Source organism: Rhizobium sp. S152 (assembly GCF_030380735.1).
Classification (GTDB): Bacteria; Pseudomonadota; Alphaproteobacteria; order Rhizobiales; family Rhizobiaceae; genus Rhizobium.
Genome location: NZ_JAUDRZ010000004.1, coordinates 284411 through 340025, shown reverse-complemented (window position 1 = coordinate 340025; position 55615 = coordinate 284411). Strand labels below are relative to the sequence as shown.

General features: G+C 62.2%; 58 protein-coding genes (1 of these 58 only partly in view). 29 read left to right on the top strand and 29 right to left on the bottom strand.

Annotation, left to right across the window (positions count from 1 at the left end; all coding sequences use genetic code 11):
- Positions 1-34: 34 nt before the first annotated feature.
- The 3 genes from QTL95_RS08345 (at position 35) to QTL95_RS08335 (ending at position 3528) form a co-directional block, all read left to right on the top strand.
- Entirely contained in the window at positions 35-1237 is a 1203-nt protein-coding gene (locus QTL95_RS08345; protein ID WP_289719510.1) for a phosphoglycerate kinase, read from the top strand.
- Between the two features lie 333 nt (positions 1238-1570).
- A complete protein-coding gene (locus QTL95_RS08340) occupies positions 1571-2467 on the top strand; it encodes a fructose bisphosphate aldolase (RefSeq protein ID WP_289719509.1) in 897 nt (298 codons plus the stop codon).
- A gap of 143 nt (positions 2468-2610) precedes the next feature.
- Entirely contained in the window at positions 2611-3528 is a 918-nt protein-coding gene (locus QTL95_RS08335; RefSeq protein WP_289719508.1) for a PhzF family phenazine biosynthesis protein, read from the top strand.
- Positions 3529-3537: 9 nt separating this feature from the next.
- Here QTL95_RS08335 and QTL95_RS08330 read toward each other — a convergent pair whose 3' ends face one another.
- Positions 3538-5265 (bottom strand): peptidoglycan D,D-transpeptidase FtsI family protein, encoded by a 1728-nt coding sequence (locus tag QTL95_RS08330; RefSeq protein WP_442981269.1) that lies wholly within the window; start codon positions 5263-5265, stop codon positions 3538-3540.
- 257 nt (positions 5266-5522) lie between these two features.
- On the opposite strand from QTL95_RS08330, the gene QTL95_RS08325 reads away from it, so the two are divergent.
- Positions 5523-5885: an energy transducer TonB family protein gene (locus tag QTL95_RS08325; RefSeq protein WP_289719506.1), complete on the top strand. Its 363-nt coding sequence runs from the start codon at positions 5523-5525 to the stop codon at positions 5883-5885.
- A 34-nt stretch (positions 5886-5919) separates the two neighbouring features.
- Here the strand turns inward: QTL95_RS08325 and QTL95_RS08320 are convergent, their stop codons facing one another.
- Positions 5920-6084: a hypothetical protein gene (locus QTL95_RS08320; protein WP_197069541.1), complete on the bottom strand. Its 165-nt coding sequence runs from the start codon at positions 6082-6084 to the stop codon at positions 5920-5922.
- 174 nt (positions 6085-6258) lie between these two features.
- On the opposite strand from QTL95_RS08320, the gene QTL95_RS08315 reads away from it, so the two are divergent.
- The 3 genes from QTL95_RS08315 (at position 6259) to rcdA (ending at position 8644) form a co-directional block, all read left to right on the top strand.
- On the top strand, positions 6259-7518 hold the full coding sequence (locus QTL95_RS08315) for an MFS transporter (RefSeq protein WP_289719505.1): 1260 nt from the start codon (positions 6259-6261) through the stop codon (positions 7516-7518).
- A 41-nt stretch (positions 7519-7559) separates the two neighbouring features.
- Positions 7560-7751 (top strand): DUF1192 domain-containing protein, encoded by a 192-nt coding sequence (locus QTL95_RS08310; protein ID WP_289719504.1) that lies wholly within the window; start codon positions 7560-7562, stop codon positions 7749-7751.
- Positions 7752-8128: 377 nt separating this feature from the next.
- On the top strand, positions 8129-8644 hold the full coding sequence (rcdA, locus tag QTL95_RS08305; RefSeq protein ID WP_289719503.1) for a protease adaptor protein RcdA: 516 nt from the start codon (positions 8129-8131) through the stop codon (positions 8642-8644).
- Between the two features lie 165 nt (positions 8645-8809).
- Here the strand turns inward: rcdA and rpmE are convergent, their stop codons facing one another.
- On the bottom strand, positions 8810-9031 hold the full coding sequence (gene rpmE, locus QTL95_RS08300) for a 50S ribosomal protein L31 (protein ID WP_037182697.1): 222 nt from the start codon (positions 9029-9031) through the stop codon (positions 8810-8812).
- Between the two features lie 192 nt (positions 9032-9223).
- On the opposite strand from rpmE, the gene QTL95_RS08295 reads away from it, so the two are divergent.
- The 3 genes from QTL95_RS08295 (at position 9224) to QTL95_RS08285 (ending at position 11925) form a co-directional block, all read left to right on the top strand.
- Positions 9224-11026, top strand: coding sequence for an ABC transporter transmembrane domain-containing protein (locus QTL95_RS08295; protein ID WP_289719502.1), 1803 nt, complete (start codon positions 9224-9226; stop codon positions 11024-11026).
- A gap of 139 nt (positions 11027-11165) precedes the next feature.
- Positions 11166-11609, top strand: a complete 444-nt coding sequence (locus tag QTL95_RS08290) for a hypothetical protein (protein ID WP_289719501.1) — start codon at positions 11166-11168, stop codon at positions 11607-11609.
- A gap of 127 nt (positions 11610-11736) precedes the next feature.
- Positions 11737-11925 (top strand): YegP family protein, encoded by a 189-nt coding sequence (locus QTL95_RS08285; RefSeq protein WP_289719500.1) that lies wholly within the window; start codon positions 11737-11739, stop codon positions 11923-11925.
- 87 nt (positions 11926-12012) lie between these two features.
- On the opposite strand, the gene QTL95_RS08280 is transcribed toward QTL95_RS08285, so the two are convergent.
- The 13 genes from QTL95_RS08280 to QTL95_RS08220 form a co-directional block, all read right to left on the bottom strand.
- Entirely contained in the window at positions 12013-13044 is a 1032-nt protein-coding gene (locus tag QTL95_RS08280) for a peptidoglycan -binding protein (protein WP_289719499.1), read from the bottom strand.
- A 3-nt stretch (positions 13045-13047) separates the two neighbouring features.
- On the bottom strand, positions 13048-14145 hold the full coding sequence (locus QTL95_RS08275) for a flagellar motor protein MotA (RefSeq protein WP_289719498.1): 1098 nt from the start codon (positions 14143-14145) through the stop codon (positions 13048-13050).
- 101 nt (positions 14146-14246) lie between these two features.
- Entirely contained in the window at positions 14247-15047 is an 801-nt protein-coding gene (locus tag QTL95_RS08270; protein ID WP_289719497.1) for an inositol monophosphatase family protein, read from the bottom strand.
- 184 nt (positions 15048-15231) lie between these two features.
- Complete coding sequence (locus tag QTL95_RS08265; protein WP_289719496.1) at positions 15232-16326, bottom strand: protein-glutamate methylesterase/protein-glutamine glutaminase; 1095 nt, start codon at positions 16324-16326, stop codon at positions 15232-15234.
- 11 nt (positions 16327-16337) lie between these two features.
- Entirely contained in the window at positions 16338-17192 is an 855-nt protein-coding gene (locus QTL95_RS08260) for a CheR family methyltransferase (protein WP_289719495.1), read from the bottom strand.
- Between the two features lie 27 nt (positions 17193-17219).
- Positions 17220-17696, bottom strand: a complete 477-nt coding sequence (locus QTL95_RS08255) for a chemotaxis protein CheW (RefSeq protein WP_037182721.1) — start codon at positions 17694-17696, stop codon at positions 17220-17222.
- Between the two features lies 1 nt (position 17697).
- Positions 17698-19512 (bottom strand): methyl-accepting chemotaxis protein, encoded by a 1815-nt coding sequence (locus QTL95_RS08250; RefSeq protein ID WP_289719494.1) that lies wholly within the window; start codon positions 19510-19512, stop codon positions 17698-17700.
- 212 nt (positions 19513-19724) lie between these two features.
- On the bottom strand, positions 19725-21635 hold the full coding sequence (locus tag QTL95_RS08245) for a methyl-accepting chemotaxis protein (RefSeq protein ID WP_289719493.1): 1911 nt from the start codon (positions 21633-21635) through the stop codon (positions 19725-19727).
- Positions 21636-21839: 204 nt separating this feature from the next.
- Positions 21840-23528, bottom strand: coding sequence for a methyl-accepting chemotaxis protein (locus tag QTL95_RS08240; RefSeq protein ID WP_289719492.1), 1689 nt, complete (start codon positions 23526-23528; stop codon positions 21840-21842).
- Between the two features lie 31 nt (positions 23529-23559).
- Positions 23560-24063: a chemotaxis protein CheW gene (locus QTL95_RS08235; RefSeq protein ID WP_037182731.1), complete on the bottom strand. Its 504-nt coding sequence runs from the start codon at positions 24061-24063 to the stop codon at positions 23560-23562.
- Complete coding sequence (locus tag QTL95_RS08230) at positions 24060-26108, bottom strand: chemotaxis protein CheA (protein ID WP_289719491.1); 2049 nt, start codon at positions 26106-26108, stop codon at positions 24060-24062. Before QTL95_RS08230 ends, QTL95_RS08235 begins: the two co-directional genes overlap by 4 nt.
- On the bottom strand, positions 26105-26473 hold the full coding sequence (locus QTL95_RS08225; RefSeq protein ID WP_037182736.1) for a response regulator: 369 nt from the start codon (positions 26471-26473) through the stop codon (positions 26105-26107). The genes QTL95_RS08230 and QTL95_RS08225 overlap by 4 nt, the downstream gene beginning before the upstream one ends.
- Positions 26470-26799, bottom strand: coding sequence for an STAS domain-containing protein (locus tag QTL95_RS08220; RefSeq protein WP_289719490.1), 330 nt, complete (start codon positions 26797-26799; stop codon positions 26470-26472). Before QTL95_RS08220 ends, QTL95_RS08225 begins: the two co-directional genes overlap by 4 nt.
- A 343-nt stretch (positions 26800-27142) precedes the next feature.
- Between QTL95_RS08220 and QTL95_RS08215 the strand changes: the two genes are divergently transcribed.
- A complete protein-coding gene (locus QTL95_RS08215; protein ID WP_289719489.1) occupies positions 27143-28882 on the top strand; it encodes a chemotaxis protein in 1740 nt (579 codons plus the stop codon).
- 3 nt (positions 28883-28885) lie between these two features.
- Here the strand turns inward: QTL95_RS08215 and QTL95_RS08210 are convergent, their stop codons facing one another.
- Both QTL95_RS08210 and QTL95_RS08205 read right to left on the bottom strand, forming a co-directional pair.
- Positions 28886-29968, bottom strand: coding sequence for a tetratricopeptide repeat protein (locus QTL95_RS08210; RefSeq protein WP_289719488.1), 1083 nt, complete (start codon positions 29966-29968; stop codon positions 28886-28888).
- Between the two features lie 10 nt (positions 29969-29978).
- On the bottom strand, positions 29979-30632 hold the full coding sequence (locus QTL95_RS08205; protein ID WP_289719487.1) for a thiamine phosphate synthase: 654 nt from the start codon (positions 30630-30632) through the stop codon (positions 29979-29981).
- A 107-nt stretch (positions 30633-30739) separates the two neighbouring features.
- Here QTL95_RS08205 and QTL95_RS08200 point away from each other — a divergent pair, with 107 nt between their 5' ends.
- The gene (locus QTL95_RS08200) at positions 30740-31504 is read left to right on the top strand and encodes a sulfite exporter TauE/SafE family protein (RefSeq protein ID WP_289719486.1); all 765 of its coding nucleotides are present in this window, start codon (positions 30740-30742) and stop codon (positions 31502-31504) included.
- A 68-nt stretch (positions 31505-31572) separates the two neighbouring features.
- Positions 31573-31833: an ArsR/SmtB family transcription factor gene (locus tag QTL95_RS08195; protein WP_289719485.1), complete on the top strand. Its 261-nt coding sequence runs from the start codon at positions 31573-31575 to the stop codon at positions 31831-31833.
- 146 nt (positions 31834-31979) lie between these two features.
- On the opposite strand, the gene QTL95_RS08190 is transcribed toward QTL95_RS08195, so the two are convergent.
- Positions 31980-32153 (bottom strand): YdcH family protein, encoded by a 174-nt coding sequence (locus QTL95_RS08190; protein ID WP_037182747.1) that lies wholly within the window; start codon positions 32151-32153, stop codon positions 31980-31982.
- A gap of 229 nt (positions 32154-32382) precedes the next feature.
- Here QTL95_RS08190 and QTL95_RS08185 point away from each other — a divergent pair, with 229 nt between their 5' ends.
- The 7 genes from QTL95_RS08185 to ggt all read left to right on the top strand — a co-directional run bounded on the left by QTL95_RS08185 (position 32383) and on the right by ggt (position 38160).
- Entirely contained in the window at positions 32383-32586 is a 204-nt protein-coding gene (locus QTL95_RS08185; RefSeq protein ID WP_037182749.1) for a YdcH family protein, read from the top strand.
- Between the two features lie 17 nt (positions 32587-32603).
- Positions 32604-33098, top strand: a complete 495-nt coding sequence (gene purE / locus QTL95_RS08180) for a 5-(carboxyamino)imidazole ribonucleotide mutase (protein WP_289719592.1) — start codon at positions 32604-32606, stop codon at positions 33096-33098.
- Positions 33095-34171, top strand: a complete 1077-nt coding sequence (locus QTL95_RS08175) for a 5-(carboxyamino)imidazole ribonucleotide synthase (protein ID WP_289719484.1) — start codon at positions 33095-33097, stop codon at positions 34169-34171. Before purE ends, QTL95_RS08175 begins: the two co-directional genes overlap by 4 nt.
- A gap of 159 nt (positions 34172-34330) precedes the next feature.
- Positions 34331-34456 carry a type B 50S ribosomal protein L36 gene (gene ykgO, locus QTL95_RS08170; RefSeq protein ID WP_003566454.1) on the top strand — a complete coding sequence of 42 codons (126 nt, stop codon included), beginning with the start codon at positions 34331-34333 and terminating at the stop codon, positions 34454-34456.
- Between the two features lie 107 nt (positions 34457-34563).
- On the top strand, positions 34564-35178 hold the full coding sequence (locus tag QTL95_RS08165) for a hypothetical protein (RefSeq protein ID WP_289719483.1): 615 nt from the start codon (positions 34564-34566) through the stop codon (positions 35176-35178).
- Positions 35179-35259: 81 nt separating this feature from the next.
- Positions 35260-36342 carry an alpha/beta fold hydrolase gene (locus QTL95_RS08160; protein WP_289719482.1) on the top strand — a complete coding sequence of 361 codons (1083 nt, stop codon included), beginning with the start codon at positions 35260-35262 and terminating at the stop codon, positions 36340-36342.
- 72 nt (positions 36343-36414) lie between these two features.
- Complete coding sequence (gene ggt, locus QTL95_RS08155) at positions 36415-38160, top strand: gamma-glutamyltransferase (protein ID WP_289719481.1); 1746 nt, start codon at positions 36415-36417, stop codon at positions 38158-38160.
- A 17-nt stretch (positions 38161-38177) separates the two neighbouring features.
- Here the strand turns inward: ggt and QTL95_RS08150 are convergent, their stop codons facing one another.
- Positions 38178-38885: a hypothetical protein gene (locus tag QTL95_RS08150; protein ID WP_289719480.1), complete on the bottom strand. Its 708-nt coding sequence runs from the start codon at positions 38883-38885 to the stop codon at positions 38178-38180.
- Positions 38882-39016, bottom strand: a complete 135-nt coding sequence (locus QTL95_RS08145) for a hypothetical protein (protein ID WP_289719479.1) — start codon at positions 39014-39016, stop codon at positions 38882-38884. Before QTL95_RS08145 ends, QTL95_RS08150 begins: the two co-directional genes overlap by 4 nt.
- Before the next feature lie 28 nt (positions 39017-39044).
- On the opposite strand from QTL95_RS08145, the gene QTL95_RS08140 reads away from it, so the two are divergent.
- Positions 39045-40124 carry a helix-turn-helix domain-containing protein gene (locus tag QTL95_RS08140; RefSeq protein WP_289719478.1) on the top strand — a complete coding sequence of 360 codons (1080 nt, stop codon included), beginning with the start codon at positions 39045-39047 and terminating at the stop codon, positions 40122-40124.
- 71 nt (positions 40125-40195) lie between these two features.
- The gene (locus QTL95_RS08135; RefSeq protein WP_289719477.1) at positions 40196-41167 is read left to right on the top strand and encodes a threonine ammonia-lyase; all 972 of its coding nucleotides are present in this window, start codon (positions 40196-40198) and stop codon (positions 41165-41167) included.
- A gap of 328 nt (positions 41168-41495) precedes the next feature.
- Here the strand turns inward: QTL95_RS08135 and QTL95_RS08130 are convergent, their stop codons facing one another.
- Together QTL95_RS08130 and QTL95_RS08125 are read right to left on the bottom strand one after the other, a co-directional pair.
- Positions 41496-42314, bottom strand: coding sequence for a phytanoyl-CoA dioxygenase (locus QTL95_RS08130; protein ID WP_289719476.1), 819 nt, complete (start codon positions 42312-42314; stop codon positions 41496-41498).
- Between the two features lie 230 nt (positions 42315-42544).
- Positions 42545-43474 (bottom strand): LysR substrate-binding domain-containing protein, encoded by a 930-nt coding sequence (locus QTL95_RS08125; RefSeq protein ID WP_289719475.1) that lies wholly within the window; start codon positions 43472-43474, stop codon positions 42545-42547.
- Positions 43475-43580: 106 nt separating this feature from the next.
- Between QTL95_RS08125 and QTL95_RS08120 the strand changes: the two genes are divergently transcribed.
- Positions 43581-44000, top strand: coding sequence for a tautomerase family protein (locus tag QTL95_RS08120; protein ID WP_289719474.1), 420 nt, complete (start codon positions 43581-43583; stop codon positions 43998-44000).
- Positions 43997-44545 (top strand): DUF4865 family protein, encoded by a 549-nt coding sequence (locus QTL95_RS08115; protein ID WP_289719473.1) that lies wholly within the window; start codon positions 43997-43999, stop codon positions 44543-44545. Before QTL95_RS08120 ends, QTL95_RS08115 begins: the two co-directional genes overlap by 4 nt.
- A gap of 85 nt (positions 44546-44630) precedes the next feature.
- Here QTL95_RS08115 and pyk read toward each other — a convergent pair whose 3' ends face one another.
- The 3 genes from pyk to QTL95_RS08100 form a co-directional block, all read right to left on the bottom strand.
- A complete protein-coding gene (gene pyk / locus QTL95_RS08110) occupies positions 44631-46070 on the bottom strand; it encodes a pyruvate kinase (protein WP_289719472.1) in 1440 nt (479 codons plus the stop codon).
- Entirely contained in the window at positions 46070-46555 is a 486-nt protein-coding gene (locus QTL95_RS08105) for a DUF1036 domain-containing protein (protein WP_289719471.1), read from the bottom strand. Before QTL95_RS08105 ends, pyk begins: the two co-directional genes overlap by 1 nt.
- A gap of 65 nt (positions 46556-46620) precedes the next feature.
- Positions 46621-46848: a hypothetical protein gene (locus tag QTL95_RS08100; protein ID WP_289719598.1), complete on the bottom strand. Its 228-nt coding sequence runs from the start codon at positions 46846-46848 to the stop codon at positions 46621-46623.
- On the opposite strand from QTL95_RS08100, the gene QTL95_RS08095 reads away from it, so the two are divergent.
- From QTL95_RS08095 to QTL95_RS08085, 3 genes are all read left to right on the top strand, one after another.
- Positions 46777-47565 carry an N-formylglutamate amidohydrolase gene (locus tag QTL95_RS08095; protein ID WP_289719470.1) on the top strand — a complete coding sequence of 263 codons (789 nt, stop codon included), beginning with the start codon at positions 46777-46779 and terminating at the stop codon, positions 47563-47565. The genes QTL95_RS08100 and QTL95_RS08095 overlap by 72 nt on opposite strands.
- 14 nt (positions 47566-47579) lie before the next feature.
- On the top strand, positions 47580-47885 hold the full coding sequence (locus QTL95_RS08090) for a DUF1244 domain-containing protein (RefSeq protein ID WP_289719469.1): 306 nt from the start codon (positions 47580-47582) through the stop codon (positions 47883-47885).
- Positions 47886-47974: 89 nt separating this feature from the next.
- Positions 47975-48238: a DUF2312 domain-containing protein gene (locus QTL95_RS08085; protein WP_018899724.1), complete on the top strand. Its 264-nt coding sequence runs from the start codon at positions 47975-47977 to the stop codon at positions 48236-48238.
- A 60-nt stretch (positions 48239-48298) separates the two neighbouring features.
- On the opposite strand, the gene QTL95_RS08080 is transcribed toward QTL95_RS08085, so the two are convergent.
- From QTL95_RS08080 to QTL95_RS08070, 3 genes are all read right to left on the bottom strand, one after another.
- Positions 48299-49405: an HPP family protein gene (locus QTL95_RS08080; RefSeq protein ID WP_289719468.1), complete on the bottom strand. Its 1107-nt coding sequence runs from the start codon at positions 49403-49405 to the stop codon at positions 48299-48301.
- A gap of 150 nt (positions 49406-49555) precedes the next feature.
- Positions 49556-51457 carry a DUF882 domain-containing protein gene (locus QTL95_RS08075; RefSeq protein ID WP_289719467.1) on the bottom strand — a complete coding sequence of 634 codons (1902 nt, stop codon included), beginning with the start codon at positions 51455-51457 and terminating at the stop codon, positions 49556-49558.
- A 180-nt stretch (positions 51458-51637) separates the two neighbouring features.
- Entirely contained in the window at positions 51638-53179 is a 1542-nt protein-coding gene (locus QTL95_RS08070; RefSeq protein ID WP_289719466.1) for a sigma-54-dependent transcriptional regulator, read from the bottom strand.
- 251 nt (positions 53180-53430) lie between these two features.
- Here QTL95_RS08070 and QTL95_RS08065 point away from each other — a divergent pair, with 251 nt between their 5' ends.
- Both QTL95_RS08065 and QTL95_RS08060 read left to right on the top strand, forming a co-directional pair.
- Positions 53431-55257: a M3 family oligoendopeptidase gene (locus QTL95_RS08065; protein WP_442981273.1), complete on the top strand. Its 1827-nt coding sequence runs from the start codon at positions 53431-53433 to the stop codon at positions 55255-55257.
- 67 nt (positions 55258-55324) lie between these two features.
- Positions 55325-55615, top strand: partial view of an aminodeoxychorismate synthase component I gene (locus QTL95_RS08060; protein WP_289719464.1) — the 5' portion only. The gene runs 882 nt beyond the window's last position; only the first 291 of its 1173 coding nucleotides appear in the window; the start codon lies at positions 55325-55327; the stop codon falls past the right edge of the window.

The window sequence follows — 55615 nt, the reverse complement described above, 5'->3', positions numbered from 1 at the left end:
CGCATCTTCTGGGCAATAACGAATGGACTTTCCCATGCCTTCCTTCAAGACCCTCAACGACCTCAACGACATTGCCGGAAAGCGTGTTCTCGTCCGCGTTGACCTCAACGTTCCGATGAAGGACGGCAAGGTCACCGACACGACCCGCATCGAGCGCGTCGCCCCGACGATCCTCGAATTGTCTGGCAAAGGTGCCAAGGTCATCCTGCTCGCTCATTTCGGCCGCCCCAAGGATGGCCCGTCGCCGGATCTGTCGCTGTCGCTGATCGCGCCTTCTGTCGAGAAAGTGCTGAACCACAAGGTACAGACCGCGACCGACGCGATTGGCGACGCCGCCGCAAGCGCGGTGGCCGCTCTCGGCAACGGCGACATACTGCTTCTCGAAAACACCCGCTTCCACAAGGGCGAAGAGAAGAACGACCCTGAATTCGTCAAGGCGCTAGCCGCCAACGGCGACATCTATGTCAACGACGCCTTCTCGGCCGCGCACCGCGCGCACGCCTCGACCGAAGGCTTGGCCCATCACCTCCCCGCCTATGCCGGCCGCACCATGCAGGCCGAGCTTGAAGCCCTCGAGCAGGGCCTCGGCAATCCTAGCCGTCCCGTGGTCGCGATCGTCGGCGGCGCCAAGGTTTCGACCAAGATCGACCTCCTGATGAACCTCGTGAAGAAGGTTGACGCACTGGTCATCGGCGGCGGCATGGCAAACACCTTCATCGCCGCCCGCGGGACCAATGTCGGCAAGTCGCTGTGCGAGCACGACCTCGCCGACACCGCCCGCCAGATCATGATCGAAGCCGCCACCGCGGGCTGCGCCATCATCCTGCCGGAAGACGGCGTCGTCGCCCGCGAGTTCAAGGCCGGTGCCCCCAACGAAACCGTCGCCATCGACGCCATTCCCGAAGATGCCATGGTTCTCGACGTCGGCGCCAAGTCGATCGCTGCGATCAACGCCTGGATCGAGCGCGCCAACACGCTGGTCTGGAACGGTCCTCTCGGTGCGTTCGAGATCGAGCCCTTCGACAAGGCGACGGTCGCTGTCGCGAAATACGCCGCCGAGCGCACCAAGGCCGGCAAGCTGACCTCGGTCGCCGGTGGCGGCGACACGGTGTCCGCTCTCAATCATGCTGGCGTTGCCGAGGACTTCTCCTACGTCTCGACGGCAGGCGGCGCCTTCCTCGAGTGGATGGAGGGCAAGGTTCTCCCGGGCGTTGAGGTTCTCAACAAGGCCAAGTAGCGCGCACGCCGATTCGGCAGTTTTTACAGTGAGATAGACCGCGGCGCGCAAGCGTCGCGGTCTTTTGCGTTTCTGCCGAGCAAATGCCCAAACATTCAAACGATTTAAAAGAATTCAAACGTTTTAAGGCTTTTAGCGAACATTTTCGCACCCATAAACTTCTGCTATCGGCGACCTAGATTTGTCATTTGGCAGGTTTTTCTCGTGCGAGCCCGACGCGAGCGAACATCTTGCTGCACGTCGATCCCTTGGTTGATCGATTGCGCTTTGCCGATCGGTTTTGAAATAGAATAATCCGCGCGCAATGCGCCAGTTTGAGGGAAGGAATGAAGTATGGTCGACGCGAAGATGTTGAACAAGATCAGCTCGGCGCCGGGATTCATTGCAGCGCTGGATCAGAGCGGTGGTTCGACACCTGGAGCGTTGCGTCTCTACGGCATTGCTGACACCGATTACCAGGGTGACGAGGAGATGTTCCGTATGATGCACGCCATGCGTGTCCGCATCATGAGCGCCCCCGCCTTCACCGGCGAAAAGATCATCGCCGCCATCCTGTTCGAGCGGACCATGGACGGCGAGGTCGACGGCCAGGCGGTTCCCTCCTATCTCTGGGAGAAGCGCGGCGTCGTGCCGCTTCTAAAAGTCGACAAGGGCCTGGCTGCCGAAGAAAACGGTGTCCAGATGATGAAGCCGATGCCCGATCTCGACGCTCTCCTGGCGCGCGGCCGCGACAAGGGAATGTTCGGCACCAAGATGCGCTCGGTGATCGCGAACGCCGACAAGGCGGGCATTGCAGCCGTCGTAAAGCAGCAGTTCGAGGTGGCGCGCCAGATCATCGGCAACGGCCTCGTTCCGATCGTCGAGCCTGAAGTTTCGATCAAAAGCCCGACAAAGGCAGAGGCGGAGACCATTCTTCGCGACGAGATCGCAAAGCAGCTCGACCTGCTTCCGGCGAGCGAAAAGGTGCTGCTCAAACTGACGATCCCGACGGTCCCCGATTTCTACGCGCCGCTGATCGCCCACAAGTCTGTCGTGCGGGTCGTCGCCCTTTCCGGCGGCTACAGCCGTGTCGATGCCTGCGAGAAGCTCAGCCACAACCACGGCATGATCGCAAGCTTCTCGCGCGCGCTGACGGAAAACCTGCGGGTCACCATGAGCGACGCGGAGTTCGACGCCAGCCTGGCCGAAACGATCGACCAGATCTACGCCGCCAGCGTCAACAAGGCCTGATACGCCAGCAGCACTTTCACAAGCCGGCCGTCTAGAGCGGCCGGCTTTTTGTTGGCGGTTGATTGTCACGGCGACAAGATTGCCCTTCAGCCGCCTGAGGAAGATGGCTACTCATGTGCCTCCCTGCATTCCGGAGTGCCGCCATGCCCACCGTTTCCTTCACCACCGTCGATGTCTTCACCACCAACCGCTTCGAGGGCAACCCGCTTGCCGTCATGACGGATGCGCGAGGGCTGAGCGACGAGGACATGCAGAAGATCGCGGCCGAGTTCGGCTACTCCGAAGTCACCTTCGTGCTGCCGCCTGAAAATCCGGACAACACCGCCCGCGTGCGCATCTTCACGCCCACCATGGAAGTGCCCTTCGCCGGCCACCCCAATGTCGGCACCGCCTATGTGCTCGGCGCACGCGGCGAGGTTTTCGGCAGGCCAGTCGATGAGGTCATGCGCTTCGAGGAGAAAGCAGGTCTGGTCACGGTCGATCTCAGACGCGAGGGCGAACGTGTCGTTTCCGCCGCCATCCGCGCGCCGGGGCCGCTGGTGACAGGCCGCATCGTTTCCGAGGAAACCGTGGCCCGCTGCATCTCGATCGACGCTTCACAGGTCAGTGCCCGCGTTCATCGTCCGGTTCTTGCATCGGTCGGCCTGAGCTTCGTCGTTGCCGAGCTCACCGGCCTCGATGCGCTGGCCGCCGCCCGGCCGAATCTCGCCTGCTTCCAAGATGCCGCGGGCCCGACGCCGGAGGGGAACCACGACTTCTCGCTGTTCGTCTATGTCAGGACACCCGAGACGCCCTGGGCGATCCGTGCCCGCATGTTCGCGCCGCTCGACAACGTACCGGAGGACCCCGCCACCGGCAGCGCCTCGGCTGCCCTCGCCGCCTATCTCGTCTCCCTGGAGCCGGACGCGGACATGAGGGTGTCGCTGACTATCGAGCAAGGCGTCGAAATGGGCCGTCGAAGCATCATCGGCGTCGACGTCGTCAAGACGAACGGCGTCGTCACGGATGTAACGATCTGCGGCGCCTGCGTCGAGGTCATGCGCGGCGAGATCGCCTACTGAACCTGATTGTCAGTAGGCGACAAGCAGGTTGCTGCCGAAATCGGGCTGCACACCAAGCATCGGTGCGACGCGCGCCACGATATCATGCACCATGGGAGCGGCGTTGTTAGTGGCGAATGTCATGCCGTGATCGCCCTTTCGCGGCTCGTCGCAGAAGGAAAGCACCACGTATTTCGGATCCTGGATCGGGAACGCCGCCAGATAGGCGTTGAAACTCAGCACGTGCGAATACCGCCCGTTGATGACCTTGTTCGCAGTCCCCGTCTTGCCACCCACATGGAAACCCGGCACGTCGGCACTCTTGCCCGACCCCTCCTCGCCGTTGAGCTTGAAGAGCGCGCGGATCGTGTCGCTGGTGCTCGGCTTGACGACACGCTCGGCGACGGCACTCGCCTGCTCCGCCGTGCGCGGCAGGAAGGTCGGTTCGATCAGCTCGCCGCCATCGACCAGCGCGGCGCCTGCGACCGCGGTCTGCAACGGCGTCGTTGCCACACCATGGCCGAAGGAGACGGTGATCGAATTGATCTTCTTCCAGACCTTCGGCTGGCTCGGCGTCTTCACCTCCGGCAGCTCGGTCTCCATCCGGGTGAGAAGGCCGAAGCGCTTCAGATATTCCCGCTGCTTGTCCATGCCGATGATATCGATCATCCGGGCGGTGCCGATGTTGGAGGAATGGCGAAAGATTTCCGGCACGGTGAGCCACCGGCGCGGAACATAAGCGTCGTCATGAATCGTAAAGCCGCCGATGCGGATCGGCTTGGTCGCATCGAACGTATCCGTGAGCTTTACCAGACCGCTATCGAGTGCCATTGCCATCGAGAAGGTCTTGAAGGTCGACCCCATTTCGAAGGTGCCGCCTGACATGCGGTTCAGCCAGCCGTCGCTGCCCGTAGCGTGGGGGTCGTTGGGGTCGAAGTCCGGCGCCGAGGCCATGGCGAGAACCTCGCCGGTGTGGATGTCGAGGATAACGGCACCCGCCGCCTTGCTCTCGTAGCGCGTCAGCGCATCCACGACGACATCGTGAACGACGTTCTGCGCCCTGAGGTCGATGGAGAGTTTGACGGGCTCCAGCGTGTTGACGCCGGTGAGCCCCGCCGAGGCGAGGTCCGACAGCCCCTGCTGGTCCAGATACTTCTCCATGCCGGTCACGCCGTGATTGTCAATATCGACATATCCGAGCACATGCGCGGCCGTCGGTCCGCCCGGATAGAAGCGCTTTACCTCCGGCCTGAAACCGATCGCCGGAATCCCGAGCTTCAGTACCTCGCTCTGCTGCTTCGGGCTCAGCTGCCGCCGCAGCCAGGCAAAGTGCGATCGCTTGTTCGTCAGCTTCTGGTAAGTCGACCGACGGTCCAGATCGGGAAAGATCGACGCCAGTTTCTCCACGGCATCGTCGGCATCGACAACCTTGATCGGTTCGGCGAACATCGAAACCGTGCGGATATCGGTGGCGAGCAACTGGCCGTTTCGGTCGAGAATGTCTGGCCGCGAAGCAAGCATCGATGGGCCGGGGGGAATGGACGCGGTCTCGTCGCGCGCATGGATCCCGTAGTAGACGAGCTTTCCGCAAATGATGCAGTAACCGAGGACGAAAAGCGCCGCGAGGACGCCAAGACGCGAGCGGCGCTTCTGCGGCTTGCCCCGGGGCTTCTTCATAAGATTTCGGCGATGGGAACCGGGTCCATCAAGCTCGACCTGGCGGCCGCTTCGAGACGCGAGAAGATGTATGATGGACATGTAAGAGGTGCTTGCCAGACGATTGCGGAAACGGACACCGAAAGCCGTTAGTACGCTTACGGTAGCGCTCGGATGATTAACGGCGCGTTAAGACCAACCTCGGCTAGCGCCGCTGGAGAGGCCGCCGCAAACTATATCTCGACCCGCCAGCTGACAAAGACGTTTACTTTTGATTGCAATTGCCAAAGCGCGCTGAACGACGGACGCGCACCTTATTAGACAGAATTACAACTACTGCGAAACAAAGGCGTTTAAGGTTGAAGAAATTTGCCCCAGTACTCTTGGCGATTTTTGCCCTTGCGGGATGCAGCACAAACGAATCCGTGAATGTCCGCTTGCTTACAGATTCGAAAGGACGTCTGGTCGATGCCAAGCTGGTCGACCCTTCTCCGGATAAGCAATTTAATGAGCTTGCAGTGGAACTCGCAAAGAGATTTTTCCCCACGAAGGTCCCTGCACCGTTGCCCAACCACGTTTATAACCAACCCGTTGACGTCAGCTATCCCCTGGTGAGGAGAGCGGATCAGTCCAGCGACGCCATTGAAGAAGGCTTGAAGGACGTTAAGAAGAAGCCCGGTCTGCCAAGATATTACACCGCACCTCGTTCCGAATACAGGTGATCAAGACGGAGGCTGGCTCCGCCGCCCCCTACCTCTACACGAACAGATCCCGCCCGAGCAGCGCGACCGCCCAGATCGCGAAGGCGAACAACGCGATCTTCCAGAAATCGGCGCGCTTGCGCAACCCCGGCAGCCCCAGCGGTTTGATGACGTGAACGGCCATCGCCAGGATGAGCAGCAGCGCGATCAACTTGGTCATGTCTTTATTTTTCCATAGCTTCTCAATGTCACAGGACGGACATTATTTCGCGCAACGACTGCTCGTGAATAGGCCGTAAAGGCATTCGGGGGCACAATCAACAAGGGAAAGACTGGGCGGCGGCGCGCGCTGCCATATGTCTTCCCGTGTTCAATACGCAGAGTCTGGGAAAACATGAAACGTAATTTGCTTTCCGTTGCCGCACTGCTGTTCGGCACCCTATTCCTTTTCATGGGCAATGGCCTGCAAGGCATTCTTCTCCCCGTCCGTGGCAATCTCGAAGGCTACGCCACCACCACGCTCGGCCTGCTTGGCACCTCCTGGGCCGCCGGCTTCGTTATCGGCTGCCTTGTCGCGCCGAAGATGGTGAGCCGCGTCGGCCACGTCCGTGCCTTTTCCGGCTTCATCGCCATCATCGCCATTATCGCGCTGGTGAGCGGCATCGTCGTTCATCCCGTCTGGTGGGTCCTGCTGCGCGCCGTCACCGGCTTCTCGACCGCCGGCACCTCCATGATCATCGAGAGCTGGCTGAACGAGCGCGCCACCAATGAAAGCCGCGGCGCGATCTTCTCGCTCTATATCGCCATCACGCTCTTCGGCGTTGTCGCCGGACAGATGATGATCCCGCTCGAGGATGTGCGTACCCCCGTACTCTTCATGATCTGCGGCATTTTCTACTGCATCGCCATGCTGCCGACGACGCTCTCCACCGCCGCCTCTCCGCAGCCGCTGAAAGCCGTGAAGCTCGACCTGCCGGCGCTCTACCGCAATTCGCCGGTCTCCTGCCTCGGCATTCTCCTCGTCGGCATCGCCAACGGCGCCTACGGCACGCTCGGCGCCGTTTTCGGTGCCGGCTCCGGCCTGTCGGATACCTCGATCGCCATCATGATGAGCTCCACCATCTTTGCCGGCGCAATCATGCAGTTCCCCGCCGGCCGCCTCTCCGACCGCATCGACAGACGCTATGTGCTGGCGGCGATGTCGGCGGTGGCCGCATTCGCCGGCCTGCTGCTGGCCGTTTTGCACCCCTCCTCGCCGGTCTTCATCATCGGACTGGTCATTCTCTACGGCGCCGTCGCCAACACGCTCTATCCGATCGCCGTCGCCCACGCGAACGACTATGCATCGTCGGAGGATTTCGTGAAGGTCTCGGGCGGCCTGCTTCTGCTCTATGGCATCGGCACCATCATCGGCCCGACCATCGGCGGTCCTGTCATGTCCATGATCAACCCGCATGCTCTGTTCCTGGTCACGGCGATCGCGCATGTGCTGATCACCGCCTATGCCATCATCCGCAGCCGCAAGCGTGCGCCGATCCCCGCCGCCAGCCGCGACGCCTACACCACGATCCCGACCGCCACGTCGCAGACCCTTACCCCGGAAGGCATGTCGCTCGCCGACCGCGGGCCGAACAAGCCCGCCGAGGCGACCTGAGGCATCCGCGGATCGGACTGATCAGCGAAGGAGGATGACTTATGAGCTTTATGGATGACGACCGGCCGCTGAAAAAGCCCGCCCACGAGATCGGCATGGATCTCTCCGCGATATCGGTCGATGAGCTGAAAACACGCATCGACATGCTAAAGGCGGAGATCACGCGCATAGAGGCAGAGATCACCCGCAAGGCATCGGGAAGATCAGCTGCTGAGAACCTCTTCCGCTCTTAGCCCGTGCGCCCAAGCAACCGCCATTTAGTCTGCCCGGAGGTGTCAATCCGGGACAGAGTTAATCACGCATTAAGCTTTATAAGGTATTACTGTTCTCATCCAGATCTTCTCTGGATCTCAGACGATTTTCCATGCGGTGAATTGGTCTGATTTTTCTCCCTGTTTTACCTTGAGAGCCGCTTTTGCGGCTCTTCTTTTTTGCCTGCGCTGGGGACGAACTCCATGAAACTGTGGAAGTTAACCCTTTCTTAAGAAACGCCTTGCGCATTTGGGCTAGAGCTACCATCTTAACAGCATAAAAGGACGGTCCGCGAAACTTTACGCTGCGGCCGGCGTTACCTGATCATAAGTAGATGCGTGCAACAGGGACTATTTGAATGTCAGAGCTTGGATTGAACACGATCAGTTTTGCAGGTCGCGCTGCCGCATCGTCGCAGTTCAAGGCATTGTATTCGGAAGGCATGTCGCTGGTTGAAGAAACCGCCGCCTATCTCGATGGCAATGGCCGCGCCGCCTCCAAGGTCTTGCCGCGCATGGCATCGGTGCTCTATGCGGCGGAATCGATGCGCCTCACCACCCGCCTGATGCAAATGGCTTCCTGGCTTCTCCTGCAGCGCGCCGTCAACAACGGCGAAATGTCGCGTGATCAGGTCGTTGCCGAAAAGAACAAGGTTCGCCTCGACGGTTTCAACGTCGATCGTAACGCTCCGGGCTGGGGCGATCTGCCGGAATCTTTCCGCGAGCTGATCGAACGCTCGCTGCGTCTTCAGAACCGCGTCGCCTTGCTCGACCGCGAAATCTACCGCCCGAACGAGGCGCCGATCGTTCCCGACAACCAGAACAGCGTGCAGGCTCAGCTCAGCCTGCTGCAGACGGCCTTCGGCAACAACTGATAGACTTCCTTATTTTTTATGAAACCGGCTGCGTTCCCTGCGTGGCCGGTTTTTTTATTGGCCGGTCGAGTCGACAGGCCCGTCCCCCACTCCGGAGCCCCAACAACATGGCAACAAAAAACCCCGCCGAAGCGGGGTTCTTCAAACTGTGCCAGCTGGCAGCGATTAGAGGCCGAGGCCGCCGAAACGCTTGTTGAACTTGGAAACGCGGCCACCGCGGTCCATGAGCTGCTGGTTGCCGCCGGTCCATGCCGGATGCGACTTGGAATCGATTTCGAGGTTCATGACAGCGCCTTCGGAGCCCCAGGTCGAACGGGTCTCGTATTCGGTGCCATCGGTCATGACCACCTTGATGGTGTGGTAGTCGGGATGGATTTCAGCCTTCATAACAATCTTCCTGCCATGCAACGTCCAAATTGACGCGTCTTATTGCGACAAGAGGACCGATTGAATAAATGAAGCCGCAGACATTAAAGCTACGGCTTCCCATTAGGATGGGCTGCCTATACATGAAGGCCGGCAGGATAACAAGAGCCCTCGGTCGTGGATACGCGGCTTAGACGGGCGATCGGAGACGAATTGGCAGACACCGTGCAGACAGCAGAAAAGAAGTCGCGATCACTGAAGCCGCTTGGCAGACTGGCGCCCTATATGATGCGATATCGCGGTCTCGTCGCCGGCGCGCTGGTATCGCTGGCGCTCGCGGCCGTGACCTCGCTGGCGCTGCCGTTGGCGGTTCGTCGCATGATCGACCACGGCTTCACCCAGGCTGACGGCCATTTCATCAACAGCTATTTCCTGATGTTGATGGCGATGGCCATCGTGCTCGCGCTGGCAAGCGCGCTGCGCTACAACTTCGTCATCACGCTTGGCGAGCGCATCGTCTCCGACCTGCGCCGCGATGTCTTCGCCCATGTCACCCGGCTCTCCCCTTCCTTCTTCGACGTCAACCAGTCCGGTGAGATCGTCTCGCGGCTGACGGCCGATACCACGCAGATCAAGTCGGCGGTCGGCGCCACCGCTTCCGTGGCACTGCGCAACCTTATCCTCTGTATCGGCGCCATGGGCATGATGACCGTGACCTCGCCGAAGCTCTCCAGCCTCGTGCTCGGCGCCATCCCGCTCATCGTCTTCCCGCTCGTCGCCTTCGGTCGTTCGGTGCGCAAGCGCTCCCGCGCCGCCCAGGACACGCTGGCCGACGCCTCGGCCTTCGCCAACGAAACCATCGCCGCGACCAGAACAGTACAGGCCTTCGGTGGCGAGAATGCCGCCGCCGACCGCTATGGCGCCGCCGTTGAAACGGCATACGAAGCTGCTCGCTCCGCCATCCGCTCGCGCGCCCTCCTCACCGGCATTGCCATCACCCTGATCTTCGGCAGCGTCGTCGCCGTTCTCTGGGTCGGTGCCCACAACGTGCTTGAAGGCACCATGTCGCCGGGCACGCTCGGCCAGTTCCTTCTCTATTCCGTCATCGCCGCTGGTTCGCTGGGCGCGCTGTCGGAAGTCTGGGGCGAGCTTTCGCAGGCCGCAGGCGCCGCCGATCGTCTCACCGAACTCTTGGACGAAGTCTCGCCGATCGCAGCGCCGGCCAAGCCGGAAACGCTGCCGGCACCAGCTATCGGCCGGGTCGAGTTCTCCGATGTCCACTTCGCCTACCCCTCGCGGCCCGATACATCGGCGCTGCACGGCCTGAATCTCAGCGTAGCGCCGGGCGAAAAGGTCGCGATCGTCGGCTCGTCGGGCGCCGGCAAGAGCACCGTCTTCTCGTTGCTCTTGCGCTTCTACGACCCCCAGCAGGGCGCGGTGAAGATCGACGGTATCGACGCCCGCGCCGTCGATCCCGACGAACTTCGCAAACGCCTCGCCATCGTTCCGCAGGATGTCACGATCTTCGCCTCTTCGATCCACGAAAACATCGCCTTCGGCAATCCCGGAGCCAGCCGCGGCCAGGTGCGCGCTGCTGCAATCGCCGCGCAGGCCGATGAATTCATCGGCCGTCTCGACCAGGGTTACGACACCGAGGTCGGCGAACGCGGCGTCACACTCTCCGGCGGCCAGCGCCAGCGCATCGCGATTGCCCGCGCCATCCTCAAGAATGCGCCCGTGCTGCTGCTCGACGAGGCGACCTCGGCGCTGGATGCAGAAAGCGAGACGTTGGTGCAGAAGGCGCTGGACGGCCTGATGGACGGCCGCACCACGCTCGTCATCGCCCATCGCCTGGCGACCGTGCTGAAGGCCGACCGTATCCTCGTCATGGATGGCGGCCGCGTTGTCGAGGAAGGCACGCATCAGAGTCTCATCCGCCACGGCGGCATCTACGCCAAGCTGGCGCGGCTGCAGTTCGAGACCGGCGGCGAGGAATTCCTGCGCGCGATCAACTGATCCACGCTACACGCGACAAGCCCGTGGCCGCAATCCAGCGGTTGCAACAGCATGTATTTATGCGAGCATATTGACATGATGCACGCATAAATTACATTTGCGCCTGGAATTCACCTTGCACCTCTGAGGGGAGATTGCCGTGAGCTCGCTAGGCTTTGCCGAAATACTGGTCGCCGTTGTCGCCGCCGCGGTCTTGGTGTCGATGATGCTTTGCTATCGTTCGCTGCAGGAAGCGCGCGACTGGTCGCTGACCGACGCGCTCTCCGAGGATGTTACGCTGACCAGAACCGATCAGGCCGGAAATCCCGTCGATGCGCTAGGCGGCGCGTTGCCGGCGGGACAGCTGCCGCTCAACGTGACGGTGATGAAGGCAAGCTCCAGCCGCTTCATCGCCCTTGTCGGCACCGTCGCCATCCTCATGCTCTATGTCGGCTTCGGGCTTGCTTGCCTCTACCGCTTTGCCAGTGGCAACGACATCCCCGACATGACCAAGGGCGCCAATTTCTTCTATTCCGGCCTCGTATTGTTCGCACCGTATCTGATCAACAAGTTCTCCTCGGCCTTCTCGATCTTCAAGCCATGATACTGCCCGTCAGGCATCGCGCGCAGGCTTCAACCGAATGTGCGAATATCCTGATGGAATAGTTGCATTATTTGGTCTAGGCTGCGCCTGTAGATTGGGCAACATCCTGATTCCGGGAGAAAAATCGATGTATAAATTCGAAGTTTACAAGGACAAGGCTGGCGAGTTTCGTTTCCGTTTCAAGGCGTCCAACGGAGAGTCCATGTTTGTATCCGAAGGCTACAAAGCCAAGGCATCCGCAATGAGCGCAATCGAATCCATCAAGAAGAACACGCCCGGCGCCGACGTCGTGGATACTACCAAGGCTGACGCCTGACGCGACCCAGGCGGCGCCACGCGCGCCGCCTCTTCCCTGTGCCCTTGGTAACCGTCCTCCGCCGCGCCAAGCGCGGCAAACGGGCTTTTATTTCTCGGTAAGCTTGAGCTCGATACGGCGATTGGTCGCCCGCGCCTCAGGCGTATCGCCCGGCGCGATCGGCTGATATTCGCCGAATCCCGCAGCCGCCAGACGATCGGCGGGAACACCCTGGCTGATCAGGAACTTCACCACCGAAATCGCGCGCGCCGAGGAAAGCTGCCAGTTGTCGGCATAGCGGCCCGTGCCGGCGAGCGGCACGTTGTCGGTATGCCCGTCGACGCGAAGCACCCAATTGATTTCCGGTGGAATTTCCTTGGCGACGTCGAGAAGCGCGGAGGCGAGCTTGCCCATCTCCGCCTGCCCGTCGGGATTCAGATCCGCGCCGCCTGAAGGGAACAGCACTTCCGACTGGAAGACGAAGCGGTCGCCGACGATGCGGATATTTTCACGGTCGGAGAGAATTTCCCGCAAGCGGCCGAAGAAGTCCGAGCGGTAGCGGTTGAGCTCCTGCACACGCTGCGCCAGCGCCACGTTGAGGCGGCGGCCGAGATCGGCGATCTTCGTCTGGGACTGCTGATCCTTCTGCTCGGAAGCCTGCAGCGCCGTTTCGACGGCGGCGATCTGGTTGCGCAGAGCCGCGATCTGCTGGTTCAGCAGCTCCACCTGGCTCATCGCCCGGTCGCTCATCTGCTTCTGCTCGTCGAGCTCCTTGCTGAGCGTGCCGATCCGCTGCTGCGCGGCATCCTGTCCGCCGGCTCCGGCAGTCAATAGAGACTGCAGCCGCGAGCGGTCGGACTCGGCCGTGGCGAGCGATGCCTGCAGGTTGGCGATGTTGTCCTCGAGATCCTGCTTGTTGCCCTTCTCGAGCGCCAGCAGCTGCGTCAACTCGTTGATCTGCCCATTGAGGCGATTAAGCACCTCGTCGCGCCCGCTGATCTCCCGGTTCAGCACGAACTGGCCGACGACGAAGACCGTCAGCAGGAACATGATCGAGATCAAAAGCGTCGAGAGCGCATCGACGAAACCGGGCCAGTAGTCGACCGCGCGCTCGCGACGACGGTTGCGGGCAAGAGCCATGGCTTACTTGCCCTCGCTCTTCTCTGTCTGCGGCATGCGCCGCTCGGAGGTGGTGTGTTTTTCCTGCGCGCCGATGCGCTCGGCGAGACGATCGAGCGTGCGGCGCATCGCCTTCGTCTCGTCCTGCTGCGCCTCGATCCAGTCGCGCAGCATCTGCTGCTCGTTGCGCATGTTCTTTACCAGTCCCTGAATGCATTCGGCGAGGCTCGCCATCGCCGCCACCGAGCGCTGATTGCCGCCGCCGCCATCTTCGGATGCCTTGCGGATGTGGTCCGACAGAGCCCTGATCTCTTCCGACGAGATGCCGGCAGACGGATCGATCGCCGACGAAACCGTGTCGGAGCCGACATCGGTAACGGAGGACAGCCAGTTTTCCAGCTCCATGTAGAAGCGATTCTGCGCGCGTCCCGCCTGCAGGTCGAGGAAGCCGAGGATCAGCGAACCGGAGAGGCCGAGCAGCGAGGACGAGAACGCCTGGCCCATGCCTGACAGCGGCGTCGATAGCCCTTCCTTGAGCGCGCTCATCACATCAGCCGACGTGCCGGCCGAGCCCGCGTCCAGCGTCTGGATGACGGCGCTGATCGACCCGATCGTCCCGATCAGGCCCCAGAAGGTGCCGAGCAGACCGAGAAAGACCAGCAGGCCGACGAGATAACGGGAGACGTCGCGGGATTCATCCAGGCGGTTGGCGATCGAATCCAGGATCGAGCGGAACGCCACCGTCGAAAGCCCCACGGACGAGCTGCGGCTGCCGATCAGCGTGCGCATCGGCGCGAGCAGCTTCGGATTGCGGTTGACCTTGTCGGCGCTACCGGCGGCGCGGAAGGAATTGAACCAGCGAACCTCGGGACGCAACGCCAGCACCTGGCTGAACACCAGGATGATGCCGACGGCGAGAACGCCGAGGATCAGGCCGTTAAGGCCGGGATTGTGCATGAAGGCCGTTTGGGTCTGCCGGAAGAGAATGGCGGCAATGAACCCGACGATGACGAGGAAGAGCACCATCGTCCAAAGAAACGGCATTGGACTGGAGAGCTTGTAGCTGTAGTTGCCCGTGGTTTTTTCGGTCGAGCCGAACTCCGCCACATTCACATTTTCCATAGATTCCACAGCCTCCGGCTTCATTGGAGCCGAAGACTAGATCAACATTGTGCCGAATTGAAGTACGCCGAGCTAGAAAACCCTGCCTTTACAACAGCGATTTATCGGCTCGGAATCGGACGCTTGACGACCTCGATCAGCGCCTTCTGGATATACTCGTTGCCCGCGACGATCGAGCCGGTCTCCAGAACCGAGTTGCCGCCATCCATATCGACGGCATAGCCGCCCGCCTCGCGAACGAGGAGTATCCCGGCCGCGATATCCCAGGCATTCAGGCCGTTTTCCCAGAGGCCGTCGAAGCGGCCGGCGGCCACATAGGCGAGATCGAGAGCGGCGGAGCCCATGCGGCGGATGCCGGCGACTTCGCCCATCACGTGGCGAAGCTCGACGAGGAACTTGCCGTGGTTGCCGCGTCCGAGATGCGGCACGCCGCAGGCGATGACGGCATCCGACAGCACGCGGCGCGCGCCGACGCGCAGGCGACGATCGTTAAGGAAGGCGCCGCCGCCGCGCTCGGTGGTGAAGAGCTCGTCGGTCGCCGGGTTGAAGATGACGCCGGCGACGATTTCGTTGTTGCGCTCCAGCGCGATCGAAACGGCGAAGGCGGGAATGCCGTGCAGGAAGTTGGTCGTACCATCGAGCGGATCGACGATCCAGCGATGCGCGCCGTCGGTGCCCTTGATCTCTTCGCTCTCCTCGCCAAGGAAGCCATAGGTCGGCCGCGCCTTCAGCAGTTCCTCGCGAACGATCTTCTCGGCCTTGCGGTCGGCGCTCGAAACGAAGTCGCCCGGCCCCTTGACCGAAACCTGCAGGTTCTGCACTTCGCCGAAATCACGCCCCAGAGATTTGCCTGCCTTGAGGGCGGCCTGAACCATGACATTGAGAAGAGCTGAACGAGCCATGTTGGCGGTTTTCCTTGGGCTAATAGCTGAGCGCTGTCAGGGCGGGGATGGCCCCTGATCGCCGGGAGAGATAGCGCTTTAAAAGATTGGCGGCTTCAAGACCACAAAATCAGGGAAATTTCAAGAGCCGTCCCGATTCGCCCGACGATGGCGGCGACAAACGCCGCCATCTGCTCGATATCGCTCAGAACTTCTGCTGCGTGATCAGCACTTCCCGCGCGATCTGGTCGAGCGGCAGGATACGGTCCACCCCACCGCGCGCGATCGCTTCCTTGGGCATGCCGAAGACGACGGATGTCGCCTCGTCCTGTGCCACCGTATAGGCGCCCGCCTGGTGCATCTCGGCCATCCCGCGCGCGCCGTCGTCACCCATGCCGGTCATGATGATGCCCATGGCATTCGATCCCGCAGCCCGCGCCGCCGAGCGGAACAGCACATCCACCGAAGGCCGGTGGCGGGAGACGAGTGGCCCCGGCTTGACCGACACATGGTAGCGCGCGCCGCGCCGCTCGAGCAGCATGTGATGATCCCCGGGCGCGATCAGCACGTGGCCGCGCAGTACCGCATCGCCATCCACGGCCTCTTTGACCTCGACCTCGCAAAGGCTGTTCAGCCGCTTGGCGAAGGCCGCCGTGAACTTCTCGGGCATGTGCTGCACGATCACGATACCCGGTGCATTGGCCGGCAGAGCCTCAAGGAACTCCCGGAGCGCCTCGGTTCCACCAGTGGAAGCGCCGACGCAGACCACCATCTCAGTCGTCTTCGCCATGGCGCGCCCTGTCGGAGGCGGCAGCATTGCATCGGCCGTGAGCTTCGCGGCCGGGCCTTCCTTGCCGGGGCGAAGCGTACTGGCGGCGCGCCTGACATTGCCGAGCCGGGCATGCGAAGCGCTCTTCACCACCTCGCGAATACGGATCGCATCGTCGGCAAGACCGTCCGCCGCACCGATCTTCGATTTCAGGATCACATCCACCGCACCGGCTTCCAACGCCTGCAGCAGCGTTTCGGAACCTGCTTCCGTGAGCGAAGAACACATGACGACAGGGATCGGCCGCTGCGACATAAGCTTGCGCAGGAAGGTGATCCCGTCCATGCGCGGCATCTCGACGTCGAGCGTGATGACGTCGGGGATTTCTTCCTGGATCTTCTTCGCCGCCATGTAGGGATCGGTGGCGACACCCATGATCTCGATATCGGGATCCTCCTGCAGAACGCGCACAAGCGTCTGCCGCACGCTGGCGGAATCGTCGATGACGAGGACGCGGATCTTCTTACCCATGATGCCCCTGATTACGTACGCTGGAAAACCGTATTCGAGACCTGCTTCAGCGGCAGGTCGAAACCGGCGATCGATTCCGAATGGCCGATGAACATGTAGCCGCCCACCGCCAGGCAATCGCAGAGGCGCTTGAGCACCTTGCTCTGCGTCGGCTTGTCGAAATAGATCAGCACATTGCGGCAGAAGATCAGGTGCATGGCATCGCCCACGGGATACTTCTCGTCCATCAGGTTCATTCTGGCGAAGCCGACCTTGCTGCGCAGCGACGGCGCGATCCGCACTTCCCGGCGATCCGCCTGCTTGGCCGTCATCACGTATTTGCGCATCAGATCGCGCGGCACCGGATGAACCATGTCCTCGGCATAGACGCCGCGCCGCGCCGTCTGCAGCACGTCGGTGCTGAGATCTGTTGCAAGGATGCTGTAATCGATGCTGCCGTGGGCCTGCGCGAATTCCTCCAGCACCATCGCCATCGTATAGGGCTCGGCACCCGTCGAGCATGCCGAACTCCAGGTGCGGATCACCCGCATGCCCTTGGCCGCCAGCGCCGGCAGCGCCGTCTGCTGCATGTATTCGAAATGACGCGCCTCGCGGAAGAAGTCCGTCTTGTTCGTCGTCACCGCATCGATGAGATAGATCGTCTCCTGCTCCAGCCCGCCGTCGTTGAACAGGAAGTCGCAATAGTCGTCGAAGGTGGACATCCGCGTGGCGCGCAGCCGCCGGCGCAGCCTGCCTTCCAGCATCGTCAGCTTTGTCGGCGGCATCTTGATGCCGCTATAGTCGTAGATGAAGCGCGCGAGCTTGTCGAAATTGCGCGTGCTGATCCTGTCGCCCGCAAACTGGGCCTCGGAGACCGCCATGTTCATGCGTGAAAGCTCCCCTCTGTTTCGCTCTTAGGCGGCCGATTGCAGCGCCGAGGCATCCTCGCGCGACAGGAGCCGCGCGAGATCGACGATGACGACGAAGCCGTTTTCCCGGCGCACGACGCCGGAGATGTAATCCGAGCGCCACCGCACGCCGATGTCGGGCGCCGCTTCGATCTGGTCACGCCGGAACGGCGTGACCTCGAAGACGCGATCGGCGACAAGGCCAAGCGTCAGCATCCGGCTTTCCATCGGGATGTCGAGGACCAGAACCCGCGTATGCGGGGTCGGCACGGTCTTCGACAGGCCGAGCTTCAGCCGGAGATCGATGGTCGGCACGCCCTGGCCGCGCACGTCGCGGAGGCCAAGGAGATAATCCGGACCGTTGGGAATCTTGAACGCTTCCGCATAGTCGAGGATTTCCCGCACCACTTCGACAGGCACGGCGAAGATTTCCTCGCCGAGGCTGAAGGTCACGAACTGCGCTTCCAGAGATGCCGTAGCCATATTATGCGCTTTCCCTAAAGTCGGCGTCACCGGCATCCGGCCCGCCCATGGACATGTCGAGTGCGAAGCCCTTGGCGCGAGCCTGCTGGGCGGTGACGGTGTTGGCCGGAGCCTTGCTGACCGGCTTCGGCGCAGCGGCAGGTGCCGGGCTGCGGACGCTGACGCGGGCAGCGGGTGTGCGCTTCTGGCGGCTGCCGGCCATATCGACCTTGAAGAAGGCGATCGAGGTCTGCAGTTCCTCGGCCTGGCTTGCCAGTTCCTCCGACGTGGCCGACATCTGCTCGGAAGCACCGGCGTTCTGCTGGGTCACCTTGTCGAGCTGCTGGATCGCTTCGTTGATCTGCGAGGCGCCGATGTCCTGCTCGCGGCAGGCAGCGCTGATCTCGGAAACCAGTTCGGCCGTCTTGCGGATATCGGGAACCAGACGGCCGAGCATGTCGCCGGCGTCGCTGGCAGCTTTCACCGTATCGCTCGACATTGCGCTGATTTCCGCCGCGGCAGACTGGCTGCGCTCGGCGAGCTTGCGCACTTCCGAGGCAACGACTGCGAAGCCCTTCCCGTGTTCGCCGGCACGGGCCGCCTCGACGGCCGCGTTAAGAGCGAGCAGGTCGGTCTGGCGGGCGATCTCCTGGACGATGCCGATCTTCTCGGCGATCGTGCGCATGGCCTCGACGGCACGGGAAACCGCGTCGCCGCTGGCCTCGGCATCCTTGGCGGACTGGCGCGCGATCTTCTCGGTCTGCGAGGCGTTGTCAGCGTTCTGCTTGATGTTCGACGCCATCTCTTCCATGGCGGCGGAAGCCTCTTCGGCCGAAGCGGCCTGTTCGGTCGCACCCTGAGAAACCTGCTCGGAGCTGGCGGAAAGCTCCTGGCTACCGGCGGAAACATTCTCGGCAGCCGAAATCGCGTCGGCGACGACACCACGGAGACGCTCGACCATCTGCTCCAGCGCGAGGCCGAGTGTGTCCTTGTCGGAGAGCGGCTTCGGCGCAACGGTAAGGTCGCCATTGGCGATCTGGTTGGCGACACCGGCAGTGACGCGAAGGTTGGCGGTCATCGTCGACATCGAGTTGACGAGATCACGGATTTCGTCGTTGCTCTTGTGGTCGATATTCTGGTCGAGATCACCGATAGCAACCGCGTCGGCAAGATTGACCGCACGCTTGAGACCACGGGAGATGGCCAGCGAAATCCACAGTGCAACGACGAACGAGAAGATCAGAACGCCAACGACGATGGCGATCAGCAATGTCTTGGACTCGTTGTACTGAGCATCCGTCAACTGGTCGGTGTTGGAGAGATCAGCAGCGATCGCATCGTTGAGGCCACCCAGGGCAGTCAGCAGGGAGCCGGTGACCTTTGCGCCTTCGCCCATCGAGAGGATAGCAGCCTGATGATTGGATTCGCTCGTGTTCTGGCGACCGAAATCGAGAATCTTGTCCTGCATCTGCAGCCACTGCGGATAGGCCTGACGGAACTCGGCAACCTTGGCAACGACAGCCGCGTTCGTTTCGCGATCGAGCTTGGCGAGGAGGTTTTGAATGTCTGCGCGAGAGTCCTGAACTTCCTGAACGTAGGTCTGGATCTGCGTGGAGTCCTCATTCAGGATGACGTTCTTCTCAGCCCGGACCGACTTGTAGACCGAGTCCGAAAGATCGCTGGAGTTCTTGAGGTTTGCTGCAGGTCCCTGCACGATGTCGGTGATCGCGACATTCAAGCCGGAGAGATTTGAGACAGCGACGGCCGCCATCCCGCAGGTCATAAGGATGATGAGGCCAAAGGCGAGGCCAAGTTTTAGCTTGATCGTAAAGCGCATGGGTATGCTCCAGGGCACTGAATGTAAGAATGATCCGTCTGAAGCGCGCTTGTTGCAGGCGCGGTTCATGGGAGGATGGCTGCATCATGTTTGGAAGAGCGAGCATTTACCCTTGCACCACGGATTCTGCCGCCGTGGATGCGCCCAACGTTTCATTCGTTGGTCGTTCGGTCACCTGGAGCTAAAGGCCTCAGGTGTTGCGTTCGTGCCTGTCAGGCACTTTCGCGAAAATCATTGTCACCCGCATCCGGCCCACCCATCGACATGTCGAGAGCAAAACCCTTGGCGCGAGCCTGCTGGGCCGTAACGGTGTTGGTCGGCGCCTTGCCGGCCGGCTTGCGGTTGGTTGCTGGCGCCGGAGTACGGACGCTGACGCGGGCCGCCGGCTTCGTTCCTGCGCCATCCACCTTGAAGAAGGCGATCGAGGTCTGCAGTTCCTCGGCCTGGGCAGCAAGTTCTTCCGAGGTCGCCGACATCTGTTCCGAGGCCCCGGCGTTCTGCTGAGTTACCTTGTCGAGCTGCTGGATCGCCTCGTTGATCTGCGAGGCGCCGATATCCTGCTCGCGGCAGGCGGCGCTGATCTCGGACACGAGTTCCGCCGTCTTGCGAATATCAGGCACCAGACGCCCAAGCATGTCGCCCGCCTCGCTGGCGGCCTTGACCGTGTTGCTCGACATGGCACTGATTTCCGCCGCGGCAGACTGGCTGCGCTCGGCGAGCTTGCGCACTTCCGAGGCAACGACTGCGAAGCCCTTCCCGTGTTCGCCGGCACGGGCCGCCTCGACGGCCGCATTGAGAGCGAGCAGATCAGTCTGGCGGGCGATTTCTTGGACGATGACGATCTTTTCGGCGATGGTGCGCATCGCATCGACCGCGCGATTGACGGCGGAACCGCTCTCCTCGGCGTCCTTGGCGGACTGGCGCGCGATCTTTTCGGTCTGTGCCGCGTTGTCGGCATTCTGTTTGATGTTGGCGGCCATCTCTTCCATCGAGGCGGATGCCTCTTCGGCCGAAGCAGCCTGCTCGGCCGCACCCTGCGAGACCTGCTCGGAGCTGGCGGACAGTTCCTGGCTGCCGGCGGAGACATTTTCCGCGGCGGCAATCGCATCGGCGACGACACCGCGCAGGCGCTCGACCATCAGTTCGAGAGCGATACCCAGCGTATCCTTTTCAGACAGCGGCTTCGGCGACACGGTAAGGTCACCTTCGGCGATTTTGTTGGCGACATCGGATGTAGCGCGCAGATTGCCGATCATCGACCGCATGGCGATGCCGAGCGTGTCCTTGTCGGACAGCGGCGTGGCATCGGCCGTAAGATCGCCCAGCGCGATCTGGTCGGCGAGCGCCGCCGTGCCGCGCAGATTGGCGGTCATCTGGTTTATCATGGCGACGAGGTCCTTGATCTCGTCATTGGTCTTAACCTCGACGGTCTGGTCGAGATCGCCGATCGAGACGGCTGCGGCGACCGTGGAAATCTTGCGAAGACCGCTGGTGATCCCGAGCATGATCCAAAGTGCTGCGCCGATCGCGAGGATAGCCGCGGCAATCGATACGCCAATCAGCAGCATCTTCGTGTCGGCATAAAGCGCATCGTTGGACTCGCGCGTCGCAAGCATGTCCGCCTTCTGCATCTTCACGAGATCTGCGATATCGGCGCGCATCTCGGCGGCGATCGTGGCGAGTTCGCCAACGGAAAGTTCTTCAGCGGCGGTCTGGTTGCCCTGTTCGTCGAATTCGCGGACGCGGGTCATGCGATCACGGAAGGCTTGGGCCTGCGAGCGCAGCTTCTCCCATGCCGACTTGTCCTCTGCATCGGCCAACGATGCGCCCTCATCGATCGCAGTCGACATGGCGTTCTTGGAGTCTTCCGCCTCGGCGTGCAGCTTGGTCGAAACGGCCGGATCCCTGGAGATCAGCGCCTCCTCCTGCGCCCGCACAGCATTGGCCTGATCGAAATTGGCAAGCAGCGCCAGCTCAAGGCGGCGCGCCGGGCCGTCGAGCATCGCGGTGCTTGCGCCATCGAGATGTCCCAGGCTGACGACGCCGTAGCCGCCGATGCCCATCAGAAGCAAAGTCATCAATGAAAAGGCAAGAGCCAGTTTGGCCTTGATCGTGAAACGCATGGAAGTGCCCTCGAGCGGAGAATGGGGAGTACGAGAAGGCGACCCGAGGTCGGGGCGTCGAGTTGAAAAATGAAGTGTCTGGAAGGGGAAAGCGATACATTCACTTCCGGGCAACCCGACATGGTTCAATCGCGACACCAACGTCTACATGCGTTGGAAGGCACTGCCGGCGAGGGCCGCCGGAGCGGCCCTCCGTATTCTCGATCAGGCACTTTCCCTGAAGTCGGCGTCGCCGGCATCCGGACCGCCCATCGACATGTCCAGCGCGAAGCCCTTGGCGCGAGCCTGCTGAGCCGAGACCGAGTTGGCCGGAGCCTTGCTCACCGGCTTGGAAGCGGCAGCCGGCGCCGGGCTGCGAACGCTGATCCGGGCAGCGGGTGCGCGCTTCTGGCGGCTGCCGGCCATGTCGACCTTGAAGAAGGCGATCGAGGTCTGCAGTTCCTCCGCCTGGGCGGCAAGCTCTTCAGATGTCGCCGACATCTCTTCGGAGGCGCTGGCGTTCTGCTGCGTTACCTTGTCGAGCTGCTGGATCGCTTCGTTGATCTGTGAAGCACCGATGTCCTGCTCGCGGCAGGCAGCGCTGATCTCGGAAACCAGTTCCGCCGTCTTGCGGATGTCAGGAACCAGGCGACCGAGCATATCACCCGCCTCGCTCGCGGCCTTGACCGTATTGCTCGACATCGCGCTGATCTCGGCCGCGGCCGACTGGCTGCGTTCGGCAAGCTTACGAACTTCGGAAGCAACGACCGCGAAACCCTTGCCATGTTCGCCGGCACGCGCTGCCTCGACGGCGGCGTTAAGAGCGAGCAGATCGGTCTGGCGAGCGATTTCCTGCACGATCACGATCTTCTCGGCGATGGTCCGCATCGCATCGACCGCACGGTTGACGGCGGTGCCGCTCTCTTCCGCATCGCGAGCCGACTGGCGGGCGATCTTTTCGGTCTGCGCCGCATTGTCGGCATTCTGCTTGATATTGGCGGCCATCTCTTCCATCGAGGCGGACGCCTCTTCGGCGGACGCGGCCTGTTCCGTCGCCCCCTGAGAAACCTGCTCGGAGCTGGCCGAGAGTTCCTGACTGCCGGACGAGACGTTTTCGGAAGCCGACAGCGCATCGGCAACGACGCCGCGCAGACGCTCGATCATCACGTTGACGTTGCCGAGCAGTTCCCCGATCTCGTCACGGGTCGTGATTTCGTTCGTCTTCGTCAGATCACCCTCGGCAACCTCGCGCACCACGGTGTTGGCACGGGCAAGGCCCTTGGAGATCGTGCTTGCGATCCAGAATGCGGTGAGACCGGCGATCACGGCCGCGATGGCGGCAACGATGATCAGCGTCAGGCGGGTCGCGGCATATTGCTGCTCGGCGCTGTCGTCGGCAGCCTTCATCTTGGTCTTTTCGATAGCAAGCATCTGCTCAAGCTCGTCGTCGAGCTGGCCGGCGAGCTTGCGTGCGTCGCCGACGGAAACGGCCGTCGCGCCGTCATGATCGCCCGCCTGCAGGCGCTGACGGATCTCGTCATCGGCGGCCACGAACTTCTTCGACATGGCTTCGATATCAGCCCAGCGCGTCCGGTTTTCCGGATCGGCGATGGCGATGATCGAGGTGAGCGAGGTCGCGAGTTCATTGCGGGCGATATCGCCATTGTCGATCGCGGACTTGGTTTCCTTTTCGTTCGTCGCGGCGACAAGGTTCTTCTGCTGGCGGATGATTTCCAGCTCGGCGATGTTGATCGCCTGCGTCAGCTCCAGACGCTGAACCGGCCCTTCAAGCACTGATCCGAGCGTGTCGTTGATGCTGCCCAGGCTATAGATTCCATAGCCGGCGGTCCCCACCAGCATGAGTATGATGAAGGTGAACGCGCTCACCAGCTTCGTTCTGATCGTCAATCGCATCTTGCAAACCCCTTACGATGAAAATGCGCGCCTAGCTGGCGGCTGCCGAATTGTCGTGTCTTGATGAAAAAATGGCCTGGAGATTAGGAAGGATGATGAATTCCCCTCCTCGCTTTACGAGGCAGTTGATGTAATCCGCACGCCAGCGCATGCCGACGCTCGGCGGCGCCTCGCTGGCCGCCCTTGCCAGCGTCGTGACTTCGTTGACCTTGTCGGTGCGCAGGCCGACGAGCGTGTTCTCGCCCTGCAGATCGACCTCGATCACCACGATGCGGCTATCGATGGTGGCTTCCGTCGCCTCCATGCCGAAGGCGAGCCTGAGATCCGCCAGCGGAATGACCTTGCCGCGAAAGTTGATGACGCTGGCGACGAAGGGCTGGGCGCCCGGCACAGCTGTCTCGGGCAAAAGGTCCAGGATTTCCTGGACAATGACCGCTTCCAGCGCGAAGGTCTCGCCGTTCATGTCGAAGGTCAGAACCTCGACTTCCTCGGCATAGTTCCAGTGATGGTCGATATGTTCGGCTGCCGCGCTCATCCTGCTACCCGCATCTGTGTTTCTTGTTGCTGCCCGGCGATCACAAGATGGCCGACGTCGAGAATGAGGGCAACGCTGCCGTCACCGAGGATGGTGGCGCCGGAGAAGGTCGCGACATCGTTGTGGAGCTTCGACATCGACTTGATGACCGTCTGGTGGTCGCCGATGATCTGGTCGACGACGAGGCCGACGCGTTCCGTGCCGGTTGAGATCACCACCACCTTTTGATGCACATCGGGCTTGGTACCGGTTCGGAACAGGTCACGGAGCCTGAGGAACGGTACGAGGCTGTCGCGCAGCGAGATGAAGCTGCGGCCGCGCGAACGAAGATCCTCTTCGAGCGACAGTTCCAGGCATTCCTCGACCGCCGATAGCGGAATGACGTAGCGGCCGGACCCGACGCGGACGAGAAGCCCGTCGATGATCGCCAGCGTCAGCGGAATGCGCAGCGACACTTCGGAGCCCTGCCCCGGCACGCTGGTGATGTCGATTGCGCCGCGCAATGCCTCGACCGTCTTCTTCACCACGTCCATGCCGACGCCGCGGCCGGACAGATTGGTGATGGCCGCGGCCGTCGAAAAGCCCGGCGCGAAGATGAGCTGCAGCAGTTCGGAATCCGACAGCGGCTGGCCGGGCGCGATGAGGCCCGACGATTCCGCCTTGGCGCGGACCCGCTCTCGGTTGATGCCGCGACCATCGTCCTTGATCGAGATGATCACTTCGCCACCGGCCTGACGGGCCGAGAGCGTCACCGTGCCGGCCTCGCTCTTGCCGGCAGCAAGACGGTCCTCGGGCGTTTCGAGGCCGTGGTCGATCGAATTGCGCACGAGGTGCACCAGCGGATCGGCGAGACGCTCGATAACCGTTTTGTCGACCTCGGTGCTTTCGCCGTCGGTCACCAGCTCGATCACCTTGCCGGTTTCGCGGGCGAGATCGTGAACGAGACGACGGAAGCGCGAGAACAGCGTGGCGACCGGCACCATGCGCAGCACCATCATCGTGTCGCGCAACTCGCCCGACAGGCGCTCGATTTCCTCGGAAACGGAACGCAGCGCGATATCCGTGCTGGCACTGGCGAGCTGGCTGAGACGCGACTGCGCGATGACGAGCTCACCGACGCGGTCCATCAGCTCGTCGAGACGCTCGGCCGGAACGCGAACGTTTTCGGCAGCCTTCGCTTGGCGCTGGTCTGCGGCGGCAGCTTCCCGCTTCACCGGCACGGCTTCGACCGGCTTGAATTCAGGAACAACGGGTGCCGACGGCGCCACGGCGGCAACCGGCAGCGACGGGATGGGATCGGTCGCGACAACAGGAGCGGGAGCGCTCGGTGCCACCGCAGTCTGGGCCGCGATCTCCTGCACGTCGAGCTCCATGTCGTCCATGACGAAGATGAAGACGTCGTCAATTGCGGAGCGGCCCTGATCGCTGGTGAGCGTCACGTCCCAGGAGATGTAGAGTTCCGTCGGAGACAGCTCGCCGAGCGGTGGGATGGCGGTGGTATTGGCGCGGATCGTGCATTCGCCGAGATCGCGAAGCTCGTCGAGAAGGCCGAGCGGATTGGTACCATTCGCCATCGAATTTGAAGGCAGGCCAAATCGGATGCGCCAGGTGGTCGAGGTCGGTGCTGTAACCTCCGCGATAGGCGCCGCAACGGCAGCGGTCGTTGTGGCGTGACCGCCAACGGCTGCCTGCAGCTGGGCCAGGAGCTTCTGCCCGATATCGCCATGATCGGCATCGGGGCTGTCGACCAGCGCCCGCATGTGGTCCTGCGCGGCAAGGACAGCAGCGACGAGTTCGGCCGTTGCCGGTACCTCGCCCTTGCGGACCCGGTCGAAGGCCGTTTCGCAATGATGCGTAAAAGCAGCCAAGGCATCGAAGCCGAACATCGAGCCCGAGCCCTTCAGCGTGTGAAGGCCACGGAAGACGGCATCGACAAGATCCTTGTCGTCAAGACGATGCGTGAGGTCGAGAAGACCTGCCTCGATAGCTTCGAGGCATTCGGCGGCCTCTATGCGAAAGACCGCAACCGGGTCGAGCGTGCTCATTTGCCCAGGACCTTTCTGACGATCTTCACCAGGTTCTCAGGATCGAACGGCTTGGTGAGCCAGCCGGTTGCGCCGGCGGCCTTGGCGCGCGCCTTGAGATCGGCATCCGATTCCGTGGTGAGGAAGATGATCGGCACGCCCGTATGCGTCGGCAGCTTGCGAAGCTCCTCGATCATCGTCAGGCCGTCCATGACGGGCATGTTGAGATCGGTAACGATCAGGTCGAAATGCGCAGACTTCGCCGTCGCAAGCCCTTCCGCGCCGTTGACCGCCTCGGTCACGGTGTAGCCCGCGTTGGTCAGCGTGACCTTCGTGGTCAGGCGGATGCTTGCGGAATCGTCGACAGTCAGGATGTTGGCGCTCATTGGGTAACCTCTTCATGCAACCAGAATTTTGTGTCGTCAGGGTTGAACGCCTCGAGGAAGCCGGCGCGCTCGAGCACCTTCAGCACCTGCCCGGTGGCGGGCGCTGACAGTGCGATCGACTTGGCGTGATCCTTGGCGTGGCGACGCGCGGATTCGATAAGCTGAACGAAACTCAGATCCGCGTCAGCATTCTCGGCAATATCGATGACGATGGAGTCGTTGCTCTGAAAAGAGTCAGTAATAGCGGCATACATGCTCGCTATATTTCTAATATTGACGTTATCAACAAAAGAAATTGTCTTACTATATTGATCACTCGTACTCAACTCGGCCTCCTTCGACGGAGAAATACTTTTCAACGTCAAGAGGACTCTCATGACAGGCTTAACAGCGAGTAAAGTTTACGCGCGGCAACCTGCAATTCAGGCGAGTCCCGACTCCCTGAATTTTCACCCGACATAAGTTGTAGGGCGTCATCCCAAAGGTAAGCAAAATTATGCAAATACAATAATTTAACTATGAATCAGAGAGCCTGTTCGCGGTGTGGGAGCATTTCTTTCATGCTCCGTTAATCACAACGCAGACGAGTCTGGCGCGTTTACCCGCTGTTTCCATCCCACCCCTAAAAATGCGGTCAAAATTGCCAGTGTTACAAGTAAAGGAAATAACGTGAAAAACGGGGCGGCATCGGCACAGTCAGCATTTCGGGCTTCGAGTTCGGGCATCAGCGAGACGCTGGAATCAGCCCGCAGCCAGGTGGAGGAGCGCTTCCTCGAGGGCGGCACGGTTCTGCTCTCATCCATGGACGTGCTCAACCGATTGTTGAGTTCACTCGATAACATCACGAAGGCTCTCGACAATGGCGACGCAACGGATACGGGTGCCGACCTGCGCTTGACCGTGCAGAGCCTGACAGACCTGCCGATCTCCGAAAAGGCCCGCCAGGAGGCCCTCACCGCGCTCTCACAGAACGGCAGCGCACTGAAGAAGCACGTCGCCGACATGCAGGAAACGATGCGCTATCTGCGCACCTTCGCTGTGACCGTAAAGATCACCGGCGCCGGCATCGCAGAGTTCGCCGGCTTCGCGCAGGAGATTCTCGAGCGCATCTCCTCGGGAACGTCAGAAGTGAACGGCTTCGCGGAGCATATCGATCGGCTCGAGAAGGAAGTGAAGCTCGCGCTCGCCTTCGGCGCCAACGCGGCCAAGAGCTATGGCGAGACCGTGCCGGCCGTTGCCGGCGCGCTGAACGACGACGCCCGCAAGATCGCCGCCCATCGCCAGAACCTTTCCGCCATCGCCCGCGACGTCTCCGCGGTCGCCCGCGGCATCCAGAGCAAGGTCGCCTCGACGCTATCGGCGCTGCAGATCGGCGACATCACCCGCCAGCGTATCGAGCACGTCCAGAGTACCTTTTCGCTTCTCGATGAATTCCTTGCCAGTGAAGACGGCCGCAAGCTCGATGCCGACGCCCGTTCCCGCCTGGAAAACGTAATTCACCATCTTACGGCGGCGCAGATGAACGAGATGTGCCTGGATTTCCAGCGCGACTCCCGCAGCGTTGTCGATACCATCGCCAGCTTCGGCCAGGACACGCAGGAAATCCTGCGTCTGCGCGACCAGATGAGCGGCGGCGGCCAGGGCAACTTCATGCGCGATCTGGAGTCCAGCGTTTCGGCCGCGCACGAGATCGTCAAGCAGGTGGATACCGCCACCCGGCAGGCCGATCAGGTCAGCCGCTCGACGCTCCACACCGCATCCCAGCTCATGCAGGCGATCGACAACATCCGCGCGGTCAAGACCGACATCCACTACATGGCGCTGAACACCAACTTGCGTTGCAGCCGTCTCGGCGAAGCAGGCAAGTCGATCAACGTCGTCACCGCCGAACTGCGCATCTTCGCCGGAAAGCTGGATGAATCGGCGGACGCCCTCGTCACCGGCTTGCCCGCGCTCGAAGCCGCAGCCGGCAACCTCGCACCTGCAACGGCTGCCGGACAGGGCGGTGGTCTCGGCGAAAACCTGACCTCGGCCGTTGCCAACATTCGCTCCGCGGCGGACACGATGGAAGACGAACTCAAGGTTCTCTCCGAACACGGCCGCGAAGTCGCCAGCAAGATCAATCTGCTGATCGGCAAGCTCGACTTCCAGCGCGACCTCGGCGACGTGCTTGCCCGCTCCGCCGATATGCTGGAGACCTTGGCAGGCGCGGAGATCGCCGATATCTCGGATCTCGCCGAAGCCATTGCTCCGCTCGACCGCAAGATCTTCAAGCTCTACACCATGGCGCAGGAAAGAACGGTTCACCGCAACATCGTGCCGGCGAACGACGAAGCCTCGGCTCCAGCTGTCGTGGAAACCGTCCAGGCGGCCGACGACGAAGACCTCTTCGCCGACGCGCTTTTTTAAAAGCTACTGAAGCCTGCGGAACTTGTTGGCGGCCGCGATGGCCGCCTTCTGCTGGTCATCCTCGATACCGAGATAGAAGTCCTCGAGCGCGGGGTCGGGCAGACCGGCCCGGCGCGAGAGAACATACCATTTCGCGGCCTCGACCGGATCCGGTTTGGTACCGAGCGCATTGATGTAGAGATGCGCCAGCTTGTTCTGCGCCACCACGTTTCCGCGGTTGGCTGCCAGCCGAAGCCATTGGAAACCCTTGACGAAATCGCGGTTTCCGTTGGTTCCGTTGACGAACCAGACGCCGAGATCGACCTGCGCGGTGTCGAAGCCCGCATGTGCGGCACGCGCCATCCATTCGCGCGCGAGCTGCTTCTTTTCGGGCGGCAGGTCGGGCACCGCCGAATAAATCTGCGCGACCGCGTACTGCGCGTCCGCGATCCCCTGCTCGGCCGACTTCTCATAATATGGCAACGCCAGCAACAGGCCCTTCTGGCCGCTGTTGTCGGCAGTCAGGATCTGGCCCCAATTGAACTGCGCCGAAGGATTTCCCGCGTCGGCGGCCTTGTGCATGTAGTCGTCGGCCTTGGCCTTGTCGCGCTCCACCACGCGACCTTCCATGAGAAGCATGGCGTATTTGAACATCGCCGCCGCATCGCCGCCTTCAGCGGCCTTGCCGTACCAGAACGCAGCGTTCTTCATGTCGCGATGCACGCCGAGCCCGCTCGCCAGCAATTCCGCCACCAGCGTCTGCGCCGCCGGATCGCCGAGCTGCGCGCGCGGCAGCGCCTTTTCCATCGCCGTCAGATAATAGCCGCGCTGGTAAGCGCCATAGGCATCGTCGACAGGGCCTTTATAGTCCTTCTCCGGCGGCAGATCGGGCAGCTTGGCACCCATGCGGTCGAAAACGCCGACGCCGGTCGAGGGGGTGATCTTATCCGCTTGCGGACGCGCCGACTTCAAGGAATCCGGCGCACCGGTCAACGGCCGCGTCACCACATTGTCCACCGTCTGCGCGAAAGCCACATGGCTGGACGCCGCCAGAAGGGCGGAGAGGACGATGGCGCAACGACGCGAATGGCGGATCATGATCGGCATGAGCGCGATATCAATCCTCAAACCGTGGCGCTTTTTCGTCCAAAAGTGCGTTGACTTCGGAGACGACGAGTGGCGCGCGACCGGGCTCGCCGAAGACCGCCAGATGCAGGGCCACGAATTCTGCGCCGGTTTCCGCAACCGCAAGCGCCGACACGGGATCCTGGCCACCCATGACGATACAGGGAATTTCGATCATCGACGCCCACCATTCGGCCAAAGCGAGGTTCTTCGGATGCGCTTCCGGCTTGATGTCTCCGTCGAGCTTGCCGAAGAAGATATAATCCGGCCGCTCCTCGCCGATCTCCAGTGCATGATGGCGATCGGCCGCATTGCCGCCGCCGATGATCAGCTTGTCGGCATACTTGTCGATCGCCTCGGAGATCTCCGACGCCGGGCCGGTCAGATGCAGGCCGTCAGCCTTGGCACGACCGACGACACGGCTGTCGCCGGCAAGCAGCGCCGCCGCATCGGCCTTCTGGATAATGGGAACCAGCTTCTCGGCGTGCTTCTGGAACTCGCCGTCGTTCAGCCCGTATTGCGGCACGATGACCGACGCGACATCGCCGCCCTTCAACGCGTCCGCGACGATTTTCGCCTGTTCGTCGGCATCGGCGATATCTGGCGCGATAAGAACCAGGCGGCAGCGGTTTTGCTGTTCGGTCATGAACTCTTTCCATTTTCAGCGGATTACGCCGTCGTCGGGCCTGTCCGCACTCGTCTTGTGTGAGTAATTCCGTTAGACGGGGCTGGCAAGGGGAGGACTTCAAAAGCATGCCGATGGACGTGTCATTTTACTACGCCGCGATTCCCGCCGTCATTCTGGTCGGCCTCGCGAAGGGCGGCATGGGCGACGCCTTGTCGTTGATCGGGCTGCCTTTTCTGGCTCTTGTCGTGTCGCCTGTGCAGGCCGCCGCCATTCTCCTGCCGATCCTCGTCTTCATGGACATGATCTCGCTCGTCATCTGGCGGAAGCACGGCGATTGGACGACGCTGAAGATCATGCTGCCCGGTGCCCTCTTCGGCATTGCACTTGGCTGGGCGACCTCGGCGCTCGTTCCCGGCAATGTGCTCCGGGTCGTCATCGGCCTCGTCACCATCCTCTTCTGCCTTCGCTACTTCTGGAACAACTTCGGCCCGAATGCCGGCAAGGTCGTGCCGCCGCACGGGCAGCGGCCCTTACTGGCAACGCTCTGGGGCACCTTCTCCGGCTACGGCAGCTTCGTCGCCCATGCCGGCGGCGCGCCGTTCCAGATTTACGCTTTGCCGCTGAAATTGCCGCCACGCGAATATATCGGCACCAGCGTTCGCTTCTTCGCCATCCTCAATGCCGTGAAGCTGATCCCCTATTTTGCGCTCGGCCAGCTCGACACGAAGAACCTTGCCGCCTCCGCCACGCTCCTGCCCTTCGCGCCGCTCGCCACATTTGCCGGCGCTTGGTGCGTCAAGCGCATGAAGCCTGCCATCTTCTATCCGTTCATGTACGCAATGGCGCTGATTGCCGCCACGCTGATCACCCGAGAGGGCTTGGGATACTGAGGGGTCCGGCTCGCATTGCGCTGCACAATTTCCTTGCCGGACTTCACCAATTGACGTAGCTTTTCCTCATGTCGATCGCCGATCCCTTCACAGCGATAGCAGACCCGCACCGGCGCTTCCTGCTGGAGGAATTGCGGCGCTCGCCGAGGACGGTCAACGAACTCGCGGAGGGTCTTCCGATCAGCCGCCCGGCAGTCTCCCAGCACCTCAAGGCGCTCCTCGATTGCAACCTCGTTTCCGTGACCGCCGAAGGCACGAAACGCATCTACACGGTCAACAATCGCGGCTTCGACAAGCTCAATCTCTGGCTCGACCAGTTCTGGGCCTGACAGGTACGGACAAAAAGAAAATGCGCCGGTCGGATCACCTTGTCCGGCCGGCGCATCTCTTTGTCAAACAAGCATCTGACTTGCTAAATCACTGATGAATTGGGGTTTTATCCTGCAAGGCGATGCTCAGCAATCGCTTCGTCCTGTTAGTGGATCGGCGATTTGAGACGCTCAATCTCGTCCTTGATGCGCAGTTTTCTGCGCTTGCACTCGGCAACTTCCGCTTCGTTTCTGGAGGGGGAAACCATTAGTGAATGGAGCTCCTCCTCAAGAGCACCATGCTTCTTTTGGAGTGATTCAAGATGAGCTTGAACAGTCATATGACCCTTCCTTCCTCTTACCTTTCTCCAGCCAACACCGCCGGAGATCCAAGGCGTCAACCTTTCGACTGTGACACATTTTTGACGGCTTGTCGAAGGCGAAAACATGAAGACTAAGTGTCAAATTCATGGTCGCGGCCCGCTAGCCGTTACTGCTATTTGGTGATAGGAGCTTGCAAAAATCATTGGCAGTCCGGACGATGTCCGTAGACGATCATGGGGAATGCGTATGCCCGATCAGGAACAGGCGGAAGTCAGGCTCGTAGTGGCACGCCTTCGTCAGGAACACGAAGACTATGATGCCGCCATCAACGCCATGATCGCCGTCGGCTGCGACGCTTTGCGCGTGCAGCGCATGAAGAAGAAGAAGCTGGTTATCAAGGATAAGCTGACGAAGCTCGAGGACCAGATCATTCCCGATATCATCGCCTGAGGGGAACAGTCATGACGATGACAGACAGACCGCCCGTTGCCATCATCATGGGAAGCCAGTCCGATTGGGAGACCATGAAGAACGCCGCCGATACGCTGGAGGCGCTGGAGATCACCTATGACGCGCGCATCATCTCCGCGCACCGCACGCCCGACCGCATGGTCAACTTCGCCAAGGGCGCGAGAGCCGAGGGCTTCAAGGTCATCATCGCCGGCGCCGGCGGCGCCGCCCACCTGCCGGGCATGACGGCATCCATGACACCGCTGCCGGTTTTCGGCGTGCCGGTGCAGTCCAAGGCCATGTCGGGGCAGGATAGCCTCCTCTCTATAGTGCAGATGCCGGGCGGCATTCCCGTCGGTACATTGGCGATCGGCAAGGCGGGCGCGATCAACGCCGCACTGCTGGCGGCAGCCGTGCTGGCCCTTTCCGACGATGACATTGCCGACCGCCTCGACGAATGGCGCGAGCGCCAGAGTGCATCGATCGCCGAATATCCGATGGACGACCTATGACTGTTAGAACGATCGGCATCATCGGTGGCGGCCAGCTCGGCCGCATGCTCGCCATGGCTGCCGCCCGCCTGAATTTCCGCACCATTATCCTGGAGCCGCAGGCCGATTGCCCGGCCGCCCAGGTGGCCAGCGGCCAGATCGTGGCCAGCTATGACGACCCCAAGGCACTTGCCGAGCTCGCAAACGCCTGCGACGTCGTCACCTACGAATTCGAGAACGTCCCCGTTTCCGCCGCTGAAACGCTGACCAAGAGCGTCCCAGTTTATCCGCCCGCCAAGGCACTCGAAGCCGCGCAGGATCGTCTGGTCGAGAAGCGCTTCATCAATGGCTGCGGCATCCCCACCGCCCGCTTCCATTCCGTCGACAGCCAGGCCGAACTCGAGGCCGCGCTGAAGGACTTCGGCGGCCAGGGCGTGCTGAAGACCTGTCGCATGGGTTATGACGGCAAGGGCCAGAAGGTATTCCGTTCCGAGGCCGACAGCCCCGCCGGCGCCTATGAGGCGCTCGGAAGCGTACCGCTCATTCTCGAAAGCTTCATCCCCTTCGAGCGCGAGATCTCCATCATCGCCGCGCGTGCCACCGACGGCACCGTCGCCTGCTTCGATCCGGCCGAAAACGTTCATCGCAACGGCATCCTGCATACGTCGACCGTGCCGGCCTCGATATCCGAAGCTACGGCCAAGGCCGCCCGCGCCGCCGCCGAGACCATCCTTTCGTCGCTCGGCTATGTCGGCGTCATCGGCATCGAGTTCTTCGTGCTGGCCGATGGCAGCCTGATCGCCAACGAGATGGCGCCGCGCGTCCACAATTCCGGCCATTGGACGGAAGCCGCCTGCGTGATCTCGCAGTTCGAGCAGCACATCCGCGCCGTATCAGGCCTGCCGCTCGGCAATGCCGACCGCCATTCGGACTGCGTGATGCAGAATCTGATCGGCGACGACATCCTTGACCTTCCCGACTGGCTGAAACGCCGCGACACGCTCGTCCACCTATACGGCAAGACCGAATCGCGTCCTGGCCGGAAGATGGGCCATGTCACCACATTGACGGCAAAACCACAGGTTTCCGCCTGAGAAACGCCACGCGGCCACGGGAAAAACACCTTCACGTGGTTGACACAGATAAGCCGTCGGGTTATCTGCACGCCCAACCTAAGAGCGCGCCCTGAGCGCGCTTTTGAATGTAATAGATAAGGGCGAATGTGAATTCCCCCAAACACGCGGATCAAAACAATGAAGATCAAGAATTCGCTCAAGTCGCTCAAGGCTCGTCATCGTGACAACCGCCTCGTTCGTCGCAAGGGCCGCATTTACATCATCAACAAGCTGAACCCGCGCTTCAAGGCTCGTCAGGGCTGATTGAGCGTTGCGCAAGGCTCGGCAGGGTACCTGTCTTTGAGCCTTCGCGCGGGATCACCTGGGTGATCGCACAAAGTTGCTTTGATCTTCTGCAATGGCGGGCTATTATGCCCGCCATGCGCTTTTTTGCTATGGCCTGCGCGGCACTGCCGCTTTCCATCGTTTTGCTCGCTTCCGCTCTTCCGGCCGCAGCCGCGGAAAAGGACGTGCTCGTCGAGCAGCCCGACGCGAACCTCTCCCCGAAGCAGCACATCGACCAACTCTTCGCGCAGTTGAAGCGCGAGCGTGATCCGGACAAGGCAAGCGGCATCGCGGCCGAAATTCGTGCCGAGTGGAACGATTCGGGCAGCGCCACCGTCAATCTTCTGATGCAGTGGGCCGACAAGGCCATGGAAGAGAAGCGCACGCCCGCCGCACTCGACTTCATCGATCAGGCGATCGCGCTGAAGCCCGATTACGTCGAGAGCTGGAACCGCCGGGCAACCCTCAACTACACCGTCGACAGCTACCGCAAGGCAATGTCCGATATCGAGCATGTGCTCGACATCGAGCCCCGCCATTTCGGCGCGCTCGCCGGCATGGCCGCGATCCTCACCGAAACCGGAAACGACCAGGCCGCGCTGAAAGCCTGGGAACGCTTCCTGGAAGTCTATCCGGCGAACCGCAACGCGCAGGAGCAGATGAACACCCTCTCCGAAAAGCTTGCCGGCAGCCGCACCTGACTTGAACGTCGCATGTCCTTGAAGGTGAACCACCAAGGCCAATCTAACGTATGGCACCACAGTCCTGCCGCAGGTTGAACCATGCTTGCTCTCGTTTCCACCCTCCTCGCCCCTTTGGCCGCCGCGATCGGCTATTCCTCGTATAAGGCTCGCCAGTTCGAGCAGGCCTATCCGAATATCGGCGAGTTGACCGATATCGGCGGCTACCGCATGAACGCCGTCCATATCGAACGCCCCGAAACCGCCGACCTGCCAGCGCTCGTCTTCATCCATGGCGCCAGCGGCAACCTGCTCGACCAGATCGGCGCTTTTCTGGAGCCCTTGCGCGGCCGCGCCGAAATGCTCTTCGTCGACCGGCCCGGTCACGGCTATTCCGAACGCGGCGGGCCCGATAACGCCCTGCCCTCAGGCCAGGCGGACGCCATCGCCGCACTGATGGAAAAGCGCGGCATCGACAAGGCGATCATCGTCGGCCACTCCTTCGGCGGCGCCATCGCTGCCGCCTTCGGTGTTCGCCACCCGGAAAAGACAGCCGGCTTGCTCTTTCTCGCGCCCGCCACACACCCATGGCCGGGCGGTGTTGACTGGTACTATCACGTCTCCACCGCGCCGGTAATCGGCTGGCTATTCAACCACGCGCTCGTCGTGCCGCTGGGCCTCAGACGCCTGGAGCGCGGCACCCTCAACGTCTTCCGTCCCAACCCACGGCCGAACGACTATATAATGAAAACCGGCCCCTCGCTGGTGCTGCGCCCCGCCACCTTTCACAACAACGCAGCCGACTTCGTGCGCCTGCTCGATTACTTCAAGACGCAGTCGCATCTCTATGTGAACATATCCGCGCCCACGGTGATCATCACGGGAGACAGCGACGACATCGTCTGGGAGCATCTGCACTCGCAGGGCCTCGCCCGCGACATCGCCGGTTCCGAACTGGTCAAGATCAAGGGCGTCGGCCACAAGCCCGATTACCTCGCGACCGATGTCGCCATCGCCGCGCTGGAGAAAATCTCGGGCCGGAACCGCGACCTACAAGCCAGCGCGCGGATTGCCGAGGCAAGGCTGGCCGCATCCTCCGCGCCTGAAACCAGATCGCAGACCACCGCGCAGCCAGCCCCGACGCGCCGGCCCGTCGCCGCGCCCGACCTGCAGGGCAGCACTTAGCGCACGCCGCGCATTGTCTGCCACGCCTGCAACCCCATATCTTCCCCATAGCCGTCCAACGAGGGGAACATCATGGACCGCCTTCACATGAAATCCGCAGCCCTGCTGGCTGCCCTGTCGCTGACATTCGCGCCACTCACGACAGCGCTTGCCGCCTCTCCCGCGCCCGTCGAGGCCGAGCACGGCATGGTCGTCACCGCCCAGCATCTGGCGACCGATGTCGGCGTCGAGGTACTGAAGAATGGCGGCAACGCCGTGGATGCAGCGGTTGCCGTCGGCTATGCGCTGGCCGTCGTCTATCCGACAGCCGGCAACATCGGCGGCGGCGGCTTCATGACCATCCGCATGAAAGATGGGAAGACCACCTTCCTCGATTTCCGCGAACGCGCGCCGCTTGCCGCCACCAAGACCATGTATCTCGACGCCAAGGGCGATATCGTCCCTCGCGCCAGCCTCGACGGTTACCTAGCCGTCGGCGTGCCGGGTTCCGTCATGGGCTTCGAGACTGCACGCGAGAAATACGGCAGCAAGTCGCGCCAGGATCTCATCGCCCCCGCCATTCGCTACGCCAAGGACGGCTTCACGCTAGAACAGGGCGATGTCGCCTCGATCGAAGGCAGCGCCAAGCGGCTGGCCAAGGACGAGGCGGCCGCCAAAATCTTCCTCAAGCCCGACGGCAAGCTCTTTACGTCAGGCGAAAAGCTGGTCCAGCCGGAACTGGCAGGCGTGCTCCAGAGCATATCGGACAAAGGCACCGACGCCTTCTACAAGGGCATGCCGGCGGACGCGATCGTCAAGGCCAGCCAAGACAAGGGCGGCATTCTCGCCAAGGCGGACTTCGAGCAATATCAGGTGCGCGAACTGAAGCCGGTGGAATGCAGCTATCGCGGCTACGACATTATCTCCTCGCCCCCGCCCTCCTCCGGCGGCGTCATCATCTGCGAGATCCTCAACATCCTGGAAGGCTATCCGCTCTCCTTCCTCGGCTACGGCTCGGCCGAGACCGTGCACCTCATGACCGAGGCCATGCGCTACGCCTATGTCGACCGCAATGCCGCCCTCGGCGACCCCGATTTCGTCGACAATCCGGTCAAGACCCTTCTCGACCAGAACTACGCCAAGGCTATCCGCGCCAAGATCGACATCAACAAGTCGGGCACCTCTGCCGACCTGAAGCCGCTCGGCGCCAAGGAAAGCACCGAGACCACGCATTACTCGATCATCGACGACGAGGGTAACGCGGTCGCCGTCACCTACACGCTGAACGGCTCCTTCGGCGCCGGCGTCGTCGCGCCCGGCACCGGCATCCTCCTCAACAACGAAATGGACGACTTCACCTCCAAGCCCGGCGTTCCCAATCTCTACGGCCTCGTCCAGGGCGAAGCCAACGCCATCGCGCCCAAGAAGACCCCCCTCTCGTCGATGAGCCCCACCATCATCACCAAGGACGGCAAGCCCTTCATGGTGATCGGCAGCCCCGGTGGCTCGCGCATCATCACGATTACGCTGGAAGCCATTCTGAATGTCGTCGATTTCGGCATGGACATCAGCCAGGCCGTCAACGCCCCGCGCATCCATCACCAGTGGCAGCCCGACAAGATCTATTTCGAGCCCTACGCACTCTCGCCCGACACGATCCGTGCCCTCATCGCCATGGGCCACACTATGGATGACGGCAGCGGCCCGCCCGTCTGGGGCCAGGCCGCCGGCATCCTCGTGGGCGGCAAGAGCCTCTCGGCAATCGAAAAGGGCGGCGGCGCCCGCTACAACGGCGCCATGGACAGCCGCGCGACCGAGGGCTCGGCCGGCGGCTACTGAGGCCGTCATCGGCCCAATCATCTAATCGTCGTGCGGGCGTATTCGGCCTTGATCGTCACCAGCGGCTTGGCGCCGGCGACGCTCGGCCGGGCGCTGTCGATCAGTGATGCATTGGCCGTGACGGTATAATCGACCGGCACCGGCTTGCCGAAGTCGAGATAGCTGTCCACCGAATGCGCCTTCAAATCGATAGTCTCGTCGGCGTTAAGCTTGTCGTAGACCAGATGCGCCCGGAGCGCCGCGCTGTCGATCTTGACCGTCGATGCATGGCCGGAAAGCGTCACATCAGCCGCCTTGCTCGACAGCCCGAGCCTTGAGAAATCGCCGTCGAACCGCGCCATGACAGCCTGCTGCTCGATTTCGACGGAACCACCGGCCGGAATATTGGCTCTCACCTCCGGCGAGCAATCGGAAAGATCGAACCAGCGCGTCGAAGCCACCGCGATCGAAAGCGTCGTCCCGTCGATCCGCATCTGGCTCTGGTCCTCGCAACCGCTGAAGAACCAGCTCGAATACCAGCGGCTGAACCAGCCGTCGCGCCGGCCCCGTGTCTCGGCCTGGTAGGGCTCGTCGGCATTGGTGCTGATCCTGACTGAACTGGCATCGCCGGTGACGACGACAGACCTGATCGCCGATACATCGATGGTTTCGCCTACACGCCAGCCGTCGGCGTAGCTCGCCACCAGCGTCATCAGCAGCAGTGGAATGGTTATGATGATCATCATGGGTGCATCTCCTTGTGGAACACCGCTCCCATCGAGCGGCTGACCCAAGGTGTCTCGAGCCACGCAAAATCGAGACCTCGATCGCAATCCGGGTCGCCCGCGATTGCGATCGAGGTCATTGTCGTGCTCATATCTCTTGCCTGCTGCTGGACCCGACCCATGATCTTCGTGCCGCTGCCCTTCGTCGTTACGCTTCTGCTTGCCATCCTGCTGGTCCGGATGGTGAGGCAGAGCGACGGCCTCGCGCCGGAAAAGCGTCCCTTCCTGATCCTGGCGCTGCTCTATGCGCTGCAATCCGTTCTCATCGGACTGCGCTGGGGCTATGACGTCATTGCGCTCGTTCCCGGGCAAGCGGTGCTTGCCACGCTGATTGCCGCCTTCGCCTGGATCGGCTTCAGCAATCTCGCGCGCGAGACCCCGGCCTCGTGGCTCCGGCTCTGGCCACATCTGCTGCCCGCGCTTCTAGTGATCGTCCTGATGACCTTCTGGCGCGAACCGGTCGGCGCCGTCATCACCATCACCTTCGCCGCCTATGGCATCGCTCTCTTCTGGCTCGCCCGCTTCGGGCCTGACGGGCTCGTCTCCTCACGGCTCGACGGCGCGCTGCTGTCCTATCGCTCGCTGCTGATCACCGGCTTCGCGCTCATCGCCTCCGCTGCCGCCGATATCGTCATCAGCTTCGACTTCTACCGAACCGGCGGCGCCCATGCCGGCGCCGTGGTCGCGGTCGGCAATGTCATTTCGCTGCTGGCGCTCGGCACGGCGGCGGCGGTCGCCAGCAGCAGCCAATCCGTGGCACCGGCCCCGGCGCCTGAGCCGCCGGGTCCGGCCGCGGTGATGGGTCCATCGGAAGAAGACAACGCCATCGCCCGGTCGCTTGATGACCTCATGCGCTCGCGTGAGCTCTACCGCGAACCCGAGCTCAATCTCGGCCGCATCGCCCGCAGGATGAACTTGCCCGCACGCCGCGTTTCGATATCGGTCAACCGCGTGCACGGCATGAGCGTCTCGCAATATGTCAACGACTTCCGCATCCGCGAAGCCTGCGATCTGCTGACCGGCACCGACGAACCCGTCACCCGGCTGATGTTCGATTGCGGCTTCATCAGCAAGTCGAATTTCAACCGCGAATTCCTGCGTGTGACGGGGATCAGTCCGACCGAGTATCGCCGCCGCAACCAGATCCGCCCTGCCGCGATGGAGCCTGTCCCGAAGACGGCGCTTTTCGTGTCACGGTGACAAAGCAGCCGTTCACAACGCATAGTCGGCATCCTATTCATATTGGGCATTGTCATTCGAAAAGAGCTTCCATGGTCAGCATTGAAATGATCGTCGCCGCCCGCGCCCGCCTGCGCGGACATGCCCGCCGCACGCCGCTCCTCTCCTCCCCTTTCCTCGACGAGATTGCCGGCCGCCGCCTGTTCATCAAGGCCGAATGCCTGCAGCACACCGGCTCCTTCAAGTTCCGCGGCGGCTGGTCCGCCGTCTCCGCGCTGGAGCCTGCAGTGCTGGAACGCGGCGTTATTGCCTTCTCTTCCGGCAACCACGCGCAAGGCGTGGCGCTGGCCGCTAAGCTGCACGGCGTCCCCTCGGTCATCATCATGCCGTCGGACGCCCCGAAGCTGAAGATATCAAACACCCGTGCGCTCGGCGCCGAGGTCGTGCTCTACGACCGCGCCACCGAAGACCGCGACGCGATCGGCGCACGTCTGTCCGAAGAGCGCCGGCTGACGCTGATCAAGCCCTTCGACGAACCGCAGGTGATCGCCGGCCAGGGCACGACCGGTCTGGAGATCGCCGAGCAGGCGGAAGAGGAAGGCGTCACATCGGCCGAAGTGCTGGTTCCCTGCGGCGGCGGCGGCCTGACCTCGGGCATCGCGCTGGCGCTGGAAGCCAGCACGCCGGACTTCCGCGTCCGCCCCTGCGAGCCCGAAGGCTTCGACGACACGACCCGCTCCTTGGCCTCGGGAAAGATTGAGCACAACGCTACCTTGTCCGGCTCGATCTGCGACGCCATCATCACGCCACAGCCCGGCAACATTACCTTCCCGATCCTCAAGCGCCTCGCCGGCCCGGGCATCGTCGTCACCGACGAGGAAGCGCTGCGCGCCATGGCGCTGGCCTTCACCCGCCTGAAGATCGTCGTTGAACCGGGCGGCGCCGTGGCGCTGGCCGCAGCGCTGTTTCATGGAGAGCAGTTGCAGGAAGATGCCGCGATTGTTGTGACCTCGGGCGGCAATGTCGATGCCGAGATGTTTGGCCGGGCGCTGGCGCAGGGGTAGGATCGCGGACCAGAGGTTGGCTGCGGGATGTAGCTACGAGACCGAGAGGTCGGCGCGTGCGATACCTGTCTTCAAGACCGAGGTCTCTGTGGGCGTATTATCCCCTCTGCCCTGCCGGGCATCTCCCCACAAAGGGGGAAGATCGACTCGTAGTGAGCTTTGCGCCAAACAATGAGCGTGGAGCGAACGGGCAAGCCCAGCCAATCTCCCCACCTGTGGGGAATATGGCCGGCAAGCCAGAGGGGGTATCCCGCCCAATGAGCCTGCGGCGAACTCACCCGCCGAGCCGAAACGAACGGCACCTCACCAAGCCCGAAATTACACCCGATCAACCGGCTTCCTCCCCCTCCGCAAGCCCCCGCCGTATCGCCACCTCCACCGGGCAATAATCCCCATCCGCCCGCTCGAGCGCAAACGAGTGCCGCAAGCCGAGCGCCGGCTGCGCCATGAAGCGCGGGGTCTTGCCGCGATGCATCTGCGCCGCCTGCACCAGGAACGGATGGCAGAGATAAACCGTACCCGCCGCGCCCGTCGCCAGTGCCTGCGGCCGCTCCGCCCCCATCTGCTCCAGATACATATGCGACCGCCCCGCCTCGCCCGCCGGCGCCAGATAGCGCGCCATGTCCTTGTGCGATCCCACCCGGATACGCGTCGGCGCATCCTCCTCGCCGACATCGGAAAACAGAAAGAGCATCAGCAACGCCCGGTCGCGCGAGATGACATTCACCCGCCACGCCGAGAAATCGCTGCGCTCGTCGGGATTCCCCGTCTCCCCGGCGAAGCTCAAATCCACATGCCATCCGGCATCCCCGGGATCATCGGTATGTGGAAACCGTACCGGAAAGCTGCCGAGCCCGTCGCGCCGCATCCACCGCCCCTTGCCCACCAGCTGGTCGAAAGCCTGATGCAGCACCGGCGTGTTGGCCGCCGCGGCAAAAGGTCCGCCGCCATAGCCGGGAAGCCTGATGACGGGATGGGTCCAGGTTGAGGGATCGTCGCGGTCGCAGGGAATGTCACGCCACATGATATCGCGCGCCTGCTTTGCCAGTTCGCGTGGAAAGGCATTGTCGATACGGATAAAACCGTTTTCGATGAACATCTCGATGTCGGCCGCGCTGAGAACAGGCGGATAGGTTTTGTCGGTCATGGAAAAATTGCTCCATCTGCGCCTCCCCGGAGCGTCGCTCGTCTGACAGGAAGCGGATTTCGGTCAAGCGCTACTGCCGGCCGAAGAGCCGGACTGAGGTCGCGTCTTCAGGGCCACAGTGGTGGCCGAGCCTTTAGCGACTCAAGAAGAAGACCGAAGCGATGTTGAGCGTGAGCGTCATCATGATGGGCAAAGGCTAACAGTGGCCGGCCAACGGGTCAACCGCACCCTTACCGCGCCATTCGTACCGCACTGACGGCAGCGGGCCTTGCAACCTCGCCAAGCAAATCGGCAACCGACTGCCGCACCAGCCCAGCCAGCCTTGCCACCGCCGGCGCGCTCTCGGCTTCGGCGCGGTGCAGGACAAGGCCGAGCCCAGGCAACTCAGGCAGCGCCAGCTCTCCCAGCGCCAGCGGCCGAACCTTCGCGGGCAAGCCGATCGGCGTGCGAAGGGTAATGCCGAGTCCCGCCGCCGTCGCCGCCCACAAACCGCCGAGGCTGGGGCTGACGAAGGCGAGTCGCCAGGAAATGCCCGCAGCATCCATCGCCTTGGTCGCGGCGCTACGCAGCAGGCAGGGCGCCTCGAGTGCCGCGAGCGGCAGCGGTTCCCCGCTGGCCCGGTCCCACCACAATGACGTGGAGGCCGAGCCGATCCAGCGCATCGGTACCTCGCCGATCCCGTCGCAGTGCGGTGTCAGCGTGCCATCGCTCCAGGCAAGCGCCAGGTCGAGCTTGCCCGCCGTGACCCGCTCGATCAGCTCTGCGTTTCGCACCACCCGCGCCTCGATCCGCACCTTCGGATGCGCCCGCGCGAAACGGCCGAGCACATCCGGCAGCAGCGTCTCGCCGAAATCTTCCTGCAGGCCAAGCCGCACCCAGCCTTCCAGCTCGACGCTATTCACCGCGGCTGCCGCCTCGTCGTTCAGGTCCAGCAGGCGTCTTGCGTAGCCAAGCATGGTTTCGCCGGCATCGGTCAGCGCCAGCCCGCGGCCGGATTTGCGGAAGATCGGCGTGCCCGCCTGCTCCTCCAGCTTCTTCAGCTGCGCGCTCACAGCCGAGGTCGAGCGCCCCAGCCTGTCGGCGGCGCGTGCAAAATTGCCGAGCTCCATCCCGGTCACGAAGGTTCTGAGAACATCGAGATCGAAGATCGTTCGGCGCATCGCATAGTCCACATTTTCAGGATCGACGATCCGTTATATTCTGATTTTCGGTATTATCGTGCCGTGCGATCCTCTCCCTGTCAACATCAAGGGAAAGGAGGCACACATGCCCTTCGTTCGTATCTCGCTTCTGCAAGGCAAGTCGCCAGACTACATCGCGGCCCTTTCCGAGAGCATCCACCGCGCCATGGTGGAGACGTTCAACGTGCCGCCGGCCGATCGCTTTCACATCATCCACCAGCACGATCGGGGCGAACTGATCTTCGACCGCAACTATCTTGCCGGCCCACGCTCCGACGATTTCGTGCTGATCGCGATCACCGCCGGCAAGCCGCGCCTACCGGAGACGCGCACGGCCTTCTTCAAGCGCGCGGTCGAGCTGCTCGGCCAGTCGCCGAGGCTGCGGCCGGAGGATGTTATGATCGTAGTCAATACCACCGCACCGGACGAATGGTCGTTCGGCAATGGCGGGCAGCAGATGCTGGAGCCCGGTTGGGAGGCGCGCACTATGGAGACCGCGCCATGATCGCCATGCAATACAGCTTCACCCTGCCCGCCGATTACGACATGGCGATCATCGATCGCCGCATCCGCGACAAGGGCCCGATGCTCGATCGCTTCCCCAACCTCGGCTTCAAGGCCTATCTCACCGCGCGCAAGGACGAACTCGGCGCGACCGACAATCTCTACGCGCCGTTCTATCTCTGGCGACATGCTGAAGGGGCCAGCGATTTCCTTTGCGGCCCCGGCTTCGAGGCCGTAAGCCGAGCCTTCGGCCGGCCCAAGGTGGCGACCTGGATCGTCTGGTACGGCGATGTGGCCCCGGATGTCGCGAAGGCGCGCTTCGCCACGCGCGAAGTCCTGGCGCTGGACACACACGTCTCGCTCGCAGCCGTGCGCGAGAAAGAAACAGCCCGCGCCCGTGAACGATTGGCAGAGCCCGATATGTTTGCCTCCGTCGCCGCCTTCGATCCCTATGGCTGGACGATGGTGCGTTTCGCGCTGCACTCGGACGTGCCGTCGATCACGTCGGCAGAGACTTACAGCGTTGGTCACGTCTCCCTGCCCTGATCGGCGAAACAGACTGCCTCGCAAGACAACAAAAAACCCGCCGCCCTCGTCAGGCGGCGGGTCTTGTCTATTCAGACAACAGGGATCAGATCCCGCTCTGGCCGTCCGAGCCGATATAGGCGATGCGGATCATGTTGGTGGCGCCGGGGGTGCCGAGCGGCACGCCGGCCGAGATGATGATGCGGTCGCCCGGCTTGCCGAAACCCTCGTCGGCGACGATGCGGCAGGCGCGGTTGACCATATCGTCGAGGTCGGTCGCGTCATGGGTGACCACGCAGTGCAGGCCCCAGACGATCGCCAGGCGGCGGGCCGTCTGGATGACCGGCGAAAGCGCCAGGATCGGAACCTGCGGACGCTCGCGCGAAGCGCGAAGGCCCGTCGTGCCCGAAGACGTGTAACAGACGATGGCCGACAGCTTCAGCGTTTCGGCAATCTGGCGAGCAGCCAGCGAAATCGCGTCGGCGCCGGTTGCTTCCGGCTGGGCGCGCTGCGCGTAGATGATACCAGGATAGTGCGGCTCGCGCTCGATGGCGCTGGCGATCGATGCCATGGTAGCGACGGATTCAACCGGATAGTCGCCCGATGCGGATTCGGCCGACAGCATGACGGCATCGGCACCTTCGAAGACGGCGGTCGCGACGTCGGAGACTTCGGCGCGGGTCGGAACCGGCGCGGTAATCATCGATTCCAGCATCTGCGTGGCAACGACGACCGGCTTGCCCGAACGGCGGCAGGCGCGAATGAGTTGCTTCTGGATGCCCGGCACGGATTCGAGCGGCATTTCAACGCCGAGGTCGCCACGAGCGACCATGAGCGCGTCGGAAAGCTCGATGATCTCCTCGATGCGCTCGATCGCCTGCGGCTTCTCGATCTTCGACATGATGCCGACGCGGCCCTTGGCGATCTTGCGGACTTCGGCGAGATCTTCCGGGCGCTGGACAAAGGACAGCGCCACCCAGTCGACATCGTCAGTCGCCAGAACGGCGTCAAGGTCGGTGCGGTCCTTGTCGGTGAGAACGCCGACGGTCAGCAGCGTGTCTGGAAGGCTGACGCCCTTGCGGTCGGAGATCTTCGTGCCCGAGATGACGGTCGTGACGATGCTCTTGCCGTCGCACTTTTCAGCGCGCAGCGCCAGCTTGCCGTCGTCGATCAGCAGGCGATGGCCCGGCTGAACGGATTCCAGAATTTCCGGATGCGGCAGGTAGACGCGGGTCGCATCACCAGGCGCATCGTTGTTGTCGAGCGTAAAGGTCTGGCCCGGCTTCAGCTCGACCTTGGTGTCGGCGAACTTGCCGACGCGCAGCTTCGGTCCCTGAAGATCGGCGAGAATGCCGATCGGGCGGCCGGAGCGTGCCTCGACCGCGCGGATGCGCTGGATCAGGCTGCGCATGACGTCATGGCTCGCATGGCTCATGTTGATACGGAAAACGTCCGCACCGGCCTGGTGCAGCTTTTCGATCATCGATTCCTCGGACGAGGCGGGTCCGAGCGTTGCGAGGATTTTTACTTTGCGATTACGCTTCATCAATTCGGGCTTTCTTGCGTACCTGGAGTATCGGAAAGTTGGACCATCCAGCTGCCCTGGCGGCCCGTGTCATATTCCTTGAACCCCATCTTCTGATAGCCACGGGCGTAGCAATCATTGACCCCCGTGATCTTGAACTCGTTTTCCGCTACGCACATCTGCACGTCGCCCGTCCATCGACCTCCCCGGGCAGCGTCTTCGGCGTAGAGATAGTAATAGCGCGACTGCAGCTCCCCCTCGATCAACGTCGCGCAGGTCGTTGCCGGGACCTGCCACCAGCCTTCCGTTATCCAGCCATCCTTGGCGCGATAACCGATCGCCACACCCACCAGATTCTGCGTTCCGTTGCAGACACGAAAATCGGCGCGGGCCACATCGGCGATGAAAAACGGCGAGAACGCCGCCAGAACAAAAAGAGCAAAACGGGCAAACGGCCCGGAACGCGTAAGGAAACTTGGCGCGGTCTGGATCAACACGACTTCCATTCGGCTCCCGGTTATTCGTGATGGTGCCTTTCTTGCGCTGCCTCCCGGCGAAAGTCAACGCAATGCTAATCGATTATATCGTCGATTGCCCGGGCCGTGGCGGCATTGCCGCGGTGATAGCCGACCGATTGTCCGATGATTGTTGCCAGGCCCTGCTTGAACCTCTCCTTTGCCCGTGCGATCAGGAACATGCTTGAAATCATGAAACGGCATTTTCCCGCATGAGCGCCTTCAATTCCTTCGAAATTATAAGCGGAAATCATGACAGCGGCATGGTGCTTCTTGGCGATCACGCCATGAACCGCCTCCCCGAGAACTACGGCAATCTTGGCCTGCCGGAGAGCGCCTTCAGTCGCCATATCGCCTATGATATCGGCATCGAGGGGCTGGTGCGGTCGCTGTCGGAAAGGCTTGGCGTTCCCGCCGTTCTCGGCGGCTTTTCAAGGTTGCTGATCGACCCTAACCGCGGCGAAGACGACCCGACGCTGATCATGAAGATTTCCGACGGCGCCATCATCCCGGGCAATCATCCGATCACAGAGGATGAGTGGAACCACCGCATCGAAACCTTCCACCGCCCCTATCACAATGCCGTCAACGAGACGATCTCGGCAGTGGAAAACGCCACCGGCAAGGCGCCGCTGGTGCTGTCGTTGCATTCGTTCACCCATGCCTGGAAGGGCGTGCCGCGCCCCTGGCATGCGGCAGTGCTGTGGGATAGCGACGACCGCGCCGTGACGCCGCTGCTTGACTTGCTACGCGCCGATACCGATCTCATCATTGGCGACAACGAGCCCTACGACGGCGCGCTGAAGGGCGATACCATGTACCGCCACTGCATGCTGACGGGTATTCCGCACGCGCTGCTAGAGGTACGCCAGGACCTGATCTCCGAGGAGGCCGGTATCGCCGCTTGGGCGGATCGGCTGGCGCCGATCTTCGCAACCATGAACGCCGATCCGGCGCTGCATCGATACCAGGTGCATCCGTCGCGCACCGGCCCCTATTGATAAAGGAGAGCGACATGACCGCACTCACCAAGGAACAACAGACCGAATTCGAAGCCGCCGCCTTTCGTCGTCTGGTCGCGCATCTGCGCGAGCGTAGCGACGTGCAGAACATTGACATGATGAATCTGGCCGGCTTCTGCCGCAACTGCCTGTCCAACTGGTACCGCGAGGCGGCCGGAGCCAATGGCGTCGAGATCTCGAAGGATCAGTCGCGCGAGATCGTCTACGGCATGCCTTTCGAGGAGTGGAAGAGCCTTCACCAGAAGGAAGCTTCCGCCGAGCAGAAGGCCGCGTTCGAAAGCAACAACCCGCACAAATAAGCCCCGGCTTGTCGATTGCGCTTGACCCCGACGCCGCTTCGCGGCAGTCAACGCCATCCGATTTTTTCACCCCCTATCAGGAGAACACGATGTCTGATGCCCACGGCGTTGCCCGCGACCAGCTTCGCGCTTTCATCGAGCGCATTGAACGGTTGGAAGAAGAAAAGAAGACCATCGCGGACGATATCAAGGACGTCTACGGCGAAGCCAAGGGTACCGGCTTCGACACCAAGATCCTCAAGAAGGTGATCGCGCTCCGCAAGAAGGACGAGCAGGAACGCCTCGAGGAAGAAGCGATCCTCGACACTTACCTCGCCGCCCTCGGCATGATTGAAGGTCCGGCGGAAGCCTGATCGACGATGATCCATGCAAAAAGCCGTCGATGCCAATCGGCGGCTTTTTCTTTTGAACGGTCAGCCGGCGCTGTGTGCCGGCGCGTCCGGCAGCATGTGAGCCGTGGCGCCGAGCAGATCGGTCTGCGAGATGAGGCCGATCACGTGGCCGCCGGCATCGACGATGACGACCGCATGTGTGCGCCCGTCTGTGAGAGCGGGTAGCAGGCTGATGGCCGGCGCATCCGCAGTTGCGGTAACGGCGTCAGCGATGTGGCCGGCAAGCAGATCGGCTCCCACCAGTTCGCGCAGGCCAACGGCGCCGACCAGCCGGCCGTCGCGGTTCTTGACCGGCAGCGTGCGAACATTGTGCTTGAGAAGCAGCGCCCGCGCCTCTTCCGCAGTCGCGCCTTCGCCAACCGATATCACGTCACGCGACATGATATCGGCGCAGGTAACCGTTCCATGCGAGCGAACCGCCACCTCGACCTCGACCTGCCGCAACAGCCGGCTCAGGTCGCCGCGATCGATATCGAAGGTCTCCTCGAACCTTGCCAGCGCCGCATCGACATCCTCCTCGCGAAAGCCGATGCGCGTTAGAGACGGCGGATCGATCGTCTGGTGCGTATTGACGGGTGCCGCAGCCGCCACATGCGGATAGTTTCGCCGCCCGAGCTTGTGGAAGACGATGCCGAGCGCCACCAGGATGCAGGAATTGAGCGCCACTGGCACCAAGGGAAACAGCAGCCCCCAGCTTCCCACCGCCGACCCGCCGAGCACGGCCGTCAGCGCGGCGGCGCCACCCGGCGGATGCAGGCAACGGGCAAGCGACATGGTGCCGATCGCCAGCGACACGCCGACCCCGATCGCGAAAATCGGCTCATGAATGAAGTGCGAGGCGATAATGCCTATCATCGCCGAGATCGTATTGCCGCCGATGATCGACCATGGCTGCGCGAGCGGGCTGGCTGGCACCGCGAAAAGCAGCACCGCCGAGGCACCCATCGGCGCCACGATCAGCGGCAGGTGTGGGCCTTGGCCAAACAGATAGCCGCAGATCATGCCCGTCAGCGAAATACCGACAAGCGCCCCGAGGCAAGCAAACAGCCTCTCACGCAATGTGGCGCCAGCAAGAATCGGCGAGAACAGGAGATGTCGGCGGTTTGGCGGGATCGGTGAGTTTGACATGAGGAAGCACGCGATAAATTGTTGAAGGAGATGTTCGTCGAGAGTTGGCGCTACCGATCGCCGGACTGTGATCCCGATACACCGCACGCGAACAAGATAAAAGCCACCGGATCGCTCCGATGGCTTCTCTCAATTCTCAGATCGGCTGCTTCAGTTCGCCTCGAACTTGCGGACTTCCATGAAGTTCACCGCGCTGCCGCTGAACCGGCCGGGATCGATCGACGCCGTCTTCGTGAAGCCGTCGGCATAGACCGAGGTCGGCTGTGCCCGGAGCGTCTGGCTGACAAAGCGCGGCGCCTTGACCGGCTTGGTCACCATTTCCATCCGCGCATTGGTGAGCGCCCACTTCGAGATGATCTTCTGCGTCAGCTTCGGCTCCGTGCGGATCGTCGCACGGCTGGCATCGGCGCTGGCCGCTTCCTGCTTGGTCGGGCGACCACCCTTGGCCGGCAGGCCTTGAGCAACGCCTGCCTCGACGGCGGGCTTCGGAGCGTCGAAGGCATCGCCGAAGCTTGCCGACTTCGTTGCCGGGGCAAGGGCCGCCATTTGCAGCGGCGGCTTCTCGGCCGGAACCTTTTGCGGCATTGCCGCGTTGATAGCCTGTTCGACGCTCATCGGCTGCTGGGCAGATGCGACCTGAAGGTCGCGACCGTTCGTCTGGCGATCAAGAGCATCGGCATAGGCCGCAGAAAGCGTGGTCTGCTGGTCTGCTACGTCGTCACCCGCTTCCGGATCCGCATCGGCGGCTGCCAGAAGCTTTTCGGCGAGAGCCGGACGTTCAGCCGGTGTCGGTACCGCTGCGAGAATCCCCGTCCCCGCAGCCGGATCGACTGAGGCGACTTCCGCATCGCCAGGAGAACGGCGCGGGCCAAGCAGAGATGGAACCGGAACGCTGTAGGCGCTGAGATCGGCAAACTGCTGCTGACCCTGCTGGGTCGCATCAGCCAAGGCCTGTTGCGCTGCATTTCCGGACTGCGGAGGAACAAGGGCGCTGGCCATTTCCGAGCCGGCTTCCTGCTGACCCGCAAACGCCGGCCGCACCTGCGGGATCGGCGCGGATACTGCTGCGACCTCGGCCTGCTGGGCGGGAGCCTGCTCGGCGGGATTAGCTGCGTTTGGCATCGAGGCAGCCGCCGGCGGAGACGCCTTGGCGACCGCGACAGGCGTGCTGTCTTCCGAGCTATCCTCTTCCTCGTCGGCACCGCCACCAAAGAGAGCTGCAAACAATGTCTTCGGTTTGCCGGATTGCTGCGACGAAGACGACGAGCCTGTATAAGCGCCCGAGCTCGCCATCTGCACATTGGTGGAGCTGACGCGGCGCTTGTAATCGGCCACGGCCTGCTCGTAGCCCGGCAGCGGCTTGCCATCGGCCGGGATATGCATGGTGTTGCCATTCGGGAAAAGACGCACGAGTTCGTCGCGGCTCATCCGTGGCCAGGCGCGAACGCCGCCGACATCCATGTGCACGAAGGGCGAACCGGATTTCGGGTAGAAACCGACGCCGCCGACCTGCATTTTCATGCCGATTCCGCGCAAAGTGGCCAGTTTTACATCAGGAATGAAGAAATCCATCGCCTTGCCGAGCATATGCTGGCTCTTCTCGGCGACGCCGGAATTGCGCGAGCGGCCCTTGAGCATGGCATTCGTGGCCGGCGAGCGGAAGCCGCAGACGACGTTGATATAATCCTTGGAACCGCTCTGGCGGTAGACTTCCCAGATCAGGTCGAACAGGCGCGGATCCATCTTCGTCGGCTGGTTCTTGCGCCAGTCGCGAAGAAAGCGGTTCAGCTGCTCGAGACCCTTGGGGTCGAACCGGCCGTTACGCTTGTAGGTGATCACGGCCTTTTCGCCGGTATGGATGAAGTAGAGCTTGAGACTACGCGTTTCGCCCGCCGCCTGCGACGGCGTACTGGAGCCGACGAGCACCGGGGACGAAACTGCAACTGCGAGAAGGGCGGCCATAGCCGTCCTTGCCACCTTTCCGCAAAGGTCTGCGCACCTGTTGCGCCAAGTCGGGCGCGAAGGCTTCGTATTCCAATTCAGATCCGGCAAACTCAATCCCCGTCAGACAGCCGATGGTCCCTCAACTCGACCCTTGGCCGTTAAATGCGGTCACACGATGGCAAAAATGCCACACATGATCAACCTTTTCTTTACATAGTGAACAGGCCACTAACAAGTGGTTTATGATTGGTAACAAAATATGATTGCCGGATTGTTAAATTAGCAGAGCTACGCCGCGTCCTTCTGCGGATTATCCGGATCGATGCCATAATCCTTGAGTTTGCGGTAAAGGGTGGAGCGTCCGATGCCCAATTTACGCGCTACCTGGCTCATCTGGCCGCGGTAGAATTTCAACGCGAAACGGATCAGTTCCTCCTCCACATCGGCCAGTGTTCTGACCTCTCCGGCGGGGTTCGTGCTGGCGATCGCATTATCAGGCGCCTCACTGATTCGCGCCGTCAGCTCTCCGATAACCGATTGAGCAACCTGATATTCCGCCGCCACCAGTTCGGGACGGGCGTTATCGGAAACCAGCGCCAGGTGATCGACGACCTCGTATTCCGGCAGCTGTGCCGCGATCTGCGGGAAGTCGGTCTCCGTAAGCTCGGGGCCTTCGGTCAGAACCACCGCGCGGAAGATCGCGTTCTCCAGCTGGCGGATGTTGCCTGGCCAGTCATAGGCCGTCAGCAACGCCATCGCGCCGGCGCTGACGGTCATGCGTCGACCGTTCTTCTGCTCGGTCGAGAAGCGGTCGGCGAAGACGCGCACGAGGTGCGGGATGTCTTCTTTCCGCTTTCGCAAGGCCGGAATTGTGATCGGGAAGACGTTCAGCCGGTAGTACAGATCCTCGCGGAAATGGCCGTTCTTGACCTCTTCGATCAGATCCTTGTTGGTTGCCGAGATCAGCCGGACGTTGACCTTGTGCGCCGTGCGGGCACCGACGGTCTCGATTTCGCCCTGCTGCACCGCGCGCAGGAGTTTCACCTGGACGTCGAGCGGCAGGTCGCCGATCTCATCGAGGAAGATGGTGCCGCCATCGGCTTCCATGAACTTGCCGATATGCCGCTCGGTGGCGCCGGTAAAGGCGCCCTTCTCGTGGCCGAAGAGAATGCTCTCGACCAGATTGTGCGGAATGGCACCGCAGTTGACGGTGACGAACGGCTTGCCGGAACGATCGCCGGCCGACTGGATGGCGCGGGCAACCAACTCCTTGCCGACGCCCGATTCGCCTTCGAGCACGACGGGGATATTGGACTGCGCGGCGCGCTGGGCGAGATCGATGACGCGGATCATCGCCGGGCTGGCGGAGACGATATCGTCGAAGCCGACGGCGCCGGAGCGGGACCGGCGGCCGGAGCGCGCCTTGATCTCGCGCTGGTCGAGCTTCAACGCATTGGCGATGGAATTGGCGATCCGCTCGGGCGACACCGGCTTGACCACGAAATCGAAGGCGCCGGCACGCATCGCCTGCACCACGGTCTCGATGCCGCCTTGTCCTGTCTGAACGATCACGGGGATCTGCGTGCCGAACTCGTGCGCCGCTTCGAGGAATTCGAGACCGGTCATCTCGGGCATCATCAGGTCGAGAACGATGACATTGTAGAGGCCGCCGCCCCGCTTCACCATCTCCAGACCGATCCGGCCGTTTTCCGCCTGATGGACGACATGCCCATGACGCTCGATCGCGTTCTTCAGCAGTCGGCGCTGTACTGGATCGTCCTCGACGACAAGTATCTGCGCTGCACCCTTGAGCTCATTGTAACCGGTCATTGTTGCCTCACTTCATGCGAAACCTTGAAGCGTAATCTGGCAGAAAGGCTTGAACATCCAGTTTTGAGAAACCGTCGCATTTTAACGGTTGTGACAAAGCCGATTTCGCCTCGAAACGACCCTGTTTCGCAACCGGAAAGCCCTTGATACCGGGGCTTTGGACGCATAGACAGTCAGACCTGTCGTAAAATAGGAAGAGGACCCCGCTTATGAAAAACACACTCTTCGGCGCCAACGGTAACTTTTCGCTCATGAACTTCGCGGCCGCCGCCGGCAGTTCGGCAAGCGAAGCGGCGCTGGGCGAGCTGCCGACGTGGAAGCTGCAGGACCTCTATCCCTCCGCCACCTCGACCGCTTTTACCACCGACATGGAAAAGGCAGGAAAAGCCGCAACCGCCTTCGAGGAGAAGTGGAAGGGCAAGCTTGCCGATGCGGCAACCAGAACCGGTGCTGACGGCATCGGCCAGGCGCTGAAGGAATTCGAGGCGCTTGATGATATCATCGGCCGCCTCGGCTCGTTCGCCGGCCTCACCTATTTCTCCGATACGTCGAGCCCTGCGAACGGCAAGCTCTACGGCGACGTGCAGGCCAGGATCACCGATTTCTCCGGCCACCTGCTGTTCTTCGGCCTCGAACTCAACCGCATCGACGACGCCGTGCTCGACGCCTGCATGGCCAACGATCCCGATGCCGGCCACTACCGCCCCTGGCTGGTGGACCTGCGCAAGGACAAGCCCTACCAGCTGGACGACAAGCTCGAGCAGTTGTTCCTTGAGAAGTCGATGACCTCGGCAGCCGCCTTCAACCGCCTGTTCGACGAGACCATGGCGGAGTTGCGTTTCGACATCGACGGCGAGAAGCTGTCGATAGAGGTCGCGCTCAACATGCTGCAGGATCGCGATACCGAGGTTCGTCGCAAGGCTGCGATGGCGCTGGCCGAAACCTTCAAGGCCAACATTCGCACCTTCACGCTGATCACCAATACGCTCGCCAAGGACAAGGATATTTCCGACCGCTGGCGCGGCTTCGAGGACATCGCCGATTCAAGGCACCTCGCCAACCGCGTCGAGCGCGAGGTGGTCGACGCGCTGGCGGCCGCCGTCAGGGAGGCCTACCCGCGCCTTTCGCACCGCTATTACAAGATGAAGGCGAAGTGGCTCGGCATGGAGCAGATGGAGTTCTGGGACCGCAACGCCCCTCTGCCGGAAACGTCCAATGCCGTCATCCCGTGGAGCGAGGCGAAGGACACGGTTCTCTCCGCCTATGGCGACTTCGCGCCCGAGATGGCTGACATCGCCAGGCGCTTCTTCGACGAACAGTGGATCGACGCCCCCGTCCGCCCTGGCAAGGCGCCGGGCGCCTTCGCGCATCCGACCGTTCCTTCGGCGCATCCCTACGTGCTCGTCAACTATCTCGGCAAGCCACGTGACGTGATGACTCTCGCCCATGAGCTCGGCCATGGCGTGCATCAGGTTCTCGCCGGCGGCCAGGGCGCGCTGATGTGCCAGACGCCGCTGACGCTCGCAGAAACCGCCTCTGTTTTCGGCGAGATGCTGACCTTCCGCGCCCTCCTCGACAAGACCAGGGACAAGCGCGAGCGCAAGGCGATGCTCGCCCAGAAGGTCGAGGACATGATCAACACGGTCGTGCGCCAGATCGCCTTCTACGAATTCGAGCGCAAGGTGCACACGGCGAGAAAGGCCGGCGAGCTGACCTCCGACGACATCGGCGAGCTCTGGCTGTCCGTTCAGTCCGAAAGCCTCGGCCCGGCGATCCAGATTTCCGAGGGCTACGAGACCTACTGGACCTACATCCCCCACTTCATCCATTCGCCCTTCTACGTCTACGCCTACGCCTTTGGCGACTGCCTGGTGAACTCGCTCTATGCCGTCTACCAGAAGGCGGATCAGGGCTTCCAGGAGAAGTACTTCGAACTCCTGAAGGCTGGCGGCACCAAGCACCACTCCGAGCTCCTGAAACCCTTCGGCCTCGACGCCACCGATCCGTCGTTCTGGGGCAAGGGTCTGTCGATGATCGAGGGGCTGATCGACGAGCTGGAAGCGCTAGATAAGGGCTGAGGTGGCTGTCCTTTCTCCCGGGAGAAGGGACCTGCCGCACCGCCCCGCTTCACAGACAGGACCTTGCATGAACGGGCGCGCCCCTCACATCCTCTTCCGCGACGACACCTCCGGCCAGGTCATGCTCTTCGCCGATCCGTCCGAGATCATCGTCGCCCACACCCGCGATGGGGTCTTCGAGGCGCTGACCCGCATGGAAAAGGCGCGCGCCGCGGGCAAGTGGCTGGCCGGCTATCTCTCCTACGAGGCCGGCCACCTGTTCGAGGAAAAGCTCGCCGATTTCACCATCGAGGACCGCGAGACCCCGCTTCTCTGCATCGGCGTCTTCGACGCCCCGCAGGGAGAGAGCCACCCGCTA

What these genes read in the sequence shown, in the direction of transcription:
- QTL95_RS08345 (WP_289719510.1), top strand. Translation starts at nt 35, where the DNA reads ATGCCTTCCTTCAAGACCCTCAACGACCTCAACGACATTGCCGGAAAG.
- QTL95_RS08340 (WP_289719509.1), top strand. Translation starts at nt 1,571, where the DNA reads ATGGTCGACGCGAAGATGTTGAACAAGATCAGCTCGGCGCCGGGATTC.
- QTL95_RS08335 (WP_289719508.1), top strand. Translation starts at nt 2,611, where the DNA reads ATGCCCACCGTTTCCTTCACCACCGTCGATGTCTTCACCACCAACCGC.
- QTL95_RS08330 (WP_442981269.1), bottom strand. Translation starts at nt 5,265, where the DNA reads ATGTCCATCATACATCTTCTCGCGTCTCGAAGCGGCCGCCAGGTCGAG.
- QTL95_RS08320 (WP_197069541.1), bottom strand. Translation starts at nt 6,084, where the DNA reads ATGACCAAGTTGATCGCGCTGCTGCTCATCCTGGCGATGGCCGTTCAC.
- QTL95_RS08315 (WP_289719505.1), top strand. Translation starts at nt 6,259, where the DNA reads ATGAAACGTAATTTGCTTTCCGTTGCCGCACTGCTGTTCGGCACCCTA.
- QTL95_RS08310 (WP_289719504.1), top strand. Translation starts at nt 7,560, where the DNA reads ATGAGCTTTATGGATGACGACCGGCCGCTGAAAAAGCCCGCCCACGAG.
- rcdA (WP_289719503.1), top strand. Translation starts at nt 8,129, where the DNA reads ATGTCAGAGCTTGGATTGAACACGATCAGTTTTGCAGGTCGCGCTGCC.
- rpmE (WP_037182697.1), bottom strand. Translation starts at nt 9,031, where the DNA reads ATGAAGGCTGAAATCCATCCCGACTACCACACCATCAAGGTGGTCATG.
- QTL95_RS08285 (WP_289719500.1), top strand. Translation starts at nt 11,737, where the DNA reads ATGTATAAATTCGAAGTTTACAAGGACAAGGCTGGCGAGTTTCGTTTC.
- QTL95_RS08280 (WP_289719499.1), bottom strand. Translation starts at nt 13,044, where the DNA reads ATGGCTCTTGCCCGCAACCGTCGTCGCGAGCGCGCGGTCGACTACTGG.
- QTL95_RS08275 (WP_289719498.1), bottom strand. Translation starts at nt 14,145, where the DNA reads ATGGAAAATGTGAATGTGGCGGAGTTCGGCTCGACCGAAAAAACCACG.
- QTL95_RS08270 (WP_289719497.1), bottom strand. Translation starts at nt 15,047, where the DNA reads ATGGCTCGTTCAGCTCTTCTCAATGTCATGGTTCAGGCCGCCCTCAAG.
- QTL95_RS08265 (WP_289719496.1), bottom strand. Translation starts at nt 16,326, where the DNA reads ATGGGTAAGAAGATCCGCGTCCTCGTCATCGACGATTCCGCCAGCGTG.
- QTL95_RS08260 (WP_289719495.1), bottom strand. Translation starts at nt 17,192, where the DNA reads ATGAACATGGCGGTCTCCGAGGCCCAGTTTGCGGGCGACAGGATCAGC.
- QTL95_RS08255 (WP_037182721.1), bottom strand. Translation starts at nt 17,696, where the DNA reads ATGGCTACGGCATCTCTGGAAGCGCAGTTCGTGACCTTCAGCCTCGGC.
- QTL95_RS08250 (WP_289719494.1), bottom strand. Translation starts at nt 19,512, where the DNA reads ATGCGCTTTACGATCAAGCTAAAACTTGGCCTCGCCTTTGGCCTCATC.
- QTL95_RS08245 (WP_289719493.1), bottom strand. Translation starts at nt 21,635, where the DNA reads ATGCGTTTCACGATCAAGGCCAAACTGGCTCTTGCCTTTTCATTGATG.
- QTL95_RS08240 (WP_289719492.1), bottom strand. Translation starts at nt 23,528, where the DNA reads ATGCGATTGACGATCAGAACGAAGCTGGTGAGCGCGTTCACCTTCATC.
- QTL95_RS08235 (WP_037182731.1), bottom strand. Translation starts at nt 24,063, where the DNA reads ATGAGCGCGGCAGCCGAACATATCGACCATCACTGGAACTATGCCGAG.
- QTL95_RS08230 (WP_289719491.1), bottom strand. Translation starts at nt 26,108, where the DNA reads ATGAGCACGCTCGACCCGGTTGCGGTCTTTCGCATAGAGGCCGCCGAA.
- QTL95_RS08225 (WP_037182736.1), bottom strand. Translation starts at nt 26,473, where the DNA reads ATGAGCGCCAACATCCTGACTGTCGACGATTCCGCAAGCATCCGCCTG.
- QTL95_RS08210 (WP_289719488.1), bottom strand. Translation starts at nt 29,968, where the DNA reads ATGCCGATCATGATCCGCCATTCGCGTCGTTGCGCCATCGTCCTCTCC.
- QTL95_RS08205 (WP_289719487.1), bottom strand. Translation starts at nt 30,632, where the DNA reads ATGACCGAACAGCAAAACCGCTGCCGCCTGGTTCTTATCGCGCCAGAT.
- QTL95_RS08200 (WP_289719486.1), top strand. Translation starts at nt 30,740, where the DNA reads ATGCCGATGGACGTGTCATTTTACTACGCCGCGATTCCCGCCGTCATT.
- QTL95_RS08195 (WP_289719485.1), top strand. Translation starts at nt 31,573, where the DNA reads ATGTCGATCGCCGATCCCTTCACAGCGATAGCAGACCCGCACCGGCGC.
- QTL95_RS08190 (WP_037182747.1), bottom strand. Translation starts at nt 32,153, where the DNA reads ATGACTGTTCAAGCTCATCTTGAATCACTCCAAAAGAAGCATGGTGCT.
- QTL95_RS08185 (WP_037182749.1), top strand. Translation starts at nt 32,383, where the DNA reads ATGCCCGATCAGGAACAGGCGGAAGTCAGGCTCGTAGTGGCACGCCTT.
- purE (WP_289719592.1), top strand. Translation starts at nt 32,604, where the DNA reads ATGACAGACAGACCGCCCGTTGCCATCATCATGGGAAGCCAGTCCGAT.
- QTL95_RS08175 (WP_289719484.1), top strand. Translation starts at nt 33,095, where the DNA reads ATGACTGTTAGAACGATCGGCATCATCGGTGGCGGCCAGCTCGGCCGC.
- ykgO (WP_003566454.1), top strand. Translation starts at nt 34,331, where the DNA reads ATGAAGATCAAGAATTCGCTCAAGTCGCTCAAGGCTCGTCATCGTGAC.
- QTL95_RS08165 (WP_289719483.1), top strand. Translation starts at nt 34,564, where the DNA reads ATGCCCGCCATGCGCTTTTTTGCTATGGCCTGCGCGGCACTGCCGCTT.
- QTL95_RS08160 (WP_289719482.1), top strand. Translation starts at nt 35,260, where the DNA reads ATGCTTGCTCTCGTTTCCACCCTCCTCGCCCCTTTGGCCGCCGCGATC.
- ggt (WP_289719481.1), top strand. Translation starts at nt 36,415, where the DNA reads ATGGACCGCCTTCACATGAAATCCGCAGCCCTGCTGGCTGCCCTGTCG.
- QTL95_RS08150 (WP_289719480.1), bottom strand. Translation starts at nt 38,885, where the DNA reads ATGATGATCATCATAACCATTCCACTGCTGCTGATGACGCTGGTGGCG.
- QTL95_RS08145 (WP_289719479.1), bottom strand. Translation starts at nt 39,016, where the DNA reads ATGAGCACGACAATGACCTCGATCGCAATCGCGGGCGACCCGGATTGC.
- QTL95_RS08140 (WP_289719478.1), top strand. Translation starts at nt 39,045, where the DNA reads ATGATCTTCGTGCCGCTGCCCTTCGTCGTTACGCTTCTGCTTGCCATC.
- QTL95_RS08135 (WP_289719477.1), top strand. Translation starts at nt 40,196, where the DNA reads ATGGTCAGCATTGAAATGATCGTCGCCGCCCGCGCCCGCCTGCGCGGA.
- QTL95_RS08130 (WP_289719476.1), bottom strand. Translation starts at nt 42,314, where the DNA reads ATGACCGACAAAACCTATCCGCCTGTTCTCAGCGCGGCCGACATCGAG.
- QTL95_RS08125 (WP_289719475.1), bottom strand. Translation starts at nt 43,474, where the DNA reads ATGCGCCGAACGATCTTCGATCTCGATGTTCTCAGAACCTTCGTGACC.
- QTL95_RS08120 (WP_289719474.1), top strand. Translation starts at nt 43,581, where the DNA reads ATGCCCTTCGTTCGTATCTCGCTTCTGCAAGGCAAGTCGCCAGACTAC.
- QTL95_RS08115 (WP_289719473.1), top strand. Translation starts at nt 43,997, where the DNA reads ATGATCGCCATGCAATACAGCTTCACCCTGCCCGCCGATTACGACATG.
- pyk (WP_289719472.1), bottom strand. Translation starts at nt 46,070, where the DNA reads ATGAAGCGTAATCGCAAAGTAAAAATCCTCGCAACGCTCGGACCCGCC.
- QTL95_RS08105 (WP_289719471.1), bottom strand. Translation starts at nt 46,555, where the DNA reads ATGGAAGTCGTGTTGATCCAGACCGCGCCAAGTTTCCTTACGCGTTCC.
- QTL95_RS08095 (WP_289719470.1), top strand. Translation starts at nt 46,777, where the DNA reads ATGAGCGCCTTCAATTCCTTCGAAATTATAAGCGGAAATCATGACAGC.
- QTL95_RS08090 (WP_289719469.1), top strand. Translation starts at nt 47,580, where the DNA reads ATGACCGCACTCACCAAGGAACAACAGACCGAATTCGAAGCCGCCGCC.
- QTL95_RS08085 (WP_018899724.1), top strand. Translation starts at nt 47,975, where the DNA reads ATGTCTGATGCCCACGGCGTTGCCCGCGACCAGCTTCGCGCTTTCATC.
- QTL95_RS08080 (WP_289719468.1), bottom strand. Translation starts at nt 49,405, where the DNA reads ATGTCAAACTCACCGATCCCGCCAAACCGCCGACATCTCCTGTTCTCG.
- QTL95_RS08070 (WP_289719466.1), bottom strand. Translation starts at nt 53,179, where the DNA reads ATGACCGGTTACAATGAGCTCAAGGGTGCAGCGCAGATACTTGTCGTC.
- QTL95_RS08065 (WP_442981273.1), top strand. Translation starts at nt 53,431, where the DNA reads ATGAACTTCGCGGCCGCCGCCGGCAGTTCGGCAAGCGAAGCGGCGCTG.